Genomic DNA, 42,406 nt, shown 5'->3' with positions numbered 1-42,406 from the left:
ACTTCTTCTTGAAGATAAAAGCGGCTTTCCCCGGAAAGCCGCGATGAACCTTTTTCTTGAATATTCGTTTGATAAAAACTGATGCTTACCAGAAGGTAACGAACAAACCGACCGTTACGGCCATACCAACATAGTTGTTATTTAGAAAAGCTTGAAAACATAAGTCTCGGTCACGATGCCGCATCAAATGTTGTTGGTACACAAACAAGCTGCCTGCGGCTAACAATGCCCAATAGAAAGTATCACCCAATTGGTAGTGCATACCTAACACAATCAGCATCGCTAGAGTAACAAGTTGCAAAGAGCCGACGATAAGCTTATCGAAGCGACCAAATAAAATAGCCGTCGATTTAATACCAATCTTCAGGTCATCATCTCGGTCTACCATCGCATATTGCGTGTCGTAAGCAACCGTCCACAAAGCATTAATAACGAAGATAAACCAAACAATACTTGGTAGTTCATTGGTTTGTGCAGCCCATGCCATTGGTATCGCCCAACTAAACGCTAAGCCGAGGAACAACTGTGGAAGATGTGTAAAACGCTTCATGAAAGGGTAAATGAACGCCAGACCCACACCAATAAATGAGAGCTTAATGGTCAGTGGATTCATGGTGAGTACTAGCAAAAATGAAACTACGGCTAGCACTAAAAAGAGCAGAATCGCTTCCTTACTGGAAACCAAACCTGAGGGTAATGGACGCTGCTTGGTGCGTTTAACATGGCCATCCACTTTACGGTCCGCAAAATCATTGATCACACAGCCAGCTGAACGCATCAACACGACGCCGAGTACGAAAACAACCAAGACATCAAAATCAGGCATACCTTGTGCGGCGATAATCAGCGACCACAAAGTCGGCCAAAGGAGTAACAGAGTACCAATCGGGCGATTCATTCGCGTTAATTGCCAGTACGCCTTCGCTTTGGTGGCAAACATTTACACACTCTCCTTAGAGTAAATGGGTGATGTTGGTAAAAACAGTTCTGCCACAAGCATCGGTTTATGGTTCATCCATAATCGAGAGCGACGCGCGAGTAAACACTCATCACCTGCGATAACCCAACCGACTTGCAGCGCATCCCGCTCGACATTCTCAGCACTAAACACCGTTAGTCCAAGCGGGACATTTCCTTGTTGAGAAAGGTCGGAGTGTTGATGATCTTCTAACGTCACACGGGGAATCAAGGTTCGACCTAGCACCCATGGGGCATCATCACCCTTCAAAATCACTTTACGCAGCAAGCAATCAAATGATGATAAAAGATGTTCCTCGTCTTGTTGCAACATTGAGCGTTCTACAACTTGATTATGAAGCAACTCAACAGACAGGTGCTGACAACACTTCCCCAACTTGCGGGAAAGAGAACCTTGCTCCATAAGCCACTCTTTGGTGGTTTTATTAGGAAAATCAAATGTTTCTGTACTTTGCCAATCTACATTCATTAGCGAATTAAGATACAGCGATATTGGCTGATTCATACTAGTATTCAATAGGTGACTTTACACGTACAATAAAGCTTCAACTTTCGAACAAAATTAAAGCGTTCTTCGAATCGTAAACGTATTTAGATTTAGACCGCTCATTGTAACAAGACTAATGCGTTTCGAATATCGCGAATAAACTAAAGAAAAGTCACAAATATGCACAAACGTTATGTAGCCCAAATATTTCTTGCGATTACCCTACTCTTTTCAGCATCAAGTTTCGCGGAAGAGGAGTCGGCAGCTAAACTCGCCTACTTCACGCTAGAGCCAGACCTGACCACCAATTTTTACACTAAAGGTAAAAAACTGGGCTACATTCAGGTTCGCCTCGACATCATGGTGGCAAATAGTAGCGACTTGGCCGCTATTGAGCATCACCAACCACTGATTCGCGATGCGGTGATTGAATTGCTTGGCAAACAAAACGAAGAAACCATTAAATCTCTATCTGGCCGTGAAGACTTAAGAAAATCCTTAGTTGAACACCTCAACAAGATTTTGCTTCCAGAGACAGGTAAAACCCTGATTGCTGACTTACTGTTTACCAAGTACCTTTATCAGTAATGATGTAAAACGAATCCCAATAAAAAAGCGGCTCATCTGGCCGCTTTTTTTGTCTCTATCGTTTGGCTACTCATTAGAAGATATGAATTAGCTTCTTGCCGAGCTTGGTGCTTTCATCGCATCGATAAAGCCAATAATCACACCAGCGGCTAGACCAGCTAAATGCGCCGTATTGGCGATAGCCATAAATGGCTGCATGTACCCAAGCACCAACCACACCAACATAAAGCCGACAATCTGTCTTGGGATACCTAAACCAAGTTGTGGCGCCTTCGCACCAACCACCCATAAGTAACCAACCAAGGCATACACAACACCAGACAAACCACCGAAGTTCGCCCCTTCAACCCAATACTGCCCAGCACCTGAAAGCGCAGAAGAGACAGCAAAGATCTGAAGTAGCTTGAGGCTGCCAAGTTTCTTCTCAATGTCTCCACCTAGCTGCCACCACCACAAAATATTAAATGCGATGTGCATAACAGAGAAATGTAGAACGGCATGACTCAACCAACGCCACAGCTGCCATTGCTGTCCATCCACCGCTGGGAAATGTAGGGCATTGAAAATAGCTTGGCCAAAACCGATCTGTTGCAGCGCAAAAATCACCACACACACCAACATCAGGCTTAGTGTCACTGGGCCTGCTTTGGCTTTGATCATGCCCATGAAGCTTGGCGTGTGGTAATGGAAGTTGCTCTTTCTGGTCTCTGCCATGTCCCAAGATGCAGCTTGATAGCGCTTATGATTGGGCTCAGCCAGAAAACGATTCAGCTCAGCTTCGGTTTCAACCTGAAATTGGCCATCAAGAAGCCAAAGAGCAAAACGCCCTTCTCCCTCTGGAGACATCTGAATAGGGATCTGACGAGAGGCCATATAATCAATAAATGCTTGAGCAAGACGTGGATTGTCTAACACCATCAATCTAATCATTGTTACTTCCTATTCATTTTATGAGGGATGCTTGAGGCGGTTCAGGTGATGAAAGTCATTAACCTGCGATCACTGGAAGTTCAGCACGATGCCAAGCTTCGAAACCACCATCAACACTATATACCTCTTCAAAGCCTTGGTTCACTAAATATTGTGCCGCACCTTGGCTACTGATGCCGTGGTAGCACATCACTAAGATAGGTTGTTCGAACTCAACCTCATCCATGAATGACACCATCGTATCGTTAGTCAGGTGGTAGGCTGTTTTTGGGTGGGCAACCGCAAAAGACTGCGGGTCACGTATATCGACAAGTCGAGCTTCGCCTTGTTCGATGAGGGCTTGAGCGCCTTTAACATCGATATGTTTAAACTGGTCCATGACTTTCTCTTTTTATACTGATTTACTTTGCTGCCATTGTAACCTATCCCAAGGCTAACATTCACATCCACTTAATAAGGTTATCCACCAGCGATCACTTTTACACCATTTGTGGATAAATCTGTGAATTGCGTGAATAAAGTGTCTTTTCAAAAATAGATCCACAACATGTAGTAATGATCCTGATCTAACTGTGGGTTAACTGAAACATATCCCCACTCGAAAAACCCCGTCAAAGCCTTACTACACACTGCTTTTAGATAGCTGACGAATAAACTTCTCACAGAGTTATCCACAAAATCATTTTGCAAATTTCGATCGCAAAAGTTGAGAAATCGATCCAAAACAAAAAGACCGAGATCTCTCGATCTCGGCCTTTTCAAAATTCAGCTATTTGTTAGCTCTACTAGAAAGTAGAAGCTAATAGAAACTAGATGCTATTAGAAATCACCAACGGCTTGTTTCAATTTCTTCATCGCATTCTTTTCTAACTGGCGAACACGCTCAGCTGAGATACTGTAGGTATCCGCTAAGTCTTGCAGGGTTGCCTTGTTGTCGTCTAACCAACGTGAGCGAACAATGTGTTGGCTACGCTCGTCTAAGCTTGCTAGTGCTAGCCCTAGGCGATTATTGGTGTGTGACTCCCAGTTAGCCGCTTCAACCGTCTCAGCAACGTCTGACGCCTTGTCTTCTAGGTAGTAAACTGGAGCAGTGTAAGCAGAACCGCCATCGTCATCGTCCATAGGCGCTTCAAACGTCGCATCTTGTGCTGCTAAGCGAGATTCCATCTCACGAACTTCTGAAGGCTCAACACCCAGTTCACGAGCAACCGTCTCAACTTCACCGTTATTGAACCAACCCAAACGCTTTTTAGACTTACGAAGGTTAAAGAACAGTTTACGCTGTGCCTTAGTGGTCGCAATTTTAACGATACGCCAGTTACGTAGAACGTATTCATGGATTTCAGCTTTGATCCAGTGAACAGCAAACGAGACGAGACGAACACCAACTTCTGGATTGAAGCGCTTAACAGCCTTCATCAAGCCGATGTTACCTTCTTGGACGAGATCAGCCATTGGTAGCCCGTAGCCAGAGTAGCCTCTTGCAACGTGCACCACGAATCTTAGGTGGGAAAGGATCAAGCCTTTCGCAGCGTCGATCTCACCTTTGTAATGTAATCGCTCTGCAAGTCCACGTTCCTCTTCAGGAGTCAGCATAGGGTAGCTGTTCGCTGAGCGGATATAGCTATCTAAACTATCTTGTGTGACTAAAGCCATTTGATACGCTTGGTTTGCCATTCGGTTCCTCATCAATCTCTGATCTGGAGTAATACATCTATTAAAACCCTACAATCTTGAACCTAAAATGAACAGGTTTCAAGGAGGGGGAAGTAATTATGCATAATCAATTCGTCTATACAAGGCAAAAACTGGTTAAGAAGTGCCTATTTTTCGTCTAAATATGACTCTATTCACCTAAACTGGTTCAATTTCTTTTAGGTGACGCTGTGCAGAAAGCTTTGCAGCCACACTACCAAGCAGAGTTCCGACGATCAAAAGCAGTAAAGATTCATCCCAACTCAGGCCAATTAAACGGAAGTGGCTGTCGTATAGCTGAGCCAAGTCATCCACCGCGCTGTTCAGCAATACGGTAATCAATGCCGTCATTACCCAAGCGCTAATCGAACCTAAAACGCCAAACCACATCCCAGCATAAAGGTATGGTCGAAGAATGTAGCTGTCGGTCGCACCAATCAGCTTCATGGTTTGAATCTCTTCTTTATGCGCCAACACATTAAATCGTAGTGTATTGCCGATAATCAGAAATACCGCGCCCAGCATCAATACCGTTAAGGTAATCACGATGACAGCCGCTAATGCTTTGATTGCATCTAATCGCGCTAACCAATCTTCGTCTAGGCGAACATCGGTCACTAATTCTTGTTGTTTAACTGTGCCTGCCAGCTCTTTAATTAAGGTATCGCTGTGCACGCTTGGCGTAATCACCAGCACACCTGGCAGTGAATAATCGTCGAGAATGGTTAGGGCGTCTTCAAAACCAGAATACTGGCTGAGGTCTGCAAGCCCTTGCTGCGGAGAAATGTACTCCACGAGCTCAACTTGATCCCAACTTTCGATTTCATCCTTAAGCACCATTACTCGTGGCTCAGGAATACCATCCTCTACATAAGCACTTATTTGTGACGGGCTAGTGACATCTTGCGCCACTTCCCCTACATTTTTACCTAATAGGTACAAACAAGCTGGCATCGCCAACGCCATAGAGATCACCGCAAGGGTCAGTAAGTTGCCTAACGGGCGCTGCCACATTTGCGAGAACGATGACTTGGCTTGTTTCCAGTGAACAACAAAGAAGCCGTCGCTTGAAGCGCGGTTTGCTGCTCGATTAGATTGAGGTTTTTTGATGCGCTTATTCGCGGCCATAGTCTTCAACCTCACTCAAAAATCCTTGGTTTAATTCAAGATGGCGGTACTGAGGGCGAGTGTTCACTAACCCGATATCATGCGTCGCTAGGATGATCGTCACACCTGCGCGGTTGAATTCTTCAAATAATCGCAACACACGGTTAGATAATTCAGGGTCTAGATTACCGGTAGGCTCATCGGCTAAAAGCAGAGTTGGACGGTTAACCACGGCGCGAGCAATACCCACGCGTTGTTGTTCACCACCAGAAAGTTGGCTTGGCAAACAACGGGCTTTATCTAATAAACCGGTTTTATCCAACGCAGCACTGACTCGGCGTTTTATTTCGTTTTCAGAAATAGATTCAATACGCATAGGCAGAGCGACGTTATCGAAAATCGAACGGTCCATCAGCAGGCGATGGTCTTGAAAAACAATCCCAATATTACGGCGTAAGAAAGGAATGTCTTTGGCTGGGATACGAGTGATATCGTGATCGTTGAACCAGACACGTCCATCAGTTGGACGCTCTATCGCGCAGATCAACTTCAGCAAGGTACTTTTACCAGCCCCAGAGTGCCCACCCAAAAAAGCCATCTCTCCACGTTTCAGGTGAAAGTCCACTTTTTGGAGCGCTTGTCTTCCACCTCGGTAGGCTTTACTCACTTGCTGAAATTTGATCACCGAAAATTCCTCTTACGATCACTAATATCAAATTTAAAAACGGTAGCAGATTAAGGATAAACCACTTTGCTACTCGCGTTACTCTTCGCGGCTAAATAGTGCTTCAATGAAGTCTTTAGATTCAAATGGACGCAGGTCATCAATACCTTCACCCACACCAATGTAGCGGATTGGAATCTGGAACTGGTCAGCAATTGAGAAAATTACACCACCTTTCGCCGTACCATCTAGCTTAGTCAGTGTAATACCCGTAACTGGAGCCACTTCACTGAACAACTTCGCTTGGCTGATAGCGTTCTGACCTGTACCTGCATCGAGCGTTAGCATGATTTCGTGTGGCGCAGAGTCATCAATCTTCTTCATTACACGAACGATCTTGCGTAGCTCTTCCATCAGGTTGCTCTTGTTCTGCAAACGACCGGCTGTATCAGCAATCACAACATCAACACCACGAGCCTTCGCTGCTTCAATCGCATCGTAGATAACAGACGCACTGTCCGCACCAGTGTGTTGAGCGATAACTGGCACATCGTTACGCTGACCCCAAACCTGAAGCTGTTCAACGGCTGCAGCACGGAAGGTATCACCCGCTGCTAGCATCACTTTCTTGCCTTCATTTTGGAATTGTTTCGCCAGCTTACCGATCGTAGTTGTCTTACCTACACCGTTCACACCCACCATTAAGATAACGTAAGGTGTTTTAGTGGTATCAACAACCAGTGGCTGTTCCACTTGGCTTAAGATGTCTGCCATCTCTTCTTTGAGCAGACCATAAAGCGCTTCACCGTCTTTTAGGTCATTGCGAGATGCTTTTTCTGTCAGGTTTTCAATGATCTTAACCGTGGTATTCATACCCACGTCAGCAATCAGAAGTTGCTCTTCTAGCTCTTCAAACAGGTCTTCATCGATTTGCTTGCCTTTGAACAGACCAAAGAAACCAGCACCGATGTTTGCTTTAGTGCGGCTTAGGCTGCGCTTAAGACGAGCAAAGAAGCTTTCTGTCGGCTTCTCTTGTACTTCTTCAACCTTAGCTTGAGGAACTGCCACTTCTTCCTGTTCTGCTTCTGCTTCTGCTTCTGCTTCTGCTTCTGCTTCTGCTTCTGCTTCTGCTGCGACAGGTTGCTGCTCTTGTTGAGCTTCTTCAAGCGCTTGCTCAGATTCAGTTGGCTTAACTTGTTCAGCTTCAGGCGCGACCTGTTCAGCCTCAACTTGTGATTCAACTTCAGTTTGATCTTCAACGCTTTCTACGTTCGCTTCATTCTGAGTTTTTGGGCTTTGTTCTTCTTCACCAAAACCAAGCCACGATAATAATCCGCGCTTCTTTTTTTCCGTCATCAGAGGAGTTTCCTAGATCTACTAATTAGCTGTATTGACTTAATACACGTCGACTCTTTGCTATTGTTATACAATACAAGCTTGTACAAACGAATAGTAAAGAAAAATGACAAAGCAGTGATAAGTTTGCTTTTAGCTTGATACACTTTGTCATTGCAAATTTATTTAATACACGAACCCACTTAAATTGGGCTCGGTATAGTATCACTTTATTAGCGGTCAAAAAATCTATGGTAAGACGTCGCCAGCAAAACACATCACAAAAAAAGCCATCCGGAGGCTTTGTTCGAATTATTAGTGGCTCATGGAGAGGTAGAAAGCTGCCTGTTCATGATTTAGAAGGATTACGCCCAACCATTGACCGAGTAAAAGAAACACTCTTTAACTGGGTGGCTCAAGATATCCCACATTCAACTTGCTTGGATGTATTTGCCGGTTCTGGCGGTCTAGGTTTTGAAGCAGCTTCTCGCCAAGCCAAAATGGTGACACTGCTCGAAATGAATCAAAAGGCGGCTAAACAGCTTTCTGATAACGCGAAAGAGCTCAAGGCAGACAACATTAATGTCGTGAATACTGATGCTATCTCTTTCCTTAAGAAACCGGGCACGCCTTACGATATGGTTTTCCTTGATCCACCATTTCGTCAAGGCTTACTGGCAGAAACAGTACAACTGCTTGAGAGTAACGGTTGGCTTGCAGACAATGCCATCATTTACGTCGAGACAGAGAAAGAACTGAAACTCGAAGCTATGCCAGAGAACTGGGAATTGCATCGCGACAAGACCACCGGACAGTCAAGCTACCGACTGTTCAATCGAATCACTGAAGAATAGGAGTTATTGAATGAAGTTCTTGCTTCCACTAGCAAAAGCAGCCATCGCCTTTGTTTGGTTTATCTTAATCGTAAATATTTTCTACCCGTTTCCGGGTAATGCTGCGATTGCGCTTTATATCATGACCGCATTCTTGTTCTTCATGCACGGCCTGCAGATGCTGATTTTCATCGGTGCATTCGGCGATAAGATCGAGATGTCACGTTGGGAGAAGTGGTCAATATTGATTTTCGGTGTCTTCGCCTTACTCGATATCCGACGCAAACACATGATGTAATCGAGCTTAAGCCCAGATATAAAACGCTTAGCTACAGAAAACATCATGACAGAAACAGTAGAGACAAAAACGCCGCTCATTTAAGCGGCGTTTTTTTATTCAGCAATGATATTGATGTTAGCCCATGTAGCCTTTCACACCATCGAGGAACATTTGCGTCGACAGCATAACCAACAACAAGCCCATCAAGCGTTCGATGGCTTTAAGACCTCTCTCTCCCAGCACTCGCAGGAAGAAGCCATTAAACATCAGAATGAAGAAGGTAGCGCCCCAAGCCAGCATCACAGCCGCTGAAAGCTCTAACATGTTGTCTGGATGCTGGGTCGACAGCAGAATCAGTGCAGCAATCACTGAAGGGCCAGCAATCATAGGAATCGCCATCGGTACAATAAACGGCTCTTCACCAGCCGCAAGGCCAGTAATGCTGCCTGCGCTTGGGAAAATCATCTTAATCGCGATGATAAATAGAATGATACCGCCAGAAATACTCAAGGTTTCAGGCTGTACGTGCAGGAAGTTCATGATGCTTTGACCCGCAAATAAGAACAGCAGCAAGATAACCAGTGCGAACATCAGCTCACGAATCAGAACAATACGGCGACGCTTCGGGTCAATATGCTTAAGGATAGAGAGCACGATTGGCAAGTTGCCAAGCGGGTCCATGATAAGAAACAGCATGGTTGCTGCAGATAAGATTTCCATAAGTTTGTCTCGAAAAGCGTAAGTGCGCGGAGTATAGCAGCCTCAACATTGATTTTCGAACGCAGTGATAAGCGGGTTAACTGATGCTTTTAAAAGGGGATGTTATAAGAAGGCAAATTAGCGAAAGCAGATTGAAAGGTAATGAAAAGAGTGGAGCCGAAACATGCACCCACTCTTTATTCACGAATAAAACAAGCCACTAAGAATTAGTGATTACACACACGTTCGCGGTTAGTGCAAAGCTTATCATCGACAACGACAACCTTTTCCATCTTCAAGAAAAACTTCAACAGGCTATCTAAATCCAGACCATTGAGCTTACAAGTATGGAAGCGAGCTTCTTCGCCATAGGTTTGAGCAAGCGCTAATGTTAGCTCTTCGCGAGTCAGTGGCTTTTCACTAAGCAGGTTTAAAACGTTGTGTGCGTGAATTTCAGTCGTCATAACTCAATCTCATGTTTAATGAATTACACGTAGAGTACCGAGTTTTAGCAACGCCGTTTTGATGTAGCTCAGGCTTGAGAGAGCTCTACCCTAAATAGTAATCGATGCGACGATGAATGCGTGTGCGAGAAAGTAACTGCCCGTTACCCAAAAGTAAGCGCCCTTGATTGGGCTGCGGTAACTGTTTAGCGCATAAGCTAAGGCCGAAAGGAGCAGCACGCTACAGCCAGCAAAACCGACCGCGTGTGATAACTGAGGATCCAGCAGCCAAACCTCACCAGAAGCCCATGCTAACTGAATAAGCACAATGCCCATGATGACCACGGGAAAAACGAGTTTGTCTAAGCGTGGCAGCAGTAAAAAGAAAGCAACAACGCAAGCTGCCAATAACAGCGCGAACAACCACCAAACCATTTCACCTGATAGCTGTAACCAAAAAGCTTTGCTGTAACAGAGTTGAGCCAATAAGAAGCAGACAAAATGCAGAGGGCGTTTTTGAGTGAGAGTATGAAGCACATCTGCGATCGCAGAGATAGCCAACCCCGCAACTATCCAATAGGTAAAGTCAGCCACAACCGACTGAGTTAAAGCAATTGTCGCTAATAATACAAAGGTAAATACCTTATACGATAAGGCCTGACCGATATGTCCATGTTTCGTTCCTGCTATTGCTCCGATACCAGATAAGGAAACCGCTAACCAACTCCACATACCACTTGCCCTATTGCTTTAAATCGTCGCCAGTCTAGGCACACGAGTGTTGATGTAAAGCCTCAGCCCCTCAAAATTGGATCTTGATTACGCTTCCACTAAAAAGAGTCTCTTTAGATTGAAGTCGTAACAATTACCACCATGACAATGGCCATTCGTTTAAAACTAGAACGAATCATCATAAAACCCATTCAAACTGGCATTAGAGTCGCCATACTTGAATTTTGGCCAATTCTAACCTATCGACCCCACCAAAACCGGCCTAATTCCGTCAAATACCACACTTGAAAAATTAAAATAACCACCTTTAAATCAAACAATAACAATAACTTAAACAAAGAAACTCAAGATTAATAAGGAAATAAAAACGCCAACCAAGCCTAGACTTGTAAAGTAGCCAGTTTTCTTTTTTTAAATCCCAGTTTTGTCAGGTTATTTCAAGCCCCCGGTAAAAACCGCCACAAAAACCAAGTCGAAAACTTAAAAAACCAACCAAAACAAACCTAGCCACCACCAGCCCCTATTAATACAGTTTAACAACCTTTAACAATATAAATTACACAAAACAACCATTACAAAACAACAAGTTAAATCAAATTAGAACAAACATAAATCACAACGAACAAAATAAGAACACACCATAAAACACAGTTAAACACTGCCAAACAAGCCAAAAACTCATAGTTTTCTACTACTTTTAAAGCTTTCGAAAGTAATTCTTGATCTAAAGCCATAAGTAGTGCTATTCTTTAAAACATAGCGAGAGACAACCAAATTTAGGAGTAGTGTTATGATTTCATCTTCGCAAAGACAAGGACTTGTAATGATCGCGGTAGTTGTAGGTCTAATGACACTACCGATGATGTACTAAGCAAGTTACAGATAAAAAAAGGGACGCCATGAGCGTCCCTTTTTTTGTTCAATTTTTTCACTTCGAAAACAGATGCAGTGTTAGCACATCCCAGTTCGCATAATAGAAACCTGCGGCAGCTAAAGTCATTGCCATCATCAGTAAGATCGCAACTCGCCAGATAAAACGACCACTACGTGGAGTCAGCTCCTTCTCACAGTCGTTACACATCATGATGAACTTATGTTGGTCTTCCAACTTAGCCTCATGTTCATTGACTACCTTGTTACGACACGTTGCGATATAACGCAGCTTGCTCACCATATCGTGCGGTAGCCTTTCTTCACAGCTTGTTACAAGCTCATGCAATCCTTCGCCTTCGGCATGATATTGAAGCCTCAATAATTTCTCTATATTGCGAGTTCTTGTCACCACTTTTTCAATATCGGTCATCTTGGCCCTCCCACTCCACACTATAATTCTAGTCGAGCATTTCCCTATTCTTATACAAAATCACTGTTATTTACGAGAGAAAGAGACAATAAATAACAATGCTTTATCCCAAACCGACCATTAAATGTGATGTCTGCCGAAAAATAATCAGCTTGGCTTACAACAGTTCACGAATAACGGCTTTAAACACATATCCCTATTGCCTGAAAGACTAGAATAACCATCACGACTACATGGAGGTTATATGCCTAATTCACTCTTTTTTGCCATCTTTGCTCTCGCTGCTCTAGCGGCTTGGGTATTTATTGGTTTCTATCGAAAACACTCGCAAGGTGAAAATGCGCCAGAGAAGAAAGTGAATGTCACGGTGTTAGACAAACAATCGATCGACCTTCCTGACGCAGAACCGGGCCAAGAAGATCAAGAGTACTGGATTTACGTTCAACGTGGTGTGGTTGGTCCGAAGCGAGAATTCCAAGTCGGCATCCACTACTTCCACGCCCTTAACCCTGGCGACAAAGGAACCTTAACCTACCAAGGCGATAAGTTCTTACACTTTGCGTTGAAGCGCTAAACGTCAGCCGCTTCAACTGTCTCCCCTAAGTAATCCATCAGAAAGCCTTAGCAATCACCGCTAAGGCAATAACCAACGCGTTTTCTCTGACTTAGACACCAACCAGCTCATCCATAATGCGCCAGCTCCGCTGATCACAATCCATAATGGAATAACCCATGCCGGATGTCCTTGGTACCAACCAAACTCTTTCATCGGCCACAAGAAAATCGGGTGCAGCAGGTAAATACCTAAGCTGTGCTTACTGATAAAGCCAACCACTTGGTTACTCTTCTCAGACAGGCCTTCACCATAGTAACGGCATACCATGAACACCATGCTCGCGGCTAATACGGTATTCAACGTTTTGTAAGATAGCCAGCGCCCTACCGTGTACTCTTCTGCTACCAAGCTTGCATCAACCACCATGTAAACCGTGGTTAGTAACGCTAGCCCACCCAGTAACACACTCACGCCAACGGTCATCTTGTTAAGTGGCACAATCTTATACAGCAAGTAACCCAATGGTAAGTAACCGGTGTACAACCACAATTCGTGACTCCAAGGGCCATCGATTTTCAGTAAGAACAGCAATGTTGTGAACAACCATACCGCCGTAAAGGCATAGACCGATCTATCACCGTACTTTCTAACCATGATCTGCAAGAACGGAATCACAAAATAGAGTGGGATGAAGTAATAGAAGAAACCAAGGTGGTAATAGGTGTAATGATGGTAGCTATTAAGCAACACGTCCCAACTGACGTCGGCATCAAAGCCCATTGCTGACCAGCCCGACAGATAGGTATAGAAAAGCGACCAGACAATGAAAGGTATCAGTACCTTGCCCAAACGACGCTTGAGGTAGTATTTGGCGTCAAACGGGCGCTGATCACTGAGCATCAGTGCGCCAGTAATCAAAATGAACACAGGTACTGCCCAGCGGCTGAAACCGTTTACCGTAATGGCAGTAAGCCATTCACCGAAAGGAATAGTGCCCAACTCATTGCGATAAGGCGCCAAAACATGAATCGCGATAACCGCTACGGCCGCGACACATCGTGCTAAATCAAAAAAGAGAATTCGCTGCTTCATGTAAATGCCTGATTAATATTCAATCATTCTACTATAGCAATAAAAAAGCTGACCGGAATAAATACCAAGTCAGCTTAGTGTTAAAGGAGATACTTATCGCGAATTTAGCTCATACGACTCTAGCTTCTGCGACTTGAGCTCTCACAAATGAGGCTCATGTGGCTGAAGCTTATGCCGCTGAAATTTGCGGCACTTTCGGTAAACGCAGAGAGATCACCGTCGTTATCGCCAAGAATGCGAAGGAAACCCACAGACACGCAGACAAACCGGCCATTTGGAATACCAAGCCCGACAATATCGTGCCAATCAAACGGCCCATCGCGTTTGCCATGTAGTAGAAACCGACATCAAGAGAAACGCCATCACCTTTCGCATAACTCACAATAAGGTATGAGTGCAGCGATGAATTCACCGCAAAGATGGCACCAAACACCATCAAGCCACCGATAATAACGAACTCGGGTTGCCAGCCAATTTGCACCGCATAGGCAATACCTGCAGTCACGATAACCAACGCCCCCGCCCATAATAGCGCTGCATGTCCATCAGGCACCTTGCCTTGTGCTTTACCAGTAATCTTGGGTGCAATGCCCTGCACAAAGCCGTATGCGATGGTCCAAGCCGCTAAAAAGCCACCCACCCATAAGTGATCCCACCCAAACACGCTGCCTAGGTAAATCGGCAAAGCAATCACAAACCACACATCACGAGCGCCAAACAGGAACATACGTGCTGCGGATAGGATGTTGATGGATTCAGACTTAGAGAAGATCTGTTTAAACTTAGGTTTAGTTTTCGCTTTACCCATGTCCGCTTCTAAGCTCAACACACTGCCAACGAAGACCAATGCCAACACGGCTGCCATCGCAAGCACAGCGTATTGGAAGCCAATCGTTGAAAGTAGTAAACCACCAATAAAGAAGCCTGCCCCTTTAAGCGCATTCTTAGATCCGGTCAGAATCGCAATCCACTTATAAAGCGCGCCTTGTTGTTCATCAGGAACCAGAGTCTTAATTGAGCTCTTGGCACTCATCTTATTGAGGTCTTTAGCGATACCAGACAAGGCTTGCGCCGCCATGACCCAAGGAATGGTCAGCATTGCCGTTGGCACCGCGAGCATACCCAAGGCGACGACTTGCATGCCTAACCCAATGTTCATGGTCTTATTGAGGCCAAGACGCGCCCCTAACCAGCCACCGATTAGGTTAGTCACCACACCAAAGAATTCATAGAAAAGGAACAGTGAGGCGATTTCTAACGAACTGTAGCCAAGGTCGTAAAAATACAGAACCACCAACATGCGAAGTGCACCATCAGTAATGGTGAAGTTCCAGTAGTTAAAAGTCACCAACATGTATTGGCGAACGCTCTTACTTAGATTTGAAAACATAACGCTATCTCTGCAATCTAAACAAAAAGAGCTTTTGGATCATGATAAGTTCAACACTCCAGAGACCAAAAGCTCCCTGTCTAACACTGATGACTATTAGCTATTCGCTACGCCATTAATGTATTCAACCTGGATAGGTTTAGTGAAGGCACCTGGACGCAGTGCCTGCACCTCTTGAACTACCTTGCTCAAATCCCAGCCTTTTTCTAACAGTAGGTGAGCTGCGAACAAACCAGTGCGACCAGAGCCGCCCATACAATGCATTGCAACCTTGCCGCCGTTATCGACGATGTTATGTAGCTCAGGGCTAGCTGCTTGCCACTTCGCAGCAAAACCAGCACCCGGTGCACAGTCGTCTTCAATTTCGATCTGGAACCATTGCATACCTAACGCACGTGTTTTTTCACCAAGTGCCGCCACGTCTTTGCTTGCAAGCTCATGGTCATCAAGTGCTGTCACGATAGCTTCAACGCCTTGCTCTTTTAGCTGAGCCAGTGATGCATCAAGCGTTGCTTCTTTTGTGCCTGGGCACGGAGTAAGCACTAGCGCACCTTGCTCTAGGTCTAGTTGCCATGTTGGATGTATCATTATATCTTCTCCAGATTCTTATTAAGCAAGGCCAACGGTACGAACAAGCTCAGCGGTACGTGTTGCGTAACCCATCTCATTGTCGTACCAAGCGTAGATCTTAACCATGCGCTTACCGACCAACATCGTTGATAGTGCATCCACGATTGTTGAGCGTTGGTCGCCTTTGTAATCGATAGAAACCAGTGGACGCTCTTCAAAGCCAAGAATACCTTTTAGTTCATTCTGAGACGCTTCTTTCAGCATCGCGTTAACTTCTTCTGCCGTGGTGTCTTGCTTCACTTCGAAGATGATGTCTGTCAGAGAAGCGTTCGCTAGCGGTACACGAACTGCGTGGCCGTTGATGCGGTTTTCTAGCTCAGGGAAGATCTCAACAATCGCTTTGGCGCTGCCCGTCGTTGTTGGGATAAGACTCATGCCACATGCACGTGCGCGGCGTAAGTCTTTGTGCGGCGCATCAAGAATAGTTTGCGTGTTAGTTAAATCGTGAATAGTGGTGAAGGCTGCGTTCTCGATACCAAGCTTCTCGTTGATCACCTTAACCACTGGCGCGATACAGTTCGTTGTACAAGACGCTGCCGTTACGATTTTGTGTACCGCAGGGTCGAAGATATTGTCATTCACACCAACAACGATGTTTGCGATGCCTTCTTCTTTCACTGGCGCCGATACCACAACACGTTTCACGCCCTGCTCTAGGTATTTGTTTAGGAAAGAGGTCTTACGGTGAACACCTGTCGCTTCGATAACCACATCACAACCAGACCAGTCGATCGCATCGATGTCGCGCTCTTGTGTGGTCTTGATGCGCTGGCCATTAATGATCATCTCATCGCCTTCTGCAGTTACTTCGTGGTGAAAGCGACCTTGAACTGAATCAAATTCTAGAAGGTGGGCCAGTGTTGTTGTGTCGCCAGCAACATCGTTAATTTGAACAAATTCTAGCTCATCCCAATCGAATGCTGCGCGAAGTGCTAGACGGCCGATACGACCAAAACCATTAATACCTACTTTGACTGTCATTTTCTGTTCTCTCAGTTAATTGCCTTCATATTTGAAGCCGCAGCGTTGTTGACTACGTTCACTTACCGGAGCGCCGGCCGCCCTAATTACATAGAGCCACTATGCTCATAGGGATAAGTTCACTTGTCGCCTAGCTGCAACTACAACTATTTCGGCATTAAGTTTTAATGTATTTAAACGCAACATACTGGGCGTGAGTTCATCGACTCTAAGCGCTCAATATCTTGCTGGTATTCAGTTTTCAAACAGTTCGATGCAATAAGGTCGTCAATTAACTTTAGCATCCAACCTGGTAAATCTTGTGACAGGCGGTAAAACACCCACTGCCCCTGGCGAACATCAATCAAAACACCGTTTGAACGCAGCTGCGCAAGATGGCGTGAAACCTTTGGCTGACTTTCTTGCAATGCCTGAGTCAACTCACCAACCGATAAGCACTCATTGCGAACTATCAACATTAAGCAACGCACTCGCGTTTCATCGGACAGTAATTTAAAAAATTGGTGAGGAAGCATAAAAACATACTCATATATGGATATGCACATATCTTAGATATAAAAAAACGCACGTCAAGGCGTGCGTTTCAATTGTCATAAAAGTTTAACGAAGAAATATCAGAGCTTGTTGGTCACGGTATGGCTCCAACGGCGCGCTTCAGTAAGCTCCGTTTTAACCTGATCCACGCTTAATCCTAAATCGGCGCAGTGCTCATCAATCTGTTGCCAATCGGCATGCTCAAAGCTCTCTTCAAGTGCGAGCAAGGTACCATATGGCCCTTCTCTACGTAATAGAGCAACCTTGATACTTTTACACAGCGGCAACTGCTCGACTAAGTTATCTAACGACAAGTCCAACAGAGCATCCAACAAGGAGAATAAGCCAATCATAAAGGCCTGTTCTCTATACCCTTCAAATGCCTGATAGCGAGACATACGCTGACAAAACTGAGCACGCTGTAGAGACAATCCATACAGCTCTTTAGGCTTTTTATCGGACACATAAGAGGCGACGGCTAACGAGACAAACATTTTCAGTTTCTCTTGACCTAGATATACCAAAGCCTGACGAAAAGAAGAGATGGTAACTTCAAGGCGCGGCGACATAGTATTCACAAAACGCAGCAGCTTATATGAGAGCGCCACATCTTTCGCGACAATGCTCTCCACCCGTTGAAAGTCCACATCGGGCTTACACACTTCTTGAAACAGCTCCATAGCAATCACTTGCTCAGGGCTAATGTATTTACTCTTGATGATTTCCGGTTTATTGAAAAAGTAACCTTGGAAAAACTTAAAGCCAGCCTCTTTGGCTTGCTGGAATTCTTGTTCGGTCTCAACGCGCTCCGCCAAAAAGCTAAACTTTTTCCCTTGATGCGCCCTAACCAAATCACACGCTTCATCCAAACCCATCTGCATAATATCGAGCTTTACGATATGCGTGTATTTAAGGAAACGTTCCCATTCTGGGGTCGAAGTAAAATCATCTAGGGCAATCATGTAACCCGCTTGGTAAAGGTCTTTAACCGCTTCCAACAATTCATCTGTTGGTTTACAGGTTTCCAGAATCTCTACCACCACCTTATCTTTCGGCAAACTTAAGGGCAGTCGACGAATCAAACTTTGATAAGGGAAGTTGATAAAGCAGCGTGAAGATGGAATAGAAGGGTTAAGACCAACAGACAAGAAGTTCTCAACAATCAGACGATACGTTGCTCGATTAGACTCAATATGCGCTGGGTACGCATTCTTTTCTCCATCGCGAAATAACAACTCATAGCCGAGTGTATTCCTCTTGCGATTTAAGATAGGTTGTCGAGCAACGTATGTAGCGGTCATTTCTTGATAACTCTGATTGGTTTAACTATAACTCAGTCGCTTAATCTAAGCTTTCGCGGCAGCTAGCAAAGCACCGCAGCCCATGAACATACCACCAAATATTTTATTTATCTTACCCATTATGCGATCAGAGCGAATAAAACGTCCCATTTGTGACGCTAATGAGGTGTAACCCAACATAACAACGCTATCAATGAATACTGTCGTCACACCTAGCACTAATAACTGAGGTGCTTGAGGTTGTGTAGGGTCAATAAACTGAGGAAACAAAGCCACCAAAAACACGATTGATTTCGGGTTAGTTAGGTTGATAAGCACAGCGTTTCTCAGCAGTTTGCCACTCGACAGAGTAGAGCTTTCTTCAGATGCTACTAGGCTCGAGCTATCACGCCACTTTTGAATACCTAACCAAAGTAAGTACACCACGCCGACCCACTTAATGATGGTGAACGCCAACGCAGACTTAGCAACGAGTGCACCGATACCCGCGCCCACCAGCATAATGTGAAACGCAAGACCAAGCTGTAAGCCAACAATTGATGCGAGTGACTTTTTAGTGCCATAGCTAAGCCCATTACTGATTGAGTTAACGGTACCCGAGCCCGGAGCCAAGCTAAACAAAATCGCTGTGACAACATAAGCAAGCCAAACATGAGTATCCATTTGCATTTCCTTACTAGTTCTTTAATCTAACAACATTAGTAGCAATAAAGCTCTCACACGCATCAGTTCAGGTAATTTCCCATGGAAAACCACAGCGAAGCCACCTTCCCTTACACTCAAGAACCTCAGTTCGATCATGCGATTAAACACCCGATCAACGCTCTTTGGCAACAAAGAAAAGAGGGGTTTTTAACATCGTCTGGTAAAAAGAAACTGTACTGGTGCAGCCTCACCTCAGAAAAGCACAGCAAAGCTATTGTGATTTCAAATGGCCGTATCGAATGCTGCCAAAAATACCAAGAAATCTTTTATGATTTTTATCAACAAGGCTATGACGTTTATTCATTTGACCACCAAGGTCAAGGCCAGTCTGAACGTATGGTAACAGACTCTGACATTGGTCACATTCATGAGTTTGATGATTATGAATCTGACATGTCTGACGTCATTGCCAGTTTTGATCTCAGTAAGTATTCCAATCGCTACCTGCTCGCACACTCAATGGGCAGCACCATAGCCACTCGCTACCTACAAACCCATCCAGACCACCCGTTTGATAAGGTGACTCTGTGCGCTCCGATGTTTGGTATCAATACCGAGTGGTACCTGAAACCTATCGCGATGATCGTTGGACAAGTGCTTACCGCTTTTTATGCCAAGCCAACTTACGCGCCGGGCCAGCAAGCATATTATTCGAAGCCTTTTGAAAACAACTTACTGAGCCACAGTAAGGTTCGCTATCAGTGGTTCCGCCGCTTATATGACGAGTCTCCATCTTTGCAGGTGGGTGGACCAAGCACGCGTTGGGTGTGGCAAGGGTTAATGGCCGCCAAGCAAGCAATTCAACAAACTCGTCAAATCAAGATCCCTCTGCTATTGATTCAAGCTGGGGATGAAAAGATTGTCAGTAACAGTGCTCAAGTAAAGTTCATATCTAAGCTGAAGAAAACCAACTCTGATTGTCAGTTTAAGTTGATTGAGGGTTCTAGGCATGAGGTGTTGTTTGAGCAGGATGAATATCGCAATCAAACACTGGATGCGATCAATCAGTTTTTCGCCTAGAGCTAATAGGCTAAGCAACCTACCAAGAAAATAAGCGCTAAAGAGGAAGAGAAGTAAGTGAGCTTTGCCCTCTTTTCTTGCATGAATTTGGCATACAATTTCTACCTAGAGATATTGTAGTTAAAACGATTCTAGCGCTGGCTAGCGTCAATATTGGTTAAGCATTTTGCAATGAGGGTTAAATGAGTATTCCTGCACTAAAAGATTCCGTGAAAATTGTTGCTTCTGATTTAGATGGTACGCTTTTGGCTCCCAACCATCAGCTAAGCGACTTTACCAAGCTAACGCTTAAGAAATTACACGACCAAGGTTATACCTTCATCTTCGCAACGGGTCGCCATCACGTCGATGTGGCGGGTATTCGTCAGATAGCAGGTATTCCGGCGTACATGATCACTTCAAACGGTGCACGCGTGCATGACCAAAACGATCAACTGATGTATAGCCAGAACGTACCTCAGGAACTCGTTCAGCCAGTTATTGATATTGTGCGCCAAGATCCAAACCTCTTTATTCACATGTACCAGAATGAAGATTGGTTACTAGACCGTGAAGATGAAATGTTGGCTAAATTCCACAGTGAGTCTGGCTTTAGCTACAAGCGCTTTGAAGCTGAAAACGCACCAAGCGAAGGCATCGCGAAAGTCTTCTTCACACATCCAGAACAAGACCACGAATATCTCGTCACGTTTGAACAAAAGCTAAGAGATGCTTTTGGCGACAAACTGAACATCGCCTTCTCTACACCTTGGTGTCTGGAAGTGATGGCAGCTGAAGTCTCTAAAGGCCACGCTCTAGACGCTGTTGCAAAATCACTAAACCTGACTCTGGATAACTGTGTTGCCTTTGGTGATGGCATGAACGACGCTGAAATGCTGGCTATGGCGGGTAAAGGTCTAATCATGGGTACATCACATGAGAAAGTGATGAAAGCACTACCTGACAATGAAGTGATTGGCAGTAACGCAGACGATGCCGTTGCTCACTACCTAGAAAAGCACCTGCTCTAATCTCGCTCGTTGAACAGATCTGAATAAATAAAAAGGCAGCCAACTGGCTGCCTTTTTTGAACCTTACGTAAAAAGCTCTCTCTAACGCTATCGAGAACCTAACACTTCTTTGCTTAAGATTGCCTGCCACTCTTGTTCGGTAACCGGCATGATCGATAAGCGATTACCGCGTTTCACCAAGGGCATTTCGGAGAGTTCAGGCATGGCTTTAAGCGTAACCAAAGGAATCAAGCGCTCAGTCACTCGCACAAACTCGACATCCACCATGATCCAGCGTGGGTTATCGGGTGAAGACTTAGGATCGTAGTAATCACTCTCAGGGTCGAACTGAAAGTGGTCTGGGTAGGCTTCTCTGGTTACTTTAGCGATCCCCGCTACGCCAACTTTTTTACATGATGAGTGGTATATCATCACCAGATCGCCAAGCTTGACGTCATCACGCATCATGTTTCGAGCCTGATAGTTGCGTACACCCTCCCAACAAGAGGTTTTTTGTACTCTAAGAGTCTGAATAGAGAAGGTGTCGGGTTCTGTTTTAAATAACCAATATGCCATAATAAATCCAATTAACGGTTGCTCCGAGGAAGATATAACATGAAGGTAATGAAAAACCCAGTGACATGGCTAGTCGCGTTCGCTCTACAAGGCTGTGTTACGGCACCTGATACGCCGCAACAACCTGAACAGCCCCCAGCAAACTTGGATGAGCCACTGAGCATTCAACCGCAAACCTTCATCATGCGTGGTCAGGTGGTGGTTGGCCATGAAAGCCGAACCTTCACTCCTTGCGGTAGCCAACAACAATACTGGTTAGACTTATCTCCAGAGTTAGCGTTAGAAGCACAAGGGCTCTCAACGAGACCTTACCAAGCCTTATATGGCGAGCTGATTGGTCACCTAACCGTGCCGAGCCAAACGGGTTATAACGCAGATTTCACAGCGCGTTTCGTGGTTGACCAAGTGAACATCCTAACCGCAGAGAACCCTGAGCGCTGCGACCAACCACTGCGTTCAACACGAGTATTCGGTAATGAACCCTTCTGGTCAGCAACCTTCGATAAAGACCAGCTGAAATATACTAAGATGGGCGAACAGCCACAAACCCTCGATATTGAATCAAGCCGCACCACACCAAGCAGTCGTGATTACCAATTAGAAGGTAAAGCAGCGCAAGGCAAACTCAACCTTACAAAAGAGAGCTGTAGCGACGGCATGAGCGATTCTATCTATGGGTGGCATGCCAAGCTTAACCTCAATGACAGTAACTACAATGGCTGTGCGACGGTCTCTAACCAAGATCCAACGCTGGACTGGAGCGGACTCTACTTCGCTAGCTCAACGCAAAACTCAGGGTTCTCTATCAACCTTGAACTCAACAATGACCACAGTGCTATCACGACTTATTCATACAGCAATGGAGACCCTTCTATTGTTGAACAAGGCTTCTGGCAGCAACTGAACCAAAATCAGGTACAAGTGGTTATGACTCGCCACCAGCAACAATATTTGATCTCCGAGCGCATCTTCACACTCGATAATGGCAAGCTAATCGCTGAAAAAGAGAAAGTGGGCAACGTGGTGTATCCGATTGCCAATGGCGGTCTGGTGCTATTCGAAGCTAAGAGTGCGCAAGCACAAGTAAACACCACCACTAACGTTGATCTAACCGCAAAGCAGGTGAACTCCAGCGATCAACTTGATCCAAAAGTCGACCAAGCGATCCGCGAATACTTTAAGATCAACAACAGCTCACCTGACGACACTAAATACCGCTGGTTAACCTACGACCTCAACGGCGACGGTAAAGAAGAGCTGTTCGCCCAACTCGATTGGTGTGGTTCTGGTGGCTGTACACTGCTAATTTTCGAAAACCATCAAGATAACTGGCGCTTCAATAGCCGAGTGACACTGGTTAAGGGCGACATACGCTTAGGTAAATCGCAAAACCACGGCTGGCAGGATCTGATCTTCAATGTCAGTGGCGGCGGTGCAACACCGGCGAAACACACACTTTCATACTCTGGTGTCAGCTACCCGCTAAACCCAAGTGTCGCTCCAGTTGCAGATGATGCTGATATCAGCGACGTGGTTTTGTTTGCTGATGGTATCTCACCCGCACAAAGTGGAGTGAAGTTGTAAACATGAGTAACCAACAAGCTTGCCATGGTTGTAGCTTCACTCACCAATGTATTTGTCACCTGATACCTAGTGTCGCAAGCCAAATCGATCTTGTACTGCTCACTCATGAGAATGAACTGTCACGCGATACCAATACAGGGAAGCTGCTTCAGCAATCCCTTGATCAGTGTCAGTCCATTGTATGGCAAAGGAAAACACCACCAGCGGAGCTCATCGCACTGCTTGACGATGAAACACGACAACCGTTTCTTTTATTCCCAAGTGATCAAAGTGTCGAGTGCCAGCAAGCTGTAATGACCCAAGCCCAGAGCCGTAAGCCGCTATTCATCATCTTGGATGGCACATGGCAAGAAGCGAAGAAGATGCTTAACAAGAGCTCGTGGTTACAAGCCGTTCCGCAAGTTCACCTCGATATTACCAGCGAATCTTCATACACCTTGCGCCGCAACCAAGACAGTGGCCACTTGTGTACTTGTGAAGTGGGTATTGAGTTACTCAAATCTTTAGGTGAAAGTGAATCTGCCAAGCTCATTGATGACTACTACCAGCATTATCTAAAAGTGTTCCACGCCGACAAGTGTGGCCACGCCCTCAAATAGACCAAGCAGGCGCGCGGGAAGGTAAAAACACATTTCGGGACGAGACAGACACTAAAAACAAAAAGGGTGAGCCATAAGCTCACCCTTTTTACATCGTATTTTCGTTATTGAGCCAACCAGTGTTTCACGTGAAACGCTCGCTCCATCAAAACAAACGCTGAGGTTGACCAAAGTAATACCCTTGCAAGTAATCGACCCCCATGTCTTCAGCAATACGGCACACCTGCTCATTATGAACGAACTCCGCCACCGTCTTAGCATTCAGAATCTGGCATAAGCTCACCAACTGCTGAGCGATCTTGCGCTGCTTTTTATCTTTATCAATATTGCGAATCAAACTGCCATCAAGCTTGATCACCTGTGGTTCTAGCTTCAATATCTCATCAATGTTCGAATAGCCCGAACCAAAGTCATCAACAATAATATTCACACCAAGATCGCGGAAGTGATTACACACCTCAATCAAGCGACCGTAATCCTGAATTTGTTCCGTTTCTAACACCTCCAAGCCAATACGCTGTGGGTGACTGATTTTCTTGATCGCTTGTTCAAGGTGAAGAATGGTTTTCTCATTGCTGAAATCTTGTGGCGCTAAATTAATTGAGAACGAATCGGTTCGCTGACTCATAAAATCGAAGGTGCGCGTTATCATCTGACGACTGAGGCGTGTATAGAGATGGGTTCCTTCAATGATTGGCAAGAACTTACCCGGTGCAATTAACTGACCGTCCTCTTCAATTCGAACCAAACACTCGTAGCTCTCTACCTGATGACTGTGTGCTGAAACTATGGGCTGAGAGCACGCCACAATATTCTGATTAAGCACCGCGCGACTCACGCACGACAGCCAACCAAGTTGCTCTTGGCGATGCTTCTCCAATTGAATGAGTGCCTTGGCGCTCACTAGGTGCTTGTTCTGGCTGACAGCGCTGCGCCTCGCATCAATCGCCTTCAACAATAAGTCATCAATAGAGGTAGTCGGGAAATCTCGACGGCTGGCGATACCCGCACAGATAGACACCGACAAGTAATCAATATCGGGTAAACCGGTAGGCTCAAAATTCACATGCTCGGTTTGATCGGCAAATTCCGAGAATCGCTGATGAATATGTTCTTGGCTCGCCCAACTATCAAACACCACCGCCCACTCACCAATACCGATACTGTAGAGCTGACAGCCCTCATCAAAGAACTGCCACAGCGCCTTTTGAAAGTACTCACTCAAATCATGCAGAAGCTTGTCACCCACTCGATAACCATACTTCTCATTGATCTGACCAAAGGTCGTGACCTTCAAAGCTAGTAAGTGGCTATCACTGCTCATCTTCGACAGTTTCTCACGCAGCACACTTCGATTGGGTAAACCTGTACGGTGATCAATTCGATAGCTTGCCGTCAATGCAGTGGCTTGCTGCTGAATCTTACTCGCCATGCTGTTGTTCATGTCATCGACATCAAGCAGTGCATTTCGGATCAATGAAAACAGAGGGGATATGTTGGTCGCGGGTTGCGTCTCTAATGGCAATACCGCCTTACCCTCGCCTTCTCTAAGCGCAAGATAAGTGAGGCTATGGTGCAAGATTCGCTGTTGGCCATTCTCTTGATAAAGTTCTCCCATGCAGTAAACACCATAGCTGTCGGCCAATTTTTGGAAAACCTCAACCTCTTGGTTGCCATCAATAAAGTCGATACGAGATGTACAGTTATAAATGAAGAACTGTTCTGGCCTATGAGAGGCGATCTGCTGCACGCCCAGTCGTATCTGCTCTAAGGTCAGTGATGGATGGTCATAACAAAACCGGACCTCATCGCCCACTTGGAACAGGCCGCTGAATTCTATCTCTCCACTTTCCGTTACCTTGAGCGGTAAGTGAATGTTTTGCTCTTTCGGGTCACCGACCATCAAGGGAAAGTTATGCAGTTGCTCAAAAGGCACTTCGAGGCCATCAGCGAGGTAACGATTGTAGAGTTCGCGAACAGGCATCCCATCCAGTTCCAACAACCGGTTCTCTTGAGCACCTGTCACTCGAAAAGTTCGACCAATCGGATTCCATTCAGTGTAGTAACCCTTAGCGATGGAGAGCTCAACACTGTGCAGCGCCAACATCACATAGGCATTTTCATAGCAAATGCCGTCTAACATCACCCATCGCCCATTATCTGTGATGGTCGATGCACCGCCACAGATCGGTAATGAATACATCGACTGCTCAAACGCTGAAAATAGATCTCGGTTATTTATCTGCAAGCGGTCTGCGAAACAGATGATGCTTTGAGTATTATCATTGCACTCAAGCTGTTGCCACATAGCGTGGCTATCGAGCAATGGTTGTTCGCTATATTCGACAACACCACAAGAGTAAGACGTCGCGTCAAAGCGGGTAACAATCAGATAAAGACCTTGGTGCAGGATGACACCTTGACTAATGTAGTGGTTAGCACTGCAACCAATCAATTTGGCATTGGGAAAAGTCGATTGAATCACTTGGCAGGCAGCCAAAACAGAACCTTTCTCGAAAGACGAAAACACCTGAATCAGTAGGCTTTCATGTTGATGAAAATCTATCTTTTCCAATTCACGTTGGGTTTGCTCAATGTCTTGTATCAGGAGAGAAGTCGACTGCATATTCACATTAATCGTTACGTTAATGATTTATTATTGTGCTTATTATAGATAAGGCTTGCACGGAATACTTGCGATCGCGTTATGAATAATGTGACCTTAGTTAGACATCATTCATTCCGCCAAAAAGCAGTCATTAATGGCGGCGCAGTACTTTTATAGCCAGTCGTTACACAATGCGGGAAGCTTTAACTGCTAAAACAGTCGCTTAGGCTCACCGAAGTAGTAACCCTGCAGATAATCGACACCCATTTGCTCTGCTATCTCACAAACCTGTTGGTTATGGACAAATTCAGCGACCGTTTTGGCATTGAACACTTGGCACAAACGAATCAACTGAGAGGCTATGTTTCTTTGTTTTTGATCTTTGTCGATATTACGAATCAAGCTACCGTCGAGCTTAATGATCTGTGGCTCAAGCTTAATGATTTCCTCGATGTTGGAGTAACCAGAGCCAAAGTCATCAACAATGATTCTCGCCCCGAGAGCACGGAAGTGATCACACACCTCAATCATGCGACCATAATCTTTAATCTGCTCAGACTCGAGAACCTCTAGGCCAAGTCGAGTGGGATCGTTCATAGCACTGATGGCGGTCTCGAGCACCTCAAGCGTCTTGTCGCTCAACAAATCTTGCGGGGATAGGTTGATAGAAAATGGGCTTTGCTTATCCGCCATATAACCTATGGTGTTCTTAATCATGTGTCGGCTGAGGCGAGTGTAAAGGTGCGTGTCGGCAATGATAGGTAAGAACTTACCTGGTGGCACAATGGTACCGTCTGACTCCATGATTCTGACCAAGCACTCTTGGCCAATCATTTCGTGCGTAACCGACTCCACAATTGGCTGGGAATAAGTGATGATGTTCTGATCTAAAATCGCACGACTTACACAGCTCAGCCAGCCTAGTTGCTCTTTGCGATCTTCTTCACTCACCTGAATGTCTTTAGCATTGGTGATGTGGGTATTGTTACGTACTCCATAGCGTCGAGCTTCGATCGCTTTCAATAAGATCTGGTCACCACTGTCGGTTAAGAAGTCACAACGACTAGCAAAGCCGCCACACAGAGAAACTGACAGGTAATCAATATCAGCCAAACCATATGGCTCAAAATTTATGTGTTCGATGTCATCGGCGAACTCAACGAAACCTTCTTTTATTTTCGTACTACCAACACTAGCATTGAAGATAATCGCCCACTCTCCAACACCAATACTGAATAGCTCTACCTTCACGCGAGGCTCTTTAACCACACGAAGCTGTAATCGCTCGATAAAGTGATTAGACAGATCGAGTAGCAGCTGATCCCCCACTTGATAACCATACTTTTCGTTAACCTGATGGAAGTTGGTTAGCTTTAAGGTCAGCAGATGTTCACTGAACAGAATCGTATTGAGGCGCTCTTTCAGTACGATACGGTTCGGCAAACCAGTACGCGAGTCAATGCGATAGCTTTCGGTTAAGCGACGCGCTTGTTGATGGAGTTTCTTTTCCATCTGAGTATTCATACTGTCGAGATCAGCGACTGCATTTCTGACTAGGTTAAGCAATGGCGACACGGTTGAGCCACACTGAAAGTCTTCGCAATGAAACTCTTTAATCTCGTCAGACTCGCGCATAGCGATATAAGTCAAGCTGTGGTGCAGTATCTCTTGGCGGTCTTCATTACGGTATAGCTCCCCCATGCAGTAGGCACCACATGTATTCACTATCCCTTCAAATGGCTTGAGCTCAAGTTTACTGTCGATAAATTCAAGTCGAGATACGCAGTTATAAATGATCACCGATTCAGGCTGATGCATGGCTAGCATCTCGGCACCGTGGTGCACCTTTTCTGCAGTGAGCGATGGGTGGTTATAACAAAACTGCGCCTCTTCACCGACATGCCAAGGGCTATCAAACTCAATACTGCCATCATCATTAATACGTAGCGGCGTCGAGATACCCTTCTTTCTGCCAAGTTCTCGATAAAGTGGAAAGCTCATCAGTTGACTGAAAGGGAGATCTTTGCCATCCGCAAGGTAATGTTTGAATACTTCAATAGCCGGCTTGTCGTTCAATGCGTATAAGCGATTTCCGATTGCGTGTGTGACTCGTAGCTTCATCCCAATCGGGTTCCACTCAGAGTACGCGTCCGACCAAACCTTCAATCTTGGGTTAGTCAGAGCCACCGCCACGCAAGCGTGTTGGTAGGTCTGTTCGTTATGCATAACCCAACGCCCGTATTCATTCTCATGACACAAGCCACCAGCAACAGGCAATGTATAGGGTAGGTTTTCAAAAGCGCTATAGATAGGGTAATCACGACCTTCAACCTGATCGCATAGGCTGATGACCGTTTTAGCATCTTTCGAGAGGTCTAGTTGAGAAGCGAGCTCTTGGCTGTCTTGGTTTGGGTTGCCTGTAAAAGGCTGAACCGCGGAGGTTAAACGGGTTTCATTAAACTCACTGATAATGATTAAGGTACAACAACTCTCAAGACAATTGTCACAGATAACATGACGAGCACTCTGGCCAATTAGGGTGGCATTACTTAGACGATTGAGAGCAACACTCGCGATTCGACGAGCCACATCAGAAGATTGAGCAGAGAAAAGTTGAATAAGATATTGTTTGCTGTCACACCACTCTCGCTGATCAAATTGAGATCTAAATAGCTCCTCAGTATTTGCGAGAAATGTAAATGTTTGCATGCCAACCCTTGATCGAAATAGAGTGAAGTGAAGAACCCGCAACCACTGCTATGACTGAAATGAATCGATAAAAAGTAGTCGCCAATTATACTAGCCTAAACAGGCATTTAATTGCGACTAATGTAACAATTCAATATCATAAATGCGACACAATAAGCTTACAGAGGTCTTTAAATTAGTCGCATAAGATCGCTAAGTTGGTCTATTTCAACATCAGGGAGCACACTCGCCTTCGGGGAGCGGTATAAATTGGAACCAGTGTCATTAAACCAGCACGCTTGGAAGCCATTTTGCTTGGCTCCATAGACATCCGTTTTGAGGTGATCGCCAACATGAAGAATATTCTCAGCGTCACAACCTAGGTGTTGCTGAGCTTTTTCAAACATATCTGGATAGGGTTTTGCTCTGCCATCAGGGCCGGCTTTAAGGATTAATTGAAAGTACAGCCCTAAGCCAATTTTGTGTGGATCGACATTGCCATTGGTAATCGCAACCAGAGGAATACGTTGGCTAAGTTCAGTCATCACTCGATGCGTTTCTTGAGGGACATCGACTTGATTACGCAACCACAAGGCATGCTCAATGCCCTCTCGAGCCGCTTGCTCTGCTTGCTGCAGAGAGTAACCCAATTGCAGCAAACCACTCTTAATCTGAGTTTCACGCCACACGGTGACATCATGTTTCAAAGCTGGGTTTTCAGATGCGACTTGCTGCTTAATGCCCTGCCACTCTTCAAGCGATAAAGAAGCCGACACTGAGTGCTTTTGATAAAGCCACTGTGCCATCTCTTTCTCAACCTTCATGATCACAGGCCAGTTGTCATACAGGGTGTCATCCAAGTCAAAGGTCATGGCTTTGATGGGCTTTAACCCTCGATAAATTCGCATAGTAAACCCTTTAATCTAATCTTTATTCTTCTTACGAGCTCTCGGGTGAGCCTGATCATAAGCTTGTGCTAAGTGTTGGAAATCTAAGTGGGTATACACTTGGGTCGTCGAGATGTTTTCATGGCCAAGCAACTCTTGCACAGCACGAAGATTTTGGCTCGATTCCAGCACATGCGTTGCAAAGGAGTGACGCAGTTTATGCGGGCTGATGTGGCTCGCGACAGATTGCTTCTTGCCCCACTCTTCCATGCGCTTTTGCACGCTGCGGTGAGAGATACGAGTCCCGAGCTTAGAGACAAACAGCGCGGTTTCACCCGGTGAAGCCAATTCACCACGAACTTTGAGCCATTTATCGACCCACTCTTTAGCTAAACCAGAAAAAGGCGCTTTGCGTTCTTTGTCGCCTTTACCAATCACTCGGATTTCGCCTTGTCGACCCAACACATCTTTCAGATTGATGCCGACCAGTTCTGCCAGTCGTAATCCAGCACCATACATCACCTCCATCATCGCTCGATCACGAATCGACAATGGATCGTCCTCATTCACATCAAGCAGTTGACCCACTTCATCAACATCGAGGTTTTTAGGCAAAGGGCGTTGTTTGCGAGGTGCAGAGACACCTTTGGCTGGATTGGCGGTCATTTCGCCACGCAACACAAGGAAATCAAAGAAGCTGCGCAGTGACGATAAGCGCGTTGCAATGCTGCTCGCTTTCATTCCCTCACGCATGCCTTTACTGGCCAGTTGTCTGACCCACGCCGCATCGACTTGACCCCAATCCTTTAGCCCTAGAGTGACTAAATGACCGGCCATGGTTTCAAGTTGTTGTTTGTAATTACGTTGGGTGTGTAGGCTGAGTCCCTTCTCGCTTCGGAGATATTCATAGAAGCGAGAAAGTGGCTTTTGAAGGCTGTTAGGAAGAGGTATTTTGGGCTCTAGGCTCATTATTTATCTGCCAAGGTAAGGTGTCCGCCAAATGAGCGACAACAAGTGCTAAATGGCGTAAAAAGAGCGTATCCATATGGGGTTGGAAATGTCCGCCATCTTCACTAGAAAAGGCGAGCAAACCCAATGGAGACTGCTTAGCAAGCGGTAGTACTACATAAGAGCCTAGCTCTGGAACTGGATAATCACCAAACAAATCGTGTCTGTCGGCTTTTCTCAAGCGTCCAAGATAAGCATCTTTGCCATTGAAATGGTTAAGCGAAAACTTAGAGTAACCCTCAGCACTCAACTGATAAAAGCCAGATTGCGAAAGAATACGAACATGAGCCTTAAGCCCAAGATCTAACGCTTTTTGTTCAACGGCTTTTATCACCTGCATGAAGTCACTGCATTTCAGCACTTGCGCTTGCAGATCCATAAACTCATAGAAGGTTTTATCGTTATTTGCTGCCAACGACATCAAGCCAGTGATCTCTTCTTCAAGCTCTTCGATTCGATGACGTTGGCGTTTAAGCTGAACCTCAACCAGAGAAACAGCGCCCTGCTCAACGTTATTGATAGCAAGGCGATCAACCAAATCTTTTCGGTCTTGGAAAAAATCTGGGTTATCACGTAAATATTCCGCGACCACTTCTGCGGTGAGTGCGTCGGCTTCAACGTAAGACAAAACCTATCCTTTATTTTTATGAATATATTTGTTTTGGGTCGTTATTAGCAAGAAAGTTGACCATCAAACACATGCGTTGCAGGGCCGGTCATAAACAGAGGTTTACCCGGGCCTTGCCAGCTAATGTGTAAGTCACCGCCTGGTAGACGAACCTTCACATTCTCAGCCAGTAAGCCTTGAGTGATACCCACTGCAACTGCGCCACACGCTCCGCTGCCACATGCCTGAGTTTCACCCGCGCCGCGTTCGTAAACACGTAGACGAACTTCTTCACGGTTAACGACCTGCATAAAGCCAGCATTAACACGCTCAGGGAAACGTTCATGTGATTCAAGTAGTGGGCCTAAGGTGTCCACATCAGCCGTGTCGACGTCATCAACCACGGTAACCACATGTGGGTTACCCATGCTTACCGCACCACAGAATAAGGTGTGTACATCCGTTCTTAGGATATACGTCTTCTCTGGCTGCTTGGCCTTGAATGGAATCTTGCCGGGTTCGAACTCAGGAATGCCCATGTTCACCGTGATCAGGTCATTCTCTTCAATCTTGAGAACCATTTTACCTTTCTTGGTACTCACGTTGATGCTGTACTTATTCGTTAAGCCTTTCATGCGAACGAATCGTGCAAAACAACGTGCACCATTGCCACACTGCTCCACTTCACTGCCATCCGCATTGAATATGCGGTAATGGAAATCAGTTTCTGGATCATAGGGAGCCTCAACCACAAGTAGCTGATCAAAGCCCACGCCAGTGTGACGATCCGCCAAGCGACGGATCAAATCTGGAGAAAAGAAAATATTTTGAGTAATGCAGTCCACGACCATGAAATCATTGCCCAAACCATGCATTTTAGAAAAGTGGAAGTGCATAACGCTTAAAATTACTCCGGAAGAATGTTTTCAAGTTCCCACAGACTCGTAAGCTCTTCACGCTGACGAACCAAGTGAGTTTTATCGCCATCCACCATCACTTCAGCCGCACGCGAACGAGTGTTGTAGTTAGATGACATCGCGAAGCCATAAGCACCCGCTGAACGAACTGCTAGCAGATCACCTTCTTCAAGAACAAGGTCACGATCTTTACCTAGGAAGTCGCCTGTCTCACAGATTGGGCCAACCAAATCGTAAGTCACAGTTTCACCCTGACGAGGGCTCACAGGAACAATATCCTGCCAAGCTTGGTAAAGTGCTGGGCGCATTAGATCGTTCATTGCTGCATCGATGATGGCAAAGTTCTTGTGCTCTGTTGGCTTGAGGAACTCGACTTTCGTTAATAATACACCAGCGTTAGCAGCAATCGCTCTTCCAGGCTCGAAAATCAGCTCTAGATCAGAATGATTGTCTAAGCGAGCCAATAAAGCTTTCGCGTAGTCAGAAGGCTGTGGTGGTAATTCATCACGATAAACCACACCCAAACCGCCACCGACATCAAGGTGTTTGATGTTGATACCGTTAGCACGTAGCTGGTCGATCAGCGCAAGCAGGCGATCGGTTGCATCGATGAAAGGTTCGATATCCGTTAACTGAGAACCAATGTGGCAATCAATACCATGGATAGACAAGTTATCGAGTGTTTTTGCAAACTCATAGACAGCAGGAGCACGGTCGAAAGCGATACCAAACTTGTTATCACGCAGACCAGTAGAGATATAAGGGTGAGTGTTCGCATCAACGTCTGGGTTGATACGCAGTGAAATCGGCGCTTTAACACCAAGCTCACCAGCTACTTTATTCAGTCGCTCTAGTTCTGGTTCAGACTCTACGTTGAAACACTTAATGTTCAACTCAAGCGCACGCTTCATTTCAGCGGCTGTTTTACCGACACCAGAGAATACAACTTTTGCTGGATCGCCACCGGCAGCAACCACACGCTCTAGCTCACCGCCAGAAACGATATCGAAGCCAGAGCCCAAACGAGCCAAAGTATTCAACACGCCAAGGTTTGAGTTAGCTTTAACGGCATAACACACCAAGTGCGGATGCTCACCAACCGATGAATCAAACGCATTCCAGTGGCGTTCTAATGTTGCACGAGAATATACATACAGCGGTGTACCATATTGCTCTGCTAGTTGTGAAAGTGCGACGTCCTCAGCCCAAAGCTGGCCATCTTCCTGATAGTTGAAGTAATCCAAAGTTCTTATCCCTTATAAATAACGATTTCTGCGTGTTTTCACTTATTGTGATTGTTCGGTTTGCTGAACTTCATCAGGATCGTACAAAGGACCCGTTTGACCACAACCAGAAAGTCCAATAACGGACATCATAAATAGAGCAGCAATTAATTTTTTCATTTTGCATATCGTGATTATTAACTCAATGCCCCCTATAATCGCACCACACTCAGGAAAAGCAATAGGATAGAAAGGATGAACGAGACTGAATTTCATCAGCTGGTCGATATACAGATGCAAAACATCGAAGAAGCTATCGATGAATCAGAGGCAGATATTGATTACGAAGTGACTGGTAACGTGATGACGCTGGAGTTTGAGAACCGCAGCCAAATCATCATTAACCGCCAAGAACCAATGAAAGAAATCTGGTTAGCGTCTAAATCTGGTGGCTTTCACTTCAAGCTAGTTGACGACAAGTGGACATGTTCAAAGACGGGCATGGAGCTGTTTGAGATGGTTAAAGAAGAATGCGTGAAGCACGCAGGTGAAGCGATCGATTGGGTCTAATCATTTGTAAGCAAAACTAAAAAGGAGTGAATCAATCACTCCTTTTTTTAAAATCAATCGGGCTTAGTAAGACTAGATGTTAACTATCTTTGAGCTCCGAGAAGCTAAAGTTGCATCGTTACGATAAGGCACAACGTAAGAATTGCCTTCTTCAGGATGAACGATTTGGTAGTACTGAGGTAGGTTAAAGTTAATCAACTTAGACGACATCTTCGACTCATCTTTTACCGATGTGTAGAAAGAATTCACGCTCGCGATCATCTCATCTTTTTCACCGCTGTACTGGTGGTAGACCTCAACTTGGTTCGACTCGTCCAATACATAAATATTGAAGCCTTTGTCAGTATCTTCGAAAAAGAACTGAATCAAGCCCTCACTCGCAAAACCATCCACCACTTCTGGTAGCTGATACTCTTGCTCTTTATCGAGCATCAGTAAAGGTGAGCCTTTGAGCTTATTGGTTGAGATGCTACGGTAGAAATCGACCGAGTTTTCCAACATCTGTACCGACACACCACGACGTTCGAAGAACAGACCAAACATCTTATTAGCTAAACGAATAGCCTTAAAGCGGCGGCGCTTCTCGGGTTCAATCGGTTTCAATCGTAAATCGATACACTCAGCAAGCAGTTGATACACCATGTTACGCATCACACCACGCAGGTTTTTGCTGTAACAGAACACATCAACCGATTCTGGCGGTAAAGCATCTTGGTGCATTTTGCCAAGTACCGTCTTCAGCGCATCCAGCATTGCCGTATCACCTTGGAAATGCAGCGTACGTACTTCATGCCAAGAGTTACGATAAACTAAGTCGACACTGCCGACTAAGCTCTTACCTTCCTCACCAAAGCTGAAGATATCGGCGTTCTTGAGGTCCACTTTTAATGCACGACCACTTAATTCAGACGTCGGGTCATTTTCAAAGTTGATGAACATCGCTAGCTGGCTTATCTCACACGGGCTCGCCAGTGCTTGCATACTTGGGCGACGCTTACGCAAAGAAAACGTATTACGCAGGTCGCTCACCATTTGATAGAACTTATCGATATCGATGTGAGCGTCACGTACCACAGAGTGCAAACGTGTCGACTCGGTAATCAAGCCATTAAAAAACGACCATGCTACCAACTTACTCAAGTACTCATGGTGCTCTAGAGAAGGCTGACCAAGAATACGATGCGCTACCAGTGGCTGCTTATACAAGTACCAACCGGCTTTATTCGACTGACCCTGACGAACTTCGATGAAGCTCAAGTCTGGTTCATGCAGATCAGGAGAGATTTGTGGGTTCAGTAGTGTCACTTTACCCGGCAACACCTCAAACGCAGCGTAAAGCTTACGAGCCAAGATACTGATATCTTGTGGGCTGATTGCCGAAGTGATGTCGTTACGACGCGCAAATTGAATCAGATTACGGTAGCTCAGCATCAAGGCATCAAGCAGTGCATGGTGCACCACTTTAACCTGCTCAACCTTCCAGTTACGGCGGTTATCGAGCTCAGCAATGGTTTCATGTCCCCAATTCCAAGACTTAGTCATCTCGGTTAAGGCTTCACGACGCCACGCAACGGAGCCAATGCCCGCATCTCGTGACAACTTCTCGTGGGTCTTAAGATAAAAACAGCGCCTCACCAAGTCCAATCGAGTATGGTCGTTAATACGCTCTAGGTAGCGCGTTACCTTCTCAAGCATCAGATAGTAACTATCCATGCCATACAGATCCGGTTCATCCGCGAAGAAGCGACGCTTGGTATCAATACTCAGCAGTTGGGTGTTTGGGTATTCCCATGAATAGGCTTCTAACAGGATCGCCTTCAAAACCGATTTATACGGTGAGTCGATACTCTTATAGAGCTGCCACAGGTTTGAACCAAAGTACTCTTCAGCGGGAATGCGATTCAGCTTGCCGAAATCGATCCACTGCGAGCAATCAAGATAGCCATCCTGACACAAACCTTGAACATACTCGTCGTAACACTCTTCCATTTCTGGCGGAATGATTTGCCACAACAAACGCTGACCAGCCAAACGAACCGCAGAGCGATAAAACTCATCAAGCAATAATAAGTGCTGTGAAGAACCACAGTTATCGCCGGTCATCTCTTCTGAATGGTTCGAACGGAAACGCTCTTCATCCATCAAGAAGAAGTTCGCTTCTACTCCCAAGGTTTCAGCCCAATCGGTAATCAAGAGACACTTGTTGGTTAGGCTATCGCGAGAGGCGCCATCCATATCCGGGGAAACACACACCCAGATATCAAGATCACTTGAAGTGCTTTGACCAATAGAAGAAGTACTACCCATGGTGTACAAGCCAAGGATTGCTGGTTCATCCGTCTCGGTGAGTTTGCCACCCAGCGTTAATTCGGTATCAGAGACAAATTGCTTTTGGAATTCATTAAGCGTGAAGCTACGAATTCCAAAAGGAACTTGTTGGTCATAATAACCAGGCATCATCGGGTGATTGAAGTGAAGCAGTGCGGGAATAAGGTTGAATACTCGCTGGCCTTGCACATTCATCAACGCCAACGCACGATCAATGCGCTGCTGATTTAGATTGTCTAATCGTTGAATCAAAGTTTGAGTGTAAGCCTGCAAGGTAAGTCCTTGGTTTGAGGTTAAGTGCAGTTCTGTTTAGTTACTGAACGAAAGGAGCAACAAAACGTGATCAATTTAACACTTTTACCCTTAATGGTAAAGCAAAGGAACCCGTCATACTGGTCAATTCCTTGATGACAGAAAGTTAAACTCACGGCGCCGTAGTGTCCTCTTTATTGACTATTTCTAATAATAGCCCATGTTTCAAATGAGATACTAATCACACTATTTTGGTGAACTCATGAAAATCTCTCAGCTATCAAAGTATGGAATGATCAAACAGTAAGAATTCTCGCCTCATAATGGTAGGATTAGGCTATTACAGAACCTATATCGGAAACACCATGACAAATTCAGCACCAATCCGTATCGCGACCAGAAAAAGCCCTCTTGCCCTTTGGCAGGCATACTTTGTAAGGGATGCACTGCAAGCTGCTCACCCTGGTTTAGAGGTTGAGTTGGTAACTATGGTGACCAAAGGTGACATCATCCTAGACACTCCGCTTGCTAAAGTGGGTGGTAAAGGACTGTTCGTTAAAGAACTTGAAGTAGCCATGCTAGAAGGTCGTGCTGACCTAGCGGTTCACTCAATGAAAGATGTACCTGTCGACTTCCCTGAAGGTCTAGGTCTGGTAACAATTTGTGAGCGCGAAGATCCGCGTGACGCTTTCGTATCAAACACTTACAACAACATCGACGAACTCCCACAAGGTGCTGTCGTGGGTACGTGCAGTCTGCGTCGCCAATGCCAACTGTTAGAATACCGCCCAGATCTGATCATCAAAGAGCTGCGCGGCAACGTTGGTACTCGTCTAGGTAAACTCGATGATGGTCAATACGATGCGATCGTACTGGCTGCTGCAGGTCTTAAACGTCTAGAGCTAGAAGAGCGTATTCGTAGCTTCATCGAACCAGAGCAGTCTCTCCCTGCTGTTGGCCAAGGCGCTGTTGGTATTGAGTGTCGCCTTGATGACGAGCGTCTGATTAAACTCCTTGAACCACTGAATCATAAAGACACGGCTGATCGTGTACTGTGCGAACGTGCAATGAACCTTACCCTAGAAGGTGGCTGTCAGGTTCCTATCGGCAGCTACTCATTATTAGATGGCGAAAACATCTGGCTACGTGCATTAGTTGGTGAACCGGACGGTTCTAAGATGGTTCGTGGTGAGATCTCTGGCCCTCGCAAAGATGCAGAAGCACTTGGCGTGACTCTGGCAAATCAATTGCTGGATGATGGCGCGAGAGAAATCTTAACCAAGCTCTACGTTGACCAAGAATAATCATGACAGTGTTGGTGACTCGTCCCGGTTCAGAGGGACAATCGCTTTGCCAACAACTAGCGGATGAAGGGGTTCAAGCAATCCATCATCCGCTGATTCGTATCGTGGATAATCCCAACTCTGCGGATTTAAGCACCCAGCTTAATAACAGCGATATCATTATTGCAGTCAGTCACCACGCCGTGGCGGCTGCCCAAAGCATCCTTTCAAAAACCTCATCCATTTGGCCTACTTCGCCGCTTTATCTTGGCGTTGGTCAAAAAACTGCGCACGTTTTAAGCAAAGTCTGTAAACAAAAAGTAAACTATCCTCAAGTTAGTGATAGTGAACATCTTCTTAAACTTACTGAACTTAATGGCGTAGAAAATAAGTCCATTTTGATACTACGTGGCAATGGTGGGCGTGAGCTCATTAGAGATTCTCTACTCAATCGAGGTGCACAAGTCTCTTATTGTGAGACCTACCGTAGAGAATATATTCCTATTAGCGACCACAATACCTATCAAACATGGATAAACAAAAAAACGTCCAAAGTTGTCATCACTAGTCAGGAACAATTGGAGTATCTCTGCTCAATTACCCCTGATGAGTATTTGGCTTGGCTTTCAACAAGACATCTATTTGTCCCAAGCCAGCGCATTGTAGAACGAGCACAACAACTCGGCTTCTCGAATGTGACCAATACTCACAGTGCTACGAACCAAATATTACTGGCTGCTCTCCGGCCCTAGCTAGAAACAGGAAATAAGCATGACAAGCAAAAAAAATAATGAGCATATTGAACCTGAAAAGAAACAAGATACTCAGCCAGTAGTTGTTGAAAACGAAAAAGCTGACTCTACAGAGACAAAACAACCTGAACAGAAGCTTGATGCCTCTGCTTCAAATACCGCTAAAAATGAGCAGCCTCAAGCTGAGCATAAAGAGCAAATAGAGAAAGCAGAAAAGCAAGGTAAGCGCGGTGTCAAACTAGGCGCTATTGCGATCGCTATTTCAATTATCTTCAGTGGCGGTATCGCATTTCAAATGCAGCAAAAGAGCGCTGAATACTCGGCTCAAATAGCCGCTCTTCAAGCACAACTTCAAAATACCCAATCTGCGGTAAATAAAGACCTACAAACCATCAAGCAAGAGACTATCCAAGAAGCCTCACACGCGGTGGAGAAAACTCAGGTCGTGCAATCTCAACAGCAGAAGAGCATTCAAAGCCTGCAGTTAGCAGTGGCTGACGTGAAAGGTCGCCGCCCGAATGACTGGTTGCTTGCTGAAGCTGATTACCTTGTGAAACTAGCAGGACGTAAACTGTTCCTCGAGCATGATGCCGTTAGTGCAACCAAACTAATGGAAAGCGCCGATCAACGTATCGCCGCACTGAATGACCCGAGCTTAGTGTCACTGCGTCAATCAATGACCAATGACATTACCAAGCTTCGCACTATTCCTCTGATCGACCGTGACGGCTTAGTTCTGCGTATCACAAGCTTGCAACAGCAAGTCGATACACTGCCGCTTGCCAATGCGATTCTTCCGGAAGCTGCGGTTGTTGAGAAAAAAGCGGTATCGCAAGATATTAATGATTGGCAGAACAACCTGATGACGTCGATGAAAGACTTCTCAGAAAACTTCATTACCTTCCGTAGTCGTGATGGCGAAGTTATCCCTCTACTCTCTCCTGAACAACACTTCTACCTGCGTGAAAACATCAAAGGTAAATTAGAAACCGCGATTCGCGCCGTCTACAAAGAACAAGGTGAACTCTATAGCGCAGCTCTTAATACCGCTAGCGAGTGGTCGAAAGCGTATCTAAACCAAGATAACAACTCAGTGATTGAATTTGAGAAAGCGATTAAACAGCTAAGTGAACAGAACATCTCTGTGAAATATCCTGTAAAGCTTGAATCTCAAAATGAGTTGTCAGATGTGATACGTGAGCGCCTACGTCGTGAAGTCACCGTTATGACCACGGAGGAAAAATAATGATTCGTTGGATTTTTCTTTTTCTCGTTCTAGGTGCTGGGTTAATTGTTGGTACTCAGTTCTCTGGTCAACAAGGCTACGTTCTGATCTCAATTGCGAATAAGACTATTGAGATGAGCGTGACAACACTGGTTATCCTTGTCATTGCTCTTCTAGCGGCTCTATTCGGCTTAGAGTACCTATTTAAAAAGCTTATGTACGCAAGCTCGACAACTTGGAACTGGTTCAGTGTTCGTAAGCTGAAACGTTCTCGTCGTTATACCAATGAAGGCATTATCAAGCTACTTGAAGGTGACTGGAAAGGCGCTGAGAAGAAAGTAACTCGTTGGGCTAACCATCACGACATGCCTCTACTTTGTTATTTAGTCGCTTCTCAAGCGGCGCACGAACAAGGTAATACGAGTGAGCGTGATAAGTACATCGAGCTTGCTAGCCAACAGGACGACTCTCTACTGGCGGTTGAGCTAACTAAAGCTAAACAGCAAATCAGCGAGTCAAACTACGAAGCTGCATTCGATACACTTTCTACCCTAAAAGGCACATACCCTAATAACACTGCTGTACTTGGCCTGCTAAAAGCCACTTACTTGCAACTGAAGTTATGGCAGCCATTGCTAGAGTTAACGCCTAAATTAGTTAAGAACAAACTTCTAACAGCTGATGAGCAACGTGAATTAGAACAGAAAGCACAATGTGGATTACTTCATGATGTAGCTCAACAACAAGGTAGCGAAGGTTTAATCAGCCATTGGAACAAGCTTTCAAGAAAGCAGAAACAAAGTTCGCACCTTGTATCTTGCTTTGTGAAGCAACTGATCGCTCGCAAAGCTGACTCAGAAGCGTTCACAGTGATCAAAGAGAACATTGCGAAGAGTGGTTCAAATGAGCTCTACATGTTGCTTCCAGAGTTGAATCTAGCCGATCACCACCCAGTAGTGGTCATGCTAGAACGTGCAATCAGTAAAGACAGTGGTAATGCCGAAGCACACAGCGCTCTGGCTCAGTTCTACTTAAGAGAGCAGAAGTGGGCGGAAGCACAAAGCCACTTCGAAAAAGCCCTAGCACTTCGCTCAAATGTTTCAGATTACGGATATCTATCTGACGCCCTAGAGAAGCAAAACTTAACGAAAGCAGCTCACGAGGTTTCTCGTAAAGCGCTCGCTCTAGTTCAACCCGCTTAATTCAAAGTGACTCAAACTAAGCCGATGTCTAACATCGGCTTTTTTGTATCTGTTACTTATCCCTAGATAACTTCTACAATACCTATAAACCAAACGCCTCGAACCCTACCCATCCAATGCTACCAAACCAACTAATCATGAAATTGCTCAATCGGGCCTCTCAAACAGACGGAGAACGACTTTAATTATGTCTGTACGTAGTTTTACCATTCTTATAAACAACCCCAGAGAAGAGACTCAGGAAGAGCCATAGAGAAAAGTGACACCTTTAAGCCCAAGATTAAATGAGTCTCACCTTGAAAGAAGGCGTTTAAAGATATTTACCCGCAGACAGATACCCACTTAAAATCACGCTGAATTAACAATTAAATAGACATCAATGTTCCAACTATAAACCGTTATAACCGGGGAGTTCACGTAACTGCCTGTAGATTCATCTATTAAGTAGAAGGGATATAGCAAGAGTTACCGACCAACAAAACCTTGTTATTAGAAACGAGGCATTTTTATCAGCCAGTTCAAATTGGTAGGAGATAGAGCTTTCAAGATGCTCTGGAAAAGTTAATCATCGAATCAATAGCCACAAATATAAACCTACGTAATCAAGCGCTGTTAGAGAGAGCAGAGCTTGATAATAAATGTCGGAATATCAGAGCTCGAGATCATCGAACGGAGAACGCTTCTACAAAACTCGAAGACGAATACTAAACTCAGATACTGGAAACGACGAAAGCCTAGTCGTCAGACTAGGCTTTCTGATATGTGCCGGAATAATACCAATTAAAGTAAAAATGTGATCTAATTAAGATTGATGAATTATTGTGA

Annotated in this window: 42 protein-coding genes; 13 read left to right on the top strand and 29 right to left on the bottom strand. The window is 45.3% G+C overall.

What is annotated here, in order from left to right; all coding sequences use genetic code 11:
- Positions 1-85: 85 nt before the first annotated feature.
- Positions 86-940 carry a 4-hydroxybenzoate octaprenyltransferase gene (gene ubiA / locus ACED41_RS18700; protein ID WP_010438705.1) on the bottom strand — a complete coding sequence of 285 codons (855 nt, stop codon included), beginning with the start codon at positions 938-940 and terminating at the stop codon, positions 86-88.
- On the bottom strand, positions 941-1,483 hold the full coding sequence (locus tag ACED41_RS18695; protein ID WP_010438706.1) for a chorismate lyase: 543 nt from the start codon (positions 1,481-1,483) through the stop codon (positions 941-943).
- A 162-nt stretch (positions 1,484-1,645) separates the two neighbouring features.
- On the opposite strand from ACED41_RS18695, the gene ACED41_RS18690 reads away from it, so the two are divergent.
- Positions 1,646-2,053, top strand: coding sequence for a flagellar basal body-associated protein FliL (locus ACED41_RS18690; RefSeq protein ID WP_017063771.1), 408 nt, complete (start codon positions 1,646-1,648; stop codon positions 2,051-2,053).
- A gap of 87 nt (positions 2,054-2,140) precedes the next feature.
- On the opposite strand, the gene glpG is transcribed toward ACED41_RS18690, so the two are convergent.
- The 6 genes from glpG to ftsY form a co-directional block, all read right to left on the bottom strand.
- Positions 2,141-2,983, bottom strand: a complete 843-nt coding sequence (glpG, locus tag ACED41_RS18685) for a rhomboid family intramembrane serine protease GlpG (protein WP_017063770.1) — start codon at positions 2,981-2,983, stop codon at positions 2,141-2,143.
- Positions 2,984-3,041: 58 nt separating this feature from the next.
- Positions 3,042-3,362 carry a thiosulfate sulfurtransferase GlpE gene (glpE, locus tag ACED41_RS18680; protein WP_017061039.1) on the bottom strand — a complete coding sequence of 107 codons (321 nt, stop codon included), beginning with the start codon at positions 3,360-3,362 and terminating at the stop codon, positions 3,042-3,044.
- A 440-nt stretch (positions 3,363-3,802) separates the two neighbouring features.
- Positions 3,803-4,660 carry an RNA polymerase sigma factor RpoH gene (rpoH, locus tag ACED41_RS18675; RefSeq protein WP_017055518.1) on the bottom strand — a complete coding sequence of 286 codons (858 nt, stop codon included), beginning with the start codon at positions 4,658-4,660 and terminating at the stop codon, positions 3,803-3,805.
- A 177-nt stretch (positions 4,661-4,837) separates the two neighbouring features.
- Complete coding sequence (gene ftsX / locus ACED41_RS18670) at positions 4,838-5,806, bottom strand: permease-like cell division protein FtsX (RefSeq protein ID WP_017061038.1); 969 nt, start codon at positions 5,804-5,806, stop codon at positions 4,838-4,840.
- Positions 5,793-6,470: a cell division ATP-binding protein FtsE gene (gene ftsE / locus ACED41_RS18665; RefSeq protein ID WP_004736585.1), complete on the bottom strand. Its 678-nt coding sequence runs from the start codon at positions 6,468-6,470 to the stop codon at positions 5,793-5,795. Before ftsE ends, ftsX begins: the two co-directional genes overlap by 14 nt.
- A gap of 78 nt (positions 6,471-6,548) precedes the next feature.
- Positions 6,549-7,805, bottom strand: a complete 1,257-nt coding sequence (gene ftsY / locus ACED41_RS18660) for a signal recognition particle-docking protein FtsY (RefSeq protein ID WP_136989532.1) — start codon at positions 7,803-7,805, stop codon at positions 6,549-6,551.
- A gap of 230 nt (positions 7,806-8,035) precedes the next feature.
- Here ftsY and rsmD point away from each other — a divergent pair, with 230 nt between their 5' ends.
- Entirely contained in the window at positions 8,036-8,638 is a 603-nt protein-coding gene (rsmD, locus tag ACED41_RS18655) for a 16S rRNA (guanine(966)-N(2))-methyltransferase RsmD (protein ID WP_017066764.1), read from the top strand.
- 10 nt (positions 8,639-8,648) lie between these two features.
- On the top strand, positions 8,649-8,915 hold the full coding sequence (locus ACED41_RS18650; protein WP_016784000.1) for a DUF1145 domain-containing protein: 267 nt from the start codon (positions 8,649-8,651) through the stop codon (positions 8,913-8,915).
- Between the two features lie 117 nt (positions 8,916-9,032).
- On the opposite strand, the gene ACED41_RS18645 is transcribed toward ACED41_RS18650, so the two are convergent.
- The 4 genes from ACED41_RS18645 to ACED41_RS18630 form a co-directional block, all read right to left on the bottom strand.
- Complete coding sequence (locus ACED41_RS18645) at positions 9,033-9,617, bottom strand: YhgN family NAAT transporter (protein ID WP_017061035.1); 585 nt, start codon at positions 9,615-9,617, stop codon at positions 9,033-9,035.
- A gap of 206 nt (positions 9,618-9,823) precedes the next feature.
- Positions 9,824-10,060: a YecH family metal-binding protein gene (locus ACED41_RS18640; protein WP_017066763.1), complete on the bottom strand. Its 237-nt coding sequence runs from the start codon at positions 10,058-10,060 to the stop codon at positions 9,824-9,826.
- 90 nt (positions 10,061-10,150) lie between these two features.
- Entirely contained in the window at positions 10,151-10,771 is a 621-nt protein-coding gene (locus ACED41_RS18635) for a lysoplasmalogenase (protein ID WP_017061033.1), read from the bottom strand.
- 928 nt (positions 10,772-11,699) lie between these two features.
- A complete protein-coding gene (locus ACED41_RS18630) occupies positions 11,700-12,074 on the bottom strand; it encodes a hypothetical protein (protein WP_004736595.1) in 375 nt (124 codons plus the stop codon).
- A gap of 244 nt (positions 12,075-12,318) precedes the next feature.
- Here ACED41_RS18630 and ACED41_RS18625 point away from each other — a divergent pair, with 244 nt between their 5' ends.
- On the top strand, positions 12,319-12,648 hold the full coding sequence (locus ACED41_RS18625; protein ID WP_017061032.1) for a DUF2500 domain-containing protein: 330 nt from the start codon (positions 12,319-12,321) through the stop codon (positions 12,646-12,648).
- Between the two features lie 60 nt (positions 12,649-12,708).
- Here ACED41_RS18625 and ACED41_RS18620 read toward each other — a convergent pair whose 3' ends face one another.
- From ACED41_RS18620 to rhtB, 7 genes are all read right to left on the bottom strand, one after another.
- Entirely contained in the window at positions 12,709-13,722 is a 1,014-nt protein-coding gene (locus tag ACED41_RS18620; protein WP_017061031.1) for an acyltransferase, read from the bottom strand.
- A gap of 169 nt (positions 13,723-13,891) precedes the next feature.
- Positions 13,892-15,112, bottom strand: coding sequence for an organoarsenical effux MFS transporter ArsJ (gene arsJ, locus ACED41_RS18615; RefSeq protein ID WP_371725450.1), 1,221 nt, complete (start codon positions 15,110-15,112; stop codon positions 13,892-13,894).
- 96 nt (positions 15,113-15,208) lie between these two features.
- The gene (locus ACED41_RS18610) at positions 15,209-15,700 is read right to left on the bottom strand and encodes a cyclin-dependent kinase inhibitor 3 family protein (protein ID WP_017061028.1); all 492 of its coding nucleotides are present in this window, start codon (positions 15,698-15,700) and stop codon (positions 15,209-15,211) included.
- A 21-nt stretch (positions 15,701-15,721) separates the two neighbouring features.
- Positions 15,722-16,723: an ArsJ-associated glyceraldehyde-3-phosphate dehydrogenase gene (locus tag ACED41_RS18605; protein WP_017061027.1), complete on the bottom strand. Its 1,002-nt coding sequence runs from the start codon at positions 16,721-16,723 to the stop codon at positions 15,722-15,724.
- A gap of 173 nt (positions 16,724-16,896) precedes the next feature.
- Positions 16,897-17,238 (bottom strand): metalloregulator ArsR/SmtB family transcription factor, encoded by a 342-nt coding sequence (locus ACED41_RS18600; RefSeq protein ID WP_017063763.1) that lies wholly within the window; start codon positions 17,236-17,238, stop codon positions 16,897-16,899.
- Between the two features lie 99 nt (positions 17,239-17,337).
- Complete coding sequence (locus ACED41_RS18595; protein WP_017061025.1) at positions 17,338-18,558, bottom strand: EAL and HDOD domain-containing protein; 1,221 nt, start codon at positions 18,556-18,558, stop codon at positions 17,338-17,340.
- 45 nt (positions 18,559-18,603) lie between these two features.
- On the bottom strand, positions 18,604-19,221 hold the full coding sequence (gene rhtB / locus ACED41_RS18590) for a homoserine/homoserine lactone efflux protein (protein ID WP_017061024.1): 618 nt from the start codon (positions 19,219-19,221) through the stop codon (positions 18,604-18,606).
- Between the two features lie 81 nt (positions 19,222-19,302).
- On the opposite strand from rhtB, the gene ACED41_RS18585 reads away from it, so the two are divergent.
- Both ACED41_RS18585 and ACED41_RS18580 read left to right on the top strand, forming a co-directional pair.
- The gene (locus ACED41_RS18585; RefSeq protein ID WP_017061023.1) at positions 19,303-20,283 is read left to right on the top strand and encodes an alpha/beta fold hydrolase; all 981 of its coding nucleotides are present in this window, start codon (positions 19,303-19,305) and stop codon (positions 20,281-20,283) included.
- A 182-nt stretch (positions 20,284-20,465) separates the two neighbouring features.
- Complete coding sequence (locus tag ACED41_RS18580) at positions 20,466-21,293, top strand: Cof-type HAD-IIB family hydrolase (RefSeq protein WP_017061022.1); 828 nt, start codon at positions 20,466-20,468, stop codon at positions 21,291-21,293.
- An 87-nt stretch (positions 21,294-21,380) separates the two neighbouring features.
- Here ACED41_RS18580 and ACED41_RS18575 read toward each other — a convergent pair whose 3' ends face one another.
- Complete coding sequence (locus ACED41_RS18575; protein ID WP_017061021.1) at positions 21,381-21,848, bottom strand: EVE domain-containing protein; 468 nt, start codon at positions 21,846-21,848, stop codon at positions 21,381-21,383.
- A gap of 39 nt (positions 21,849-21,887) precedes the next feature.
- Between ACED41_RS18575 and ACED41_RS18570 the strand changes: the two genes are divergently transcribed.
- Together ACED41_RS18570 and ACED41_RS18565 are read left to right on the top strand one after the other, a co-directional pair.
- Positions 21,888-23,432 (top strand): COG3650 family protein, encoded by a 1,545-nt coding sequence (locus tag ACED41_RS18570; RefSeq protein WP_371725448.1) that lies wholly within the window; start codon positions 21,888-21,890, stop codon positions 23,430-23,432.
- Positions 23,433-23,434: 2 nt separating this feature from the next.
- Positions 23,435-24,031, top strand: a complete 597-nt coding sequence (locus ACED41_RS18565; protein WP_017061019.1) for a tRNA-uridine aminocarboxypropyltransferase — start codon at positions 23,435-23,437, stop codon at positions 24,029-24,031.
- A 145-nt stretch (positions 24,032-24,176) separates the two neighbouring features.
- Here ACED41_RS18565 and ACED41_RS18560 read toward each other — a convergent pair whose 3' ends face one another.
- From ACED41_RS18560 to ACED41_RS18525, 8 genes are all read right to left on the bottom strand, one after another.
- On the bottom strand, positions 24,177-26,657 hold the full coding sequence (locus ACED41_RS18560) for an EAL domain-containing protein (protein ID WP_017063759.1): 2,481 nt from the start codon (positions 26,655-26,657) through the stop codon (positions 24,177-24,179).
- 192 nt (positions 26,658-26,849) lie between these two features.
- Complete coding sequence (locus ACED41_RS18555; protein WP_371725447.1) at positions 26,850-29,348, bottom strand: EAL domain-containing protein; 2,499 nt, start codon at positions 29,346-29,348, stop codon at positions 26,850-26,852.
- Between the two features lie 170 nt (positions 29,349-29,518).
- Positions 29,519-30,235, bottom strand: coding sequence for a 5-amino-6-(5-phospho-D-ribitylamino)uracil phosphatase YigB (yigB, locus tag ACED41_RS18550; RefSeq protein WP_371725446.1), 717 nt, complete (start codon positions 30,233-30,235; stop codon positions 29,519-29,521).
- A 15-nt stretch (positions 30,236-30,250) separates the two neighbouring features.
- Entirely contained in the window at positions 30,251-31,183 is a 933-nt protein-coding gene (xerC, locus tag ACED41_RS18545) for a tyrosine recombinase XerC (RefSeq protein ID WP_017061015.1), read from the bottom strand.
- Positions 31,152-31,850: a DUF484 family protein gene (locus ACED41_RS18540; protein WP_017061014.1), complete on the bottom strand. Its 699-nt coding sequence runs from the start codon at positions 31,848-31,850 to the stop codon at positions 31,152-31,154. The genes xerC and ACED41_RS18540 overlap by 32 nt, the downstream gene beginning before the upstream one ends.
- Positions 31,851-31,894: 44 nt before the next feature.
- Positions 31,895-32,725 (bottom strand): diaminopimelate epimerase, encoded by an 831-nt coding sequence (gene dapF / locus ACED41_RS18535; RefSeq protein ID WP_017061013.1) that lies wholly within the window; start codon positions 32,723-32,725, stop codon positions 31,895-31,897.
- Between the two features lie 11 nt (positions 32,726-32,736).
- Positions 32,737-33,990 (bottom strand): diaminopimelate decarboxylase, encoded by a 1,254-nt coding sequence (gene lysA, locus ACED41_RS18530; RefSeq protein ID WP_017066756.1) that lies wholly within the window; start codon positions 33,988-33,990, stop codon positions 32,737-32,739.
- A gap of 42 nt (positions 33,991-34,032) precedes the next feature.
- The gene (locus ACED41_RS18525; RefSeq protein ID WP_029235158.1) at positions 34,033-34,245 is read right to left on the bottom strand and encodes a lipoprotein; all 213 of its coding nucleotides are present in this window, start codon (positions 34,243-34,245) and stop codon (positions 34,033-34,035) included.
- Here ACED41_RS18525 and cyaY point away from each other — a divergent pair.
- Positions 34,225-34,539, top strand: coding sequence for an iron donor protein CyaY (gene cyaY, locus ACED41_RS18520; RefSeq protein WP_017061010.1), 315 nt, complete (start codon positions 34,225-34,227; stop codon positions 34,537-34,539). The two genes, ACED41_RS18525 and cyaY, sit on opposite strands and share 21 nt — an antisense overlap.
- Before the next feature lie 72 nt (positions 34,540-34,611).
- Here the strand turns inward: cyaY and ACED41_RS18515 are convergent, their stop codons facing one another.
- A complete protein-coding gene (locus ACED41_RS18515; RefSeq protein WP_017066755.1) occupies positions 34,612-37,140 on the bottom strand; it encodes a class I adenylate cyclase in 2,529 nt (842 codons plus the stop codon).
- 344 nt (positions 37,141-37,484) lie between these two features.
- On the opposite strand from ACED41_RS18515, the gene hemC reads away from it, so the two are divergent.
- The 4 genes from hemC to ACED41_RS18495 are packed head-to-tail and all read left to right on the top strand — an operon-like array spanning position 37,485 to position 41,581.
- Positions 37,485-38,423: a hydroxymethylbilane synthase gene (gene hemC / locus ACED41_RS18510; RefSeq protein WP_017061008.1), complete on the top strand. Its 939-nt coding sequence runs from the start codon at positions 37,485-37,487 to the stop codon at positions 38,421-38,423.
- Between the two features lie 2 nt (positions 38,424-38,425).
- The gene (locus tag ACED41_RS18505; protein WP_017061007.1) at positions 38,426-39,154 is read left to right on the top strand and encodes a uroporphyrinogen-III synthase; all 729 of its coding nucleotides are present in this window, start codon (positions 38,426-38,428) and stop codon (positions 39,152-39,154) included.
- Positions 39,155-39,173: 19 nt separating this feature from the next.
- Positions 39,174-40,400 carry a uroporphyrinogen-III C-methyltransferase gene (locus tag ACED41_RS18500; protein ID WP_017061006.1) on the top strand — a complete coding sequence of 409 codons (1,227 nt, stop codon included), beginning with the start codon at positions 39,174-39,176 and terminating at the stop codon, positions 40,398-40,400.
- Positions 40,400-41,581, top strand: coding sequence for a heme biosynthesis protein HemY (locus ACED41_RS18495; RefSeq protein ID WP_371725445.1), 1,182 nt, complete (start codon positions 40,400-40,402; stop codon positions 41,579-41,581). The genes ACED41_RS18500 and ACED41_RS18495 overlap by 1 nt, the downstream gene beginning before the upstream one ends.
- The last annotated feature ends 825 nt before the right edge of the window (positions 41,582-42,406 follow it).

This window comes from Vibrio sp. 1F255 (assembly GCF_041439145.1).
GTDB classification, from domain to species: Bacteria; Pseudomonadota; Gammaproteobacteria; order Enterobacterales; family Vibrionaceae; genus Vibrio; species Vibrio crassostreae_C.
The sequence above is the reverse complement of the archived record's forward strand: the minus strand, read 5'-3'. Positions and strand labels throughout refer to the sequence as shown.

Excerpts from the sequence above, each read along its gene's own strand:
- cyaY (WP_017061010.1), top strand. The coding sequence starts at position 34,225 with ATGAACGAGACTGAATTTCATCAGCTGGTCGATATACAGATGCAAAAC.
- ubiA (WP_010438705.1), bottom strand. The coding sequence starts at position 940 with ATGTTTGCCACCAAAGCGAAGGCGTACTGGCAATTAACGCGAATGAAT.
- ACED41_RS18695 (WP_010438706.1), bottom strand. The coding sequence starts at position 1,483 with ATGAATCAGCCAATATCGCTGTATCTTAATTCGCTAATGAATGTAGAT.
- ACED41_RS18620 (WP_017061031.1), bottom strand. The coding sequence starts at position 13,722 with ATGAAGCAGCGAATTCTCTTTTTTGATTTAGCACGATGTGTCGCGGCC.
- rpoH (WP_017055518.1), bottom strand. The coding sequence starts at position 4,660 with ATGGCAAACCAAGCGTATCAAATGGCTTTAGTCACACAAGATAGTTTA.
- ACED41_RS18500 (WP_017061006.1), top strand. The coding sequence starts at position 39,174 with ATGACAAGCAAAAAAAATAATGAGCATATTGAACCTGAAAAGAAACAA.
- ftsY (WP_136989532.1), bottom strand. The coding sequence starts at position 7,805 with ATGACGGAAAAAAAGAAGCGCGGATTATTATCGTGGCTTGGTTTTGGT.
- ACED41_RS18640 (WP_017066763.1), bottom strand. The coding sequence starts at position 10,060 with ATGACGACTGAAATTCACGCACACAACGTTTTAAACCTGCTTAGTGAA.
- ACED41_RS18625 (WP_017061032.1), top strand. The coding sequence starts at position 12,319 with ATGCCTAATTCACTCTTTTTTGCCATCTTTGCTCTCGCTGCTCTAGCG.
- xerC (WP_017061015.1), bottom strand. The coding sequence starts at position 31,183 with ATGAGCCTAGAGCCCAAAATACCTCTTCCTAACAGCCTTCAAAAGCCA.
- ACED41_RS18525 (WP_029235158.1), bottom strand. The coding sequence starts at position 34,245 with ATGAAATTCAGTCTCGTTCATCCTTTCTATCCTATTGCTTTTCCTGAG.
- ACED41_RS18645 (WP_017061035.1), bottom strand. The coding sequence starts at position 9,617 with ATGGAAATCTTATCTGCAGCAACCATGCTGTTTCTTATCATGGACCCG.
- rsmD (WP_017066764.1), top strand. The coding sequence starts at position 8,036 with ATGGTAAGACGTCGCCAGCAAAACACATCACAAAAAAAGCCATCCGGA.
- ACED41_RS18575 (WP_017061021.1), bottom strand. The coding sequence starts at position 21,848 with ATGGCATATTGGTTATTTAAAACAGAACCCGACACCTTCTCTATTCAG.
- ACED41_RS18690 (WP_017063771.1), top strand. The coding sequence starts at position 1,646 with ATGCACAAACGTTATGTAGCCCAAATATTTCTTGCGATTACCCTACTC.
- ACED41_RS18605 (WP_017061027.1), bottom strand. The coding sequence starts at position 16,723 with ATGACAGTCAAAGTAGGTATTAATGGTTTTGGTCGTATCGGCCGTCTA.
- ACED41_RS18505 (WP_017061007.1), top strand. The coding sequence starts at position 38,426 with ATGACAGTGTTGGTGACTCGTCCCGGTTCAGAGGGACAATCGCTTTGC.
- rhtB (WP_017061024.1), bottom strand. The coding sequence starts at position 19,221 with ATGGATACTCATGTTTGGCTTGCTTATGTTGTCACAGCGATTTTGTTT.
- ACED41_RS18565 (WP_017061019.1), top strand. The coding sequence starts at position 23,435 with ATGAGTAACCAACAAGCTTGCCATGGTTGTAGCTTCACTCACCAATGT.
- ACED41_RS18595 (WP_017061025.1), bottom strand. The coding sequence starts at position 18,558 with ATGACCGCTACATACGTTGCTCGACAACCTATCTTAAATCGCAAGAGG.
- ACED41_RS18585 (WP_017061023.1), top strand. The coding sequence starts at position 19,303 with ATGGAAAACCACAGCGAAGCCACCTTCCCTTACACTCAAGAACCTCAG.
- yigB (WP_371725446.1), bottom strand. The coding sequence starts at position 30,235 with ATGCGAATTTATCGAGGGTTAAAGCCCATCAAAGCCATGACCTTTGAC.
- ACED41_RS18580 (WP_017061022.1), top strand. The coding sequence starts at position 20,466 with ATGAGTATTCCTGCACTAAAAGATTCCGTGAAAATTGTTGCTTCTGAT.
- ACED41_RS18600 (WP_017063763.1), bottom strand. The coding sequence starts at position 17,238 with ATGCTTCCTCACCAATTTTTTAAATTACTGTCCGATGAAACGCGAGTG.
- ftsX (WP_017061038.1), bottom strand. The coding sequence starts at position 5,806 with ATGGCCGCGAATAAGCGCATCAAAAAACCTCAATCTAATCGAGCAGCA.
- ACED41_RS18635 (WP_017061033.1), bottom strand. The coding sequence starts at position 10,771 with ATGTGGAGTTGGTTAGCGGTTTCCTTATCTGGTATCGGAGCAATAGCA.
- ACED41_RS18555 (WP_371725447.1), bottom strand. The coding sequence starts at position 29,348 with ATGCAAACATTTACATTTCTCGCAAATACTGAGGAGCTATTTAGATCT.
- glpE (WP_017061039.1), bottom strand. The coding sequence starts at position 3,362 with ATGGACCAGTTTAAACATATCGATGTTAAAGGCGCTCAAGCCCTCATC.
- glpG (WP_017063770.1), bottom strand. The coding sequence starts at position 2,983 with ATGATTAGATTGATGGTGTTAGACAATCCACGTCTTGCTCAAGCATTT.
- hemC (WP_017061008.1), top strand. The coding sequence starts at position 37,485 with ATGACAAATTCAGCACCAATCCGTATCGCGACCAGAAAAAGCCCTCTT.
- ACED41_RS18560 (WP_017063759.1), bottom strand. The coding sequence starts at position 26,657 with ATGCAGTCGACTTCTCTCCTGATACAAGACATTGAGCAAACCCAACGT.
- ACED41_RS18650 (WP_016784000.1), top strand. The coding sequence starts at position 8,649 with ATGAAGTTCTTGCTTCCACTAGCAAAAGCAGCCATCGCCTTTGTTTGG.
- ACED41_RS18495 (WP_371725445.1), top strand. The coding sequence starts at position 40,400 with ATGATTCGTTGGATTTTTCTTTTTCTCGTTCTAGGTGCTGGGTTAATT.
- ACED41_RS18570 (WP_371725448.1), top strand. The coding sequence starts at position 21,888 with ATGAAGGTAATGAAAAACCCAGTGACATGGCTAGTCGCGTTCGCTCTA.
- ACED41_RS18630 (WP_004736595.1), bottom strand. The coding sequence starts at position 12,074 with ATGACCGATATTGAAAAAGTGGTGACAAGAACTCGCAATATAGAGAAA.
- arsJ (WP_371725450.1), bottom strand. The coding sequence starts at position 15,112 with ATGTTTTCAAATCTAAGTAAGAGCGTTCGCCAATACATGTTGGTGACT.
- dapF (WP_017061013.1), bottom strand. The coding sequence starts at position 32,725 with ATGCACTTCCACTTTTCTAAAATGCATGGTTTGGGCAATGATTTCATG.
- ACED41_RS18610 (WP_017061028.1), bottom strand. The coding sequence starts at position 15,700 with ATGATACATCCAACATGGCAACTAGACCTAGAGCAAGGTGCGCTAGTG.